The organism is Streptomyces sp. 11-1-2 (genome assembly GCF_003595545.1).
In the GTDB taxonomy this organism is placed as follows: Bacteria; Actinomycetota; Actinomycetes; order Streptomycetales; family Streptomycetaceae; genus Streptomyces; species Streptomyces hygroscopicus_B.
Genome location: NZ_CP022545.1, coordinates 4,247,900 through 4,305,570, shown reverse-complemented (window position 1 = coordinate 4,305,570; position 57,671 = coordinate 4,247,900). Strand labels below are relative to the sequence as shown.

42 protein-coding genes, 1 tRNA gene and 2 pseudogenes (1 of these 45 cut by a window edge) are annotated in these 57,671 nt (G+C 71.5%); 24 read left to right on the top strand and 21 right to left on the bottom strand.

The features are described 5' to 3' along the window. Positions 1-49: 49 nt before the first annotated feature. Positions 50-1,081, bottom strand: a complete 1,032-nt coding sequence (locus CGL27_RS18340) for a polyprenyl synthetase family protein (protein ID WP_119988498.1) — start codon at positions 1,079-1,081, stop codon at positions 50-52. Positions 1,082-1,251: 170 nt separating this feature from the next. Here CGL27_RS18340 and CGL27_RS18335 point away from each other — a divergent pair, with 170 nt between their 5' ends. Further along, positions 1,252-1,470 (top strand): MbtH family protein, encoded by a 219-nt coding sequence (locus CGL27_RS18335; protein WP_078641478.1) that lies wholly within the window; start codon positions 1,252-1,254, stop codon positions 1,468-1,470. 149 nt (positions 1,471-1,619) lie between these two features. After that, positions 1,620-2,609 carry a zinc-dependent alcohol dehydrogenase family protein gene (locus CGL27_RS18330; protein ID WP_119994445.1) on the top strand — a complete coding sequence of 330 codons (990 nt, stop codon included), beginning with the start codon at positions 1,620-1,622 and terminating at the stop codon, positions 2,607-2,609. A gap of 147 nt (positions 2,610-2,756) precedes the next feature. Here CGL27_RS18330 and CGL27_RS18325 read toward each other — a convergent pair whose 3' ends face one another. After that, positions 2,757-3,179 carry a hypothetical protein gene (locus tag CGL27_RS18325; protein ID WP_078641477.1) on the bottom strand — a complete coding sequence of 141 codons (423 nt, stop codon included), beginning with the start codon at positions 3,177-3,179 and terminating at the stop codon, positions 2,757-2,759. A gap of 178 nt (positions 3,180-3,357) precedes the next feature. Here CGL27_RS18325 and CGL27_RS18320 point away from each other — a divergent pair, with 178 nt between their 5' ends. Both CGL27_RS18320 and CGL27_RS18315 read left to right on the top strand, forming a co-directional pair. After that, on the top strand, positions 3,358-3,828 hold the full coding sequence (locus CGL27_RS18320) for a TrkA C-terminal domain-containing protein (protein WP_078641476.1): 471 nt from the start codon (positions 3,358-3,360) through the stop codon (positions 3,826-3,828). Positions 3,829-3,832: 4 nt separating this feature from the next. Then, positions 3,833-5,104 (top strand): cation:proton antiporter, encoded by a 1,272-nt coding sequence (locus CGL27_RS18315; protein ID WP_119988495.1) that lies wholly within the window; start codon positions 3,833-3,835, stop codon positions 5,102-5,104. 58 nt (positions 5,105-5,162) lie between these two features. Here the strand turns inward: CGL27_RS18315 and CGL27_RS18310 are convergent, their stop codons facing one another. Further along, on the bottom strand, positions 5,163-6,191 hold the full coding sequence (locus tag CGL27_RS18310; RefSeq protein ID WP_119988493.1) for a sporulation protein: 1,029 nt from the start codon (positions 6,189-6,191) through the stop codon (positions 5,163-5,165). Between the two features lie 458 nt (positions 6,192-6,649). Between CGL27_RS18310 and CGL27_RS18305 the strand changes: the two genes are divergently transcribed. The 3 genes from CGL27_RS18305 (at position 6,650) to CGL27_RS18295 (ending at position 9,922) form a co-directional block, all read left to right on the top strand. Continuing rightward, entirely contained in the window at positions 6,650-7,084 is a 435-nt protein-coding gene (locus CGL27_RS18305; RefSeq protein ID WP_162953019.1) for a hypothetical protein, read from the top strand. A 248-nt stretch (positions 7,085-7,332) separates the two neighbouring features. Beyond that, positions 7,333-9,075, top strand: coding sequence for a cytochrome c oxidase subunit I (ctaD, locus tag CGL27_RS18300; RefSeq protein ID WP_119988487.1), 1,743 nt, complete (start codon positions 7,333-7,335; stop codon positions 9,073-9,075). A gap of 157 nt (positions 9,076-9,232) precedes the next feature. Continuing rightward, positions 9,233-9,922 carry a siderophore-interacting protein gene (locus tag CGL27_RS18295; RefSeq protein ID WP_119988484.1) on the top strand — a complete coding sequence of 230 codons (690 nt, stop codon included), beginning with the start codon at positions 9,233-9,235 and terminating at the stop codon, positions 9,920-9,922. A gap of 124 nt (positions 9,923-10,046) precedes the next feature. Here CGL27_RS18295 and CGL27_RS18290 read toward each other — a convergent pair. Beyond that, positions 10,047-10,119: transfer RNA gene (locus CGL27_RS18290), tRNA-Arg, on the bottom strand. 382 nt (positions 10,120-10,501) lie between these two features. Between CGL27_RS18290 and CGL27_RS18285 the strand changes: the two genes are divergently transcribed. The 7 genes from CGL27_RS18285 to CGL27_RS18255 all read left to right on the top strand — a co-directional run bounded on the left by CGL27_RS18285 (position 10,502) and on the right by CGL27_RS18255 (position 19,622). Beyond that, positions 10,502-12,112 (top strand): dynamin family protein, encoded by a 1,611-nt coding sequence (locus CGL27_RS18285; protein ID WP_119994444.1) that lies wholly within the window; start codon positions 10,502-10,504, stop codon positions 12,110-12,112. Between the two features lie 6 nt (positions 12,113-12,118). Next, positions 12,119-14,011: a GTPase gene (locus CGL27_RS18280; protein ID WP_119988481.1), complete on the top strand. Its 1,893-nt coding sequence runs from the start codon at positions 12,119-12,121 to the stop codon at positions 14,009-14,011. Positions 14,012-14,151: 140 nt separating this feature from the next. Beyond that, on the top strand, positions 14,152-14,652 hold the full coding sequence (locus CGL27_RS18275) for a single-stranded DNA-binding protein (protein WP_119988478.1): 501 nt from the start codon (positions 14,152-14,154) through the stop codon (positions 14,650-14,652). A 217-nt stretch (positions 14,653-14,869) separates the two neighbouring features. Next, the gene (locus CGL27_RS18270; protein ID WP_119988475.1) at positions 14,870-16,267 is read left to right on the top strand and encodes an LAETG motif-containing sortase-dependent surface protein; all 1,398 of its coding nucleotides are present in this window, start codon (positions 14,870-14,872) and stop codon (positions 16,265-16,267) included. 325 nt (positions 16,268-16,592) lie between these two features. Continuing rightward, positions 16,593-18,257, top strand: a complete 1,665-nt coding sequence (gene ettA, locus CGL27_RS18265) for an energy-dependent translational throttle protein EttA (RefSeq protein ID WP_078647424.1) — start codon at positions 16,593-16,595, stop codon at positions 18,255-18,257. A 4-nt stretch (positions 18,258-18,261) separates the two neighbouring features. Beyond that, positions 18,262-18,786: a thioesterase family protein gene (locus CGL27_RS18260; RefSeq protein WP_078641466.1), complete on the top strand. Its 525-nt coding sequence runs from the start codon at positions 18,262-18,264 to the stop codon at positions 18,784-18,786. Next, entirely contained in the window at positions 18,783-19,622 is an 840-nt protein-coding gene (locus CGL27_RS18255; RefSeq protein WP_119988472.1) for a hypothetical protein, read from the top strand. The genes CGL27_RS18260 and CGL27_RS18255 overlap by 4 nt, the downstream gene beginning before the upstream one ends. A 31-nt stretch (positions 19,623-19,653) precedes the next feature. Here CGL27_RS18255 and CGL27_RS18250 read toward each other — a convergent pair whose 3' ends face one another. Next, a complete protein-coding gene (locus CGL27_RS18250) occupies positions 19,654-20,058 on the bottom strand; it encodes a globin (RefSeq protein ID WP_078641464.1) in 405 nt (134 codons plus the stop codon). Between the two features lie 149 nt (positions 20,059-20,207). Here CGL27_RS18250 and CGL27_RS18245 point away from each other — a divergent pair. Both CGL27_RS18245 and CGL27_RS18240 read left to right on the top strand, forming a co-directional pair. Next, positions 20,208-20,360 (top strand): annotated as a pseudogene (locus CGL27_RS18245) (methyltransferase); the annotation flags it as partial. Positions 20,361-20,612: 252 nt separating this feature from the next. Next, positions 20,613-21,596: a methyltransferase domain-containing protein gene (locus tag CGL27_RS18240; RefSeq protein ID WP_119994443.1), complete on the top strand. Its 984-nt coding sequence runs from the start codon at positions 20,613-20,615 to the stop codon at positions 21,594-21,596. Between the two features lie 47 nt (positions 21,597-21,643). Here the strand turns inward: CGL27_RS18240 and CGL27_RS18235 are convergent, their stop codons facing one another. The 13 genes from CGL27_RS18235 to CGL27_RS18175 all read right to left on the bottom strand — a co-directional run bounded on the left by CGL27_RS18235 (position 21,644) and on the right by CGL27_RS18175 (position 39,204). Beyond that, positions 21,644-22,795, bottom strand: a complete 1,152-nt coding sequence (locus CGL27_RS18235; protein ID WP_119988470.1) for an FHA domain-containing protein — start codon at positions 22,793-22,795, stop codon at positions 21,644-21,646. Positions 22,796-22,864: 69 nt separating this feature from the next. Next, positions 22,865-24,289, bottom strand: a complete 1,425-nt coding sequence (locus tag CGL27_RS18230; protein ID WP_119988467.1) for a VWA domain-containing protein — start codon at positions 24,287-24,289, stop codon at positions 22,865-22,867. 22 nt (positions 24,290-24,311) lie between these two features. Continuing rightward, entirely contained in the window at positions 24,312-25,667 is a 1,356-nt protein-coding gene (locus tag CGL27_RS18225) for a PP2C family serine/threonine-protein phosphatase (RefSeq protein ID WP_119988464.1), read from the bottom strand. Between the two features lie 3 nt (positions 25,668-25,670). Continuing rightward, positions 25,671-28,268, bottom strand: coding sequence for a serine/threonine-protein kinase (locus CGL27_RS18220; RefSeq protein WP_119988461.1), 2,598 nt, complete (start codon positions 28,266-28,268; stop codon positions 25,671-25,673). Beyond that, the gene (locus tag CGL27_RS18215; protein WP_078641459.1) at positions 28,265-29,590 is read right to left on the bottom strand and encodes a hypothetical protein; all 1,326 of its coding nucleotides are present in this window, start codon (positions 29,588-29,590) and stop codon (positions 28,265-28,267) included. Before CGL27_RS18215 ends, CGL27_RS18220 begins: the two co-directional genes overlap by 4 nt. A gap of 128 nt (positions 29,591-29,718) precedes the next feature. Next, positions 29,719-30,738, bottom strand: a complete 1,020-nt coding sequence (locus tag CGL27_RS18210; protein WP_240450544.1) for a glutamate ABC transporter substrate-binding protein — start codon at positions 30,736-30,738, stop codon at positions 29,719-29,721. Positions 30,739-30,758: 20 nt separating this feature from the next. Then, the gene (locus CGL27_RS18205) at positions 30,759-32,168 is read right to left on the bottom strand and encodes a hypothetical protein (RefSeq protein ID WP_119988455.1); all 1,410 of its coding nucleotides are present in this window, start codon (positions 32,166-32,168) and stop codon (positions 30,759-30,761) included. Positions 32,169-32,302: 134 nt separating this feature from the next. After that, complete coding sequence (locus CGL27_RS18200; RefSeq protein WP_119994442.1) at positions 32,303-33,313, bottom strand: BadF/BadG/BcrA/BcrD ATPase family protein; 1,011 nt, start codon at positions 33,311-33,313, stop codon at positions 32,303-32,305. 80 nt (positions 33,314-33,393) lie between these two features. Further along, a complete protein-coding gene (locus tag CGL27_RS18195; protein WP_119988452.1) occupies positions 33,394-34,656 on the bottom strand; it encodes a 6-phospho-beta-glucosidase in 1,263 nt (420 codons plus the stop codon). Continuing rightward, positions 34,653-35,558 (bottom strand): carbohydrate ABC transporter permease, encoded by a 906-nt coding sequence (locus CGL27_RS18190; protein WP_078641455.1) that lies wholly within the window; start codon positions 35,556-35,558, stop codon positions 34,653-34,655. The genes CGL27_RS18195 and CGL27_RS18190 overlap by 4 nt, the downstream gene beginning before the upstream one ends. A 15-nt stretch (positions 35,559-35,573) precedes the next feature. After that, on the bottom strand, positions 35,574-36,527 hold the full coding sequence (locus tag CGL27_RS18185) for a sugar ABC transporter permease (protein ID WP_078641454.1): 954 nt from the start codon (positions 36,525-36,527) through the stop codon (positions 35,574-35,576). An 11-nt stretch (positions 36,528-36,538) separates the two neighbouring features. Further along, positions 36,539-37,867 (bottom strand): extracellular solute-binding protein, encoded by a 1,329-nt coding sequence (locus CGL27_RS18180; protein ID WP_078641453.1) that lies wholly within the window; start codon positions 37,865-37,867, stop codon positions 36,539-36,541. Positions 37,868-37,968: 101 nt separating this feature from the next. Beyond that, entirely contained in the window at positions 37,969-39,204 is a 1,236-nt protein-coding gene (locus CGL27_RS18175) for an ROK family transcriptional regulator (RefSeq protein ID WP_119988449.1), read from the bottom strand. Between the two features lie 238 nt (positions 39,205-39,442). On the opposite strand from CGL27_RS18175, the gene CGL27_RS18170 reads away from it, so the two are divergent. After that, on the top strand, positions 39,443-41,425 hold the full coding sequence (locus CGL27_RS18170; protein ID WP_240450543.1) for a S53 family peptidase: 1,983 nt from the start codon (positions 39,443-39,445) through the stop codon (positions 41,423-41,425). A 100-nt stretch (positions 41,426-41,525) separates the two neighbouring features. Here the strand turns inward: CGL27_RS18170 and CGL27_RS18165 are convergent, their stop codons facing one another. After that, the gene (locus CGL27_RS18165) at positions 41,526-42,629 is read right to left on the bottom strand and encodes a mechanosensitive ion channel family protein (protein ID WP_119988443.1); all 1,104 of its coding nucleotides are present in this window, start codon (positions 42,627-42,629) and stop codon (positions 41,526-41,528) included. 453 nt (positions 42,630-43,082) lie between these two features. Between CGL27_RS18165 and CGL27_RS18160 the strand changes: the two genes are divergently transcribed. Then, positions 43,083-43,619: an HNH endonuclease gene (locus tag CGL27_RS18160; protein ID WP_078641449.1), complete on the top strand. Its 537-nt coding sequence runs from the start codon at positions 43,083-43,085 to the stop codon at positions 43,617-43,619. A 132-nt stretch (positions 43,620-43,751) separates the two neighbouring features. Here the strand turns inward: CGL27_RS18160 and CGL27_RS18155 are convergent, their stop codons facing one another. Further along, positions 43,752-46,739, bottom strand: a complete 2,988-nt coding sequence (locus CGL27_RS18155; RefSeq protein WP_162953018.1) for a beta-N-acetylglucosaminidase domain-containing protein — start codon at positions 46,737-46,739, stop codon at positions 43,752-43,754. Between the two features lie 393 nt (positions 46,740-47,132). On the opposite strand from CGL27_RS18155, the gene CGL27_RS18150 reads away from it, so the two are divergent. The 6 genes and pseudogenes from CGL27_RS18150 (at position 47,133) to CGL27_RS18125 (ending at position 55,133) form a co-directional block, all read left to right on the top strand. Beyond that, positions 47,133-47,423, top strand: a complete 291-nt coding sequence (locus CGL27_RS18150) for a hypothetical protein (protein WP_078641447.1) — start codon at positions 47,133-47,135, stop codon at positions 47,421-47,423. Beyond that, positions 47,423-49,618 (top strand): 4-alpha-glucanotransferase, encoded by a 2,196-nt coding sequence (malQ, locus tag CGL27_RS18145; RefSeq protein ID WP_119988437.1) that lies wholly within the window; start codon positions 47,423-47,425, stop codon positions 49,616-49,618. Before CGL27_RS18150 ends, malQ begins: the two co-directional genes overlap by 1 nt. A gap of 244 nt (positions 49,619-49,862) precedes the next feature. Next, positions 49,863-51,589: pseudogene (locus CGL27_RS18140) on the top strand (alpha-L-fucosidase). 95 nt (positions 51,590-51,684) lie between these two features. After that, positions 51,685-51,927, top strand: a complete 243-nt coding sequence (locus CGL27_RS18135; protein WP_014060726.1) for a hypothetical protein — start codon at positions 51,685-51,687, stop codon at positions 51,925-51,927. Between the two features lie 338 nt (positions 51,928-52,265). Beyond that, positions 52,266-53,240 carry an acyl-ACP desaturase gene (locus tag CGL27_RS18130; protein ID WP_078641445.1) on the top strand — a complete coding sequence of 325 codons (975 nt, stop codon included), beginning with the start codon at positions 52,266-52,268 and terminating at the stop codon, positions 53,238-53,240. 78 nt (positions 53,241-53,318) lie between these two features. Next, positions 53,319-55,133, top strand: a complete 1,815-nt coding sequence (locus tag CGL27_RS18125) for a sel1 repeat family protein (protein WP_240450542.1) — start codon at positions 53,319-53,321, stop codon at positions 55,131-55,133. A gap of 300 nt (positions 55,134-55,433) precedes the next feature. Here the strand turns inward: CGL27_RS18125 and pepN are convergent, their stop codons facing one another. Further along, positions 55,434-57,671, bottom strand: partial view of an aminopeptidase N gene (gene pepN / locus CGL27_RS18120; protein WP_119994441.1) — the 3' portion only. The gene runs 333 nt beyond the window's last position; 2,238 of the gene's 2,571 nt are visible here — the last part of the coding sequence; its start codon lies off the right edge, out of view; the stop codon is at positions 55,434-55,436.

Sequence of the window (57,671 nt, the reverse complement as noted above, 5' to 3'; positions counted from 1 at the left end):
AACGAACCCGGGAGGACGGCGCGGACGGGCGAGGGCGTACGGGAGCCGGTCAGTGATCCCGGCGCGCCACGAAGTCGCACAGCGCGTGCAGAACCCGCGTCGCCGGCCCGTCCGGCAGTCCGTTCACCGCGGTCCGGGCGCGCAGCAGCCGGGCGTGCATCACCGTCCGCGCCTCCGCCAGGGCCCCGCAGTGGTGCAGCAGCGCGACGGCCCTCGGCAGCCCGGCGCCCTCCGGGCCCGCGGTGGCGGCGGTCAGCAGGGTGCGCAACTCACCTGCCTCCGGCCGCTCGTCGGCCAGCGCCAGCAGCACCGGGAGGCTGGCGACGCCGATCGCGAGATCCTTGCCCTGTTCCTTGCCGGAGACCTCGGAGGTGGAGGTGATGTCGAGGATGTCGTCGGATATCTGGAACGCGATTCCCAGATGTTCTCCGTATTCGGCGAGCGCCTGGACGGCAGGCTCCGGGGCGCCCGTCCGGACCGCCCCCAGCTGCAGCGCCATGGCGATGAGCGAGGCCGATTTTCCCGCGACCACGGTGAAGTAGTGGGAGAGCGGATCGTCGTCGTCCGAGGGGCCGACGAGTTCCCGGATCTGGCCCATGATCAGCCGATTGGTGACCTTGGACTGCAATCGGATGGCTTCCGGGCCGAGTTCCGCGGCGAGCTGGGCCGCCTTCGACAGCAGCCAATTGCCCGCGAGTACGGCGGTGGCGTTGCCCCAGCGGGCGTTGACGCTGGGAACCCCGCGCCGGGTGCGGGCCTGGTCCATGACGTCGTCGTGGTAGAGCGAGGCGACATGCACGAGCTCGGCCAGGGTGGCGGCCCGCACGGCGGCGGAGGGATCGCGCTCGCCGAACTCCGCGCCGACCAGCGCCAGAAGCGGACGCAGCCGCTTTCCGCCGGGGCCGAAGAGATGTCCGGCGACTTCCGCGACCAAAGGGTCCCGGGCCTCGGTGGCGAGAGCGCGGAGCTGCTCCTCCGAGGCGTCCATCCCGCGTTCCAGCCGGGCCGTGAGCGCGGGGTCGCCGGTGGTGAGCTCCATGGCCATGGAGCCTCTGGACTCGGTTGTGGCGGACGCGACCATGCCGCGGACCGTAGGCGAGGGACATACCGGAACACTGAATTCCGTCAGGAAGGTGCCATTTCCGTATCCCAGGCTTTTTCCCAGGGCCCTCGGGGAACCCCTCGGCGGGCGCCCGCTCCGGCCGGTACCGTCAAGCCTGTCGACGCCGATCGCGAGCGAGGAGAACAGCGATGAGCAACCCCTTCGAGAACCCCGACGGCCGCTATTTCGTGCTCGTCAACGAGGAGGGGCAGCACTCCCTGTGGCCGGCCTTCGCCGAGGTCCCCGCGGGCTGGACGGTCGCCCACGGCGAGGACGACCGCCAGGCGTGCCTGGACTACGTCAACGAGCACTGGACCGATATGCGGCCCAAGAGCCTGATCACCGCGATGGACGGCACCTCGGCCTGACCGCACCCGCACTCGGTTGGCAGTTTCCGGCCGTATCTCTTCCCTTTTGGCGCCGCATGGCCCGAACGCGTGCCTTACGGTCGCGACGGGCCCCACGGCGTTACGTTGACGGTGTGACGACGGACACGAACACCGACCTTCCGGCGACCATGCGGGCATGGGTGGTCCCCGCCCCGGGCCGGATCGAGCAGGTGGAGCTGCCGGTGCCACGGCCGGCGGAGGACGAACTGCTGATCCGGGTCCGGGCCTGCGGGGTGTGCCGCACCGATCTGCATGTCCGCGACGGCGATCTGCCCCCGCACCGCAGCCCCGTCGTCCCCGGCCACGAGGCCGTCGGCGAGGTGGTCGCGGCGGGCTCGCGGGCGCACGGCCCCGGCCCCGGAGCCCGGCTCGGTGTCCCCTGGCTGCGGCGCACCTGCGGCCGCTGCCGCTACTGCCTCCGGGGCCAGGAGAACCTCTGCCCGTCCTCGGAGTACACCGGCTGGGACGCGGACGGCGGCTACGCCGAGTACGTCACCGTACCGGCGGCCTACGCCTATGAGCTGCCCTCCGGATACACCGACGAGGGACTCGCCCCGCTGCTGTGCGCCGGCATCATCGGCTACCGCGCCCTGCGCCGGGCCGACCTGCCGCCGGGCGGGCGGCTCGGCATCTACGGCTTCGGCGGCTCCGCCCACCTCACCGCCCAGGTCGCCATCGCCCAGGGCGCCGTCGTCCACGTCCTGACCCGGTCACCCGCCGCCCAGACCCTCGCCCTGGAACTCGGCGCCGCCTCCGCGAACGACTCCTACGACCGCCCGCCCGAGCCCCTGGACGCCGCCATCCTCTTCGCCCCGGTGGGCCAACTGGTCCCGGTCGCCCTGGAGGCCCTGGACGCCGGTGGCACGCTGAGCATCGCCGGGATCTACCTCTCGGACATCCCGTCCTTCGACTACGACCGCCACCTCTTCCGCGAACGCACCGTGCGCAGCGTCACCGCCAACACCCGCGAGGACGGACGCGAATTCCTCGCCGCGGCCGCCGAGGACCGCGTCAGCGCCACGGTCACGCCCTACCCCTTCGACCGGGCGGACGCCGCTCTCGACGACCTCGCCGCCGACCGCGTCAACGGGGTGGCGGTCCTGACGATGCCGCACTAGCGCGAGAGGCCGGGCGCTACACCCCTGGGATCTCTACGACTGGGACCTCTACGACTGGGACCTCTACGACTGGGACCTCTACGACTGGGACCTCTACGACTGGGACATCTACGACTGGGACCTCTACGACCTTGGACCGGTTGTCGCTCACTCCGGCGGCCCCGGCCGGCGGCCGAGTGGGGAGATGCGGCGGTATCCCGCCCGGGCGTTGACGATACGGGCGAGCGCGGTGCCCGCGACGGCCGCCGCCAGGAGGCAGCCGAGCCAGCCGGCGTCGCGGTCGCCCGCCCAGGAGAGCCGCCCCGCGGGCGGAATGGCGAAGCCGTTGAGGAACAGCCAGCACAGTGCCGCCGTACCGGGCGCCGCGACGAAACGCGCGCACAGCCCCAGCAGGGCGGCCAGCAGCGAGAGACCGATCAGGGCGAACACCGGGCGGCCATGGCCGCCGAGGAAGTTCAGGGTCACCACCAGCACCAGCGCACCGAGGAAGGCCCCACCCCAGACGACGGGAGTGGCGACCGGGTCGGGAACCGGCCTGATGCCTGTGCTGAGCCGCCTCCACTCAATCATGGGCACCATCCTCCTCTGGGCGCCACCCTTCCCGCCTGTCGATGGCCACCCCACCTTTACGCGGTCGGCATCGTCCCATCGCGCCCTCACTCACCGACCCTCATTACCAATTCTTTGCCATTCGTTAGGGTGGCATGAGACTCGAGCGACGAGAGGGATGATTGTGGGCGCTCCGCGGATGAGCAGTACGCCATTGCCCGGCATCGGGGTCCGCTACGACCTGACGACACGAGAGAACAGGCTGCTGGCGGTCATCGCGCACCGCGACGGCGACCGGACGCTGAGTGCGTACCGGAAGGAGGATCCCGATGAGTGCGCCCTGTCCACCAGGCTGACCGCGGGGGAAGCGGAGGCGCTGGTCGGGGTCCTGATGCCAACCCATCACAGCCCGAATCTGCTGTCCACGACCGAGCTGGGGCTGGTGGCCGAGCGGATCGAGCTGTCGTCCACGTCGTACTGGAACGGGCGGGTGCTGGGCGAGACGCGGATGCGGACCGAGACCGGCGTCTCGATCGTGGCGGTGCTGCGCAGGGCGGAGGCGATCCCCTCCCCGACCCCGGACTTCCGGCTGGCCGGTGGGGACGAGCTGATCGTGATCGGTACCCGCGAGGGCGTGGAGTCGGCCGCGGCGATACTCGGGCGGGTGTAAGCCTATGCATTCGTCTGCCGTCTTTCTGATCGAGTTCGGCGCGGTCATCCTGGGCCTCGGGCTGCTGGGGCGGCTGGCCGGACGGTTTCAGTTCTCCCCGATCCCGCTGTATCTGCTGGCCGGACTGGCCTTCGGCGAGGGCGGGCTGCTGCCGCTGGGGACGAGCGAGCAGTTCGTCGCGACCGGCGCCGAGATCGGCGTCATCCTGCTGCTGCTGATGCTCGGCCTGGAGTACACCGCCAGCGATCTGGTCAGCAATCTGAAGACCCAGTACCGGGCCGGCCTCGTCGACGCGGCGCTCAACGCGCTGCCCGGCGCCGTCATGGCCCTGCTGCTGGGATGGGGGCCGGTGGCCGCTGTCGTGCTGGCCGGCGTCACCTGGATCTCCTCCTCCGGCGTCATCGCCAAGGTCCTCCGAGATCTGGGCCGGCTCGGCAACCGCGAGACCCCGGTGATCCTGAGCATCCTGGTCCTCGAAGACCTGGCGATGGCCGTCTATCTGCCGATCGTCACGGCCCTGCTGGCCGGTGCGGGCCTGGCAGCGGGCAGCGTCACCCTGGCCATCGCCCTCGGTGTGGCCGGTCTGGTGCTGTTCCTGGCCGTCCGCTACGGCCGGCACATTTCCCGCTTCGTCTCCAGCGACGACCCCGAGAAGCTGCTGCTGGTGGTGCTCGGGCTGACGCTGCTGGTGGCGGGGATCGCCCAGCAGCTCCAGGTGTCGGCGGCCGTCGGCGCGTTCCTGGTGGGCATCGCCCTGTCCGGGGAGGTCGCCGAGGGCACCCATCATCTGCTCAGCCCGCTGCGGGATCTGTTCGCCGCCGTCTTCTTCGTCTTCTTCGGCCTGCATACGGATCCGGCCAGCATCCCTCCGGTGTTGCTGCCCGCCATGACGCTGGCCGTCCTCACCGCCAGTACGAAGATCGCCACCGGCTACTGGGCGGCGCGGCGGGCCGGGATCTCCGAACGGGGCCGCTGGCGGGCCGGCGGCACACTGGTGGCCCGGGGCGAGTTCTCGATCGTCATCGCGGGACTCGCCGTCACCGCCGGTATCGAACCCTCGCTGGGCCCGCTGGCCACGGCGTATGTCCTGATCCTGGTCGTCCTCGGCCCGCTCACCGCCCGCTGGACGGAGCCCGTCGCCCGGCGGGTCACGGCCCGGCTGGCGGCGCGCCGCGAGGCCGCTGCTGCGGCGGCGGTCGAGAACGGGGGCGATGGCGTGGCGGAGGAGCCGCGGGAGACGGTGGACGACCCCGATGCGGTGGGGCGCCGTTCATAACCGTTCGCCGGTGCGTACAGGGAGGGCCGTGGGGAGATCCGCGGCTCTTCCGCGTGTCTCAGCCCCGGTCCGCTTCCTCGTGCCCTGAGTCCCTCAAGTCTTTCAAGCCCCCTAAGCCGTCTAAGTCTCCTAACCCCTCTAAGTTCCCTGACGCGTCGCCGAGCCCGGCCGCGACCATGCCGCCGCCCGCGGCCCCGGCCGCCGTACCGGCCGAGATGCCCGAGGCGATCGCCCCGGAGCGGGGCGTGTGGGCGGCGCGGGCCTCGATGAGCGCCTGGATCCAGGAGTCGACCTCAGTGGTCCAGTCGCGATGATCGAGGCCCTCATGGCTCACGGTGTGGCGGCCCATGGCGGCAGGGCCACCGGGAAGGCGCTTGCCGGGGGAGGGCGGACCGGGGAAGGACTCGCCGCGGGAGGCCACGCCGGAGAAGGGCCTGCCGCGCTTGTCGGCCTCCAGGACAACCTCCATGCCGTCGGGGCCGGTGAGAAGGGTCAGGGCGACTTCGTTCATGTCGTGGATGTACCGCGGGGCGGGGGTGAGCTCGATCTCCTGGTGGAAGGGGAGCGTCTGCCCGGTGCCGGCGATATGGCCGAGCCGCAGATCGGCGGCGACGAGGCCGAAGCCGAGCCGCCCCAGCGCCCCCAGCACGGCTTCCTGGGCCGGCAGCGGGCGCACGATCAGCTCTTCCGGATCGCCGTGGTCCTTCTCGCCTGCCGACGCGAGCTCGATCCGGATGCCCAGGACGACGCCCAGCGGCTGCCCGGACAGCTCGGTGAGCGGGGTCCCCCACGGTATGTGAAGGGTGAACGGAACGTCTCTGTGCTCTCTCGTGTCGAGCCGGAACCCCCCGCTGAGCCGGAGGCGGTCGAAGACCACGCCGCCCGCGCCCTCCTCGCCGCCGTGCCCCGCCTCGACCCTGGCGACCAGCTCCAGTGCGAGGTGCTCGATATCGCAGGCCCGGCCTCCGCCCCGGAGCCGCACCTGCCCCTGCACCACCCCACCGGGGCGCACCGGCCCCGGGTCCAGGACCGTGTCCACGACGGGTCCGCCGACCCCGAGCGAGCCGAGCACTCGTTTGAACACCATCGCGGCGTCCACTCCTTCGCTGTCACTGGGTTCGTTCTCTGTTCCGTGGGGGGCATGCTTGGAACGAATGGGATGGTAAAGGGATTCCCATGTATACCTTCTGGAATGGCAAAACCGGCCGGGGGTGGTGCGGCCCCGACCGTCAGCGTCCGCGACGGCCCAGCTCAGGGGGCCCTTCAGTGAGCCCCTCGTTCGGTCGAACACTTTTCTGGATTCGTTCGGCCGTACCCGACGTCACCCTTCCAGGTGACCCGGATCGGGTGGGGAAAACGGTCCGCTTCCACCAACGCCCGCTCGAGGAGAGCCATCTGATTGAGTCCTCCGGCCATGGGTAACCGGGGCTGGACCCTGGGCGCACGACGGGCGGGTGCCGTGCGGAGAGCGGAGTATGTCCGCATAGGCGGGTGCCCGAATGCGGGGCGCCTGCTCATCCTCAGCCCGGAGGACGGGAGGAACCGATGTCACGTGTGCGACGGGTGAGATCGGCGCTGCTCAGCGCCGCAGCGATCGTCGTGAGCGCGGGGATCCGGCGTTGGCGGCACAGGCCGTCGCGGATGGCCCGGCTGGCCGACACCCAGAACGGCGGCCGATGGCAGACGGTCACCGTCAACCGGCCGCCCACGGACATATCGGCCGAGGCGCTGCCGGAGCCGCTGGAGCGCTACGGAGACCGGCTGGAGATCCGGATCCGCCCGGCGCCCGGGAACTGCGGGACCGAACTGGCGGCGCGGACGAAGGATCAGCCCTCGCGGCTCGCCATCGCCCTGCCGGGCAGGCTGGCCGGTCAGGACCCCCGCCCGGAGGTACGCCGCGCCCTGCGCGAGGCGAAGTCCCAGTTGGAGGGCGGCACGGGTAAAGCCGTAAGGGCGGCACGTACAAAGCCACAGCCGTAAGGGCGGCACATATAAAACGAACGGCTGTGTCCGCATGGTTTTCCGCCCGGGCGGCTGACTTCCGTCCGGGCGGCTGACTTCCGGCCCGGTCCGCTCAGGACGCGGTGATCGACGAAGGACCTCTACGGCGAGTCGGGTCCGAATCGCCGTCCCGCTTCGGGTAATGGTGGGCGAATCAATACAACGTATTCGTCGGCCGGCACCGCCGGCCGCCCCCACATGCATCCTGCCGAGGAGCGGACACGGACATGGCGACGACAACCAAGCCCGAATTTCAAGCTCCCGCCGAAACCACCAAACTCGGCAGCATCATGGTCGACTGGCTCACCACCACGGACCATAAGAAAATCGGACACCTGTACTTGGTGACCGCGTTCGGTTTCTTTCTCATCGGCGGCCTTCTGGCCATGGTCATGCGGGCCGAACTCGCCCGGCCGGGACTGCAATTGGTCAGTCCCGAGCAGTACAACCAGGCTTTCACCCTGCACGGCACGCTGATGCTGCTGTTCTTCGCCACGCCGGTCTTCGCCGGATTCGCCAACGAGATCATGCCGCTGCAGATCGGTGCCCCGGATGTCGCCTTCCCCCGGCTGAACATGTTCTCGTACTGGCTCTTCGCCTTCGGCGGGCTGATCGTGATCGGCAGTCTGCTCACCCCCGGCGGCGCGGCCGACTTCGGCTGGACGGCCTATACGCCGCTCAGCAGCAAGGCGCGCACACCGGGCGTGGGCGGCGACATGTGGGTGATGGGCCTCGCCCTCTCCGGCTTCGGGACGATCCTGGGCGCCGTCAACTTCGTCACGACCATCGTGTGCATGCGCGCCCCGGGCATGACGATGTTCCGCCTGCCCATCTTCACCTGGAACATCCTCTTCACCTCGATTCTGGTGCTGCTCGCCTTCCCCATCCTGGCGGCGGCCCTGCTGGTGCTGGAGGCGGACCGTAAATTCGGCGCGGTCGTCTTCGAGGGGGCCAACGGCGGGCCGATGCTCTGGCAGCACCTCTTCTGGTTCTTCGGCCACCCCGAGGTCTACATCATCGCCCTGCCGTTCTTCGGGATCATCACCGAAATCATTCCGGTGTTCTCCCGCAAGGTCGTCTTCGGCTATATCGGTCTGGTGGGCGCCACCGTCGCCATCACCGGCCTCTCCGTGACGGTCTGGGCCCACCATATGTTCGCCACCGGAGCGGTGCTCCTGCCGTTCTTCTCGTTCATGACGTTCCTCATCGCGGTGCCGACCGGGGTGAAGTTCTTCAACTGGATCGGAACCATGTGGCGTGGCTCCCTCTCTTTCGAGACACCGATGCTCTGGTCCATCGGCTTCCTGGTCACCTTCCTGTTCGGCGGGCTGACCGGGGTGATCCTCGCCTCGCCGCCGATGGATTTCGAGGTCCACGACAGCTATTTCGTCGTCGCCCACTTCCACTACGTGGTCTTCGGCACGGTGGTCTTCGCGATGTTCGCCGGATTCTATTTCTGGTGGCCCAAGTTCACCGGCAAGATGCTCGATGAGCGCCTCGGCAAGATCCACTTCTGGACCCTGTTCGTCGGCTTCCACACGACCTTTCTGGTGCACCACTGGCTGGGCGTCATCGGCATGCCGCGCCGCTATGCCGACTATCTGGCCGCCGACGGCTTCACCACGCTGAACACGGTCTCCACCATCGGCTCCTTCCTCCTGGGCCTGTCCACCCTGCCGTTCATCTACAACGTGTGGAAAACCGGGAAGTACGGAAAGCGGGTCGAGGTCGATGACCCCTGGGGGTGGGGCCGCTCTCTGGAATGGGCCACGTCATGCCCGCCGCCGCGGCACAACTTCCTCACCCTGCCGAGGATCCGCTCCGAATCCCCCGCCTTCGACCTCCACCACCCCGAGGTCATCCCCCAGGAGGTGGCCACGTCCAACAGGCCGCCCCTCTCCGGGGCGGGGCGCACCGACGGCGAGCCCGGCCCCGAAACGGGCGGGGAAACCGGGGACCGCAAGGACTGACCCCCTCTGAGGGCTGCCCCTCTCGGGGGCCGGGTCCGGGGCAAGCCGCGCACTCGCGCACTATCGCATCCAGCCGGAAACGCGTACTATCGCGTCCGGCCGCTAATGGATGCCCAACTTGCCCCGTATTCACCCGAGTTCCCCGAGGAGCACTCCCATGCCCACGTTGCTGGATCCGGTCCTGGACCTGCTGATGCTCCGCGGCACCGTCACCGAGGCCGAACCGATAGCCGCCCGCATGCGCCGGCTGCGCATCGAGGGCGACACCCTCGCCGGGCTCGACGTCCGCCCCGGACAGCAGGTGCGCGTCCTGGTCGGCTCCGGGCTGACCCGCCGTACGTACTCCGTATGGCGCTACGACCCCTCCGGCGCCATCGAGTTGTGCGTGCTGGACCACGCCGAAGCGGGGCCGGGGGCGCGCTGGGGCAGGAGTGTCCAGGTCGGCGAGCGGGTGCGGCTGGGCAAGCCCGAGGGGTCGTTCACGCTCCGACCCGAGGCCGCCCACCACGTCTTCGTCGGGGAGGAGACGGCGTCCGTCCCCTTCGGCGCGATGCTGGCCGCACTGCCGCCCGGGGCGCGGGTCTCCGGCTGCGTGGAGACGGAGACGGCCGCGGACCGCCTTCCGCTGCCCCACTCGGACCGCCTCAACTGCCTGACCAGGGGAGGCGCTTCACTCCCGGACGCGGTACGAAGCCTCGCCCCTGAACCGGGCGGGATCGCCTACGTCGCCGGGGAGGCCCGTACCGTGCAGCGGGTGCGACAGGTGCTCGTCCGGGAGGCGGGCTGGGACCGTCGCGCGGTGCTCACCAAGCCGTTCTGGACGCCGGGCAAGCGGGGCATGGAGTAGGGCGGACGGGTCCCGAGCCTGCCCCTGATCGTCGGGGAGCGCCCGGGGCGGCCGTGGCCGGTGGAACCGCTCCGAACAGCGAGAAAACCCTCTTCGCTACGTGCGTAGAGAAGAGGGTCCAGTGCGCCCCCGGCAGGACTCGAACCTGCGGCCAAGCGCTTAGAAGGCGCCTGCTCTATCCACTGAGCTACGGGGGCCGGTGGTGGTCGCGGAGCTGCTGAGCCCCCGGTGCCTGCGGGGCCGACGGGGCGGCCGTGATGCTAGTGGCCGGGCTCGACGGACCGTGACCTTGCCGGGACAAGGATAGGGCTCCTTGCGCCTCGCCCCGGTTGCTTCACCTCCGTGGCACGTTGTGGAGGTTCAGTGAAGCGGTCTGATAATCGCAGGCAGGTCTGAAACTTGCATCGTTTTTCGCGCCTCAGGGAACGGGTGTTGTCTACTCGTTATGCCCGCGCCCCTGTCGTCACGTCCGCCTCATGCCCCTTTTAGGGTGATCCGGGTGGGTCTCTTTGACGCGCACGAGTGACCATACGCTTCAAAAAGGCACCAAAAGCGTGCATTCTTCACCACGTGGCGATCTTGGATGTACGGCCCCGGCTGCTCGACGCGCTGACCTCACTGCGTGACCGTGTCGACGCCGCTCGGTTTCCGCTCCCCCTTCCCGGCGCCGACCGCGCTCGCCGCAGCCGAGCCGAGCTGCTCGCTCAACTGGACGACTACCTCGTGCCCCGGTTGCGCGCCCCCGAAGCGCCCCTGCTGGCGGTAATCGGGGGATCGACGGGGGCGGGCAAGTCCACCCTCGTCAATTCGCTGGTCGGCCGACGGGTCACCGAGGCCGGTGTGTTGCGGCCCACGACGCGTACGCCGGTGCTGGTGTGCCATCCCGACGATCACCCCTGGTTCGCCGGGCAGCGGGTGCTGCCGCGGCTCACCCGGGTGTGGGTGCCGGCGCAGGGGGAGCGGGCGGAGAGCGCGTACGACGAGGAGGGGCGGGCGCAGGAGGGGCCGGCGGCGCTGCGGGTGGAGACCGACCCGGGGCTGGCGCGGGGGCTCGCGCTGCTCGACGCGCCCGACATCGATTCGCTGGTCGCGCGGAATCGCGATCTGGCCGCGGAATTGATCTGCGCCGCGGACATCTGGGTGCTCGTCACCACGGCCACCCGCTACGGCGACGCCGTCCCCTGGCATCTGCTGCGGACCGCGAAGGAGTACGACGTCACCCTCGTCACCGTCCTGGACCGGGTGCCGCACCAGGTGGCCGCCGAGGTCTCCCGGCAGTACGCCGCGCTCCTTACGGCGGCCGGGCTCGGCGATGTCCCGCGCTTCACCATCCCCGAGCTCCCCGAATCCGCGGGCGGCGGCAGCGGGCTGCTGCCGTCCACCGCCGTCGCCGCCCTGCGGTCCTGGCTCACCCAGCACGCACAGGATCCGTACGCCCGTACCGTCGCCGCCGCCCGTACGGCCGCCGGGACGCTCGCGTCGCTGAGCTCCCGGATGCCCGCGCTGGCCGGAGCCGCGGCGGCGCAGCACGCGGCCGCCGTGCGGCTGGTCCAGCGGGTCGAGGGCGCGTACGGGGAGGCGGCGGAGCGGGTGCGGCGCGAGATCGCGCAGGGCGCGGCGCTCGCGGGCGGTGCGCTCACCCACTGGCAGGGCCTGCCGCATGACAGCACCCCCGATGAGCTCCTTACGGCTCTCACCGACTCCCTGGCCACCCTGCTGCGCGGCGCGGCCGCCACCGCGGACGAGCGGGTCGCGGAGGCCGGGAGGCAGGACCCGGTCGCGCGGGCCGGGCTCGCTCCGTGCGACGCGCCCGGCGCCGCCGAGCGGATCGGCGTGGCCGTACGGCACTGGCGGCGCTGTGCCGAGGAACTGGCCGAGGAGGAGGCCCGGGCCCGGATCGCCGAATACGGGGGCAGTTGCGCGCCCGAGGAGATCGCCGCCCTGCTCGCCGCGTCCCTGCTGGGCGGACGCCGCGCCCGTAAGGCGGGCGAGAAGCTCGCCGAGACCCTGGGCGCGCATGCGGCGCTGCGTCTGGGCGACCGCGGCGGACGGCTGCTCGACAGCTGTGTCTCGCGCGCCATGCGGGCGGAGCGCGACGGCAGGCTGGCCCCGCTGGACGCCCTGGACATGTCCCCGGAGCACCAGGTCGAGCTGATCGCCGCGCTGTCCGTACTGCAGAAGGAGAGGTGACCGAAGGTGACGGCCACGGAGGGCAACGGCGGCAACGAGGGCGGCGGGGGAGACCGGGCGGCGGGGGGCCGCCACACATGGGACGACGGCCTGATCGCCCGGCGTGCGAGCCGCTGGACCGGAGGACGTGCCGGGGCCCGTCCGGCCCGTGCGGTGGACGAGGGGAGGCCGCAGGAGGCCGCGACGGGCGTTTCCCACGCCACGGCCGGCTACTTCCCGGGGGAGGAGGCCGCCCGGCGGTCCTTCGGCGGCCCTCCCTACGCCGTGTACCAGGCGGGCGTCCGCAGCTTCGCCACGGGCACCCTGCGGCCCCGTCTCGAGGCCCTGCGCCAGCTGGTCGGGCTGTCCCGGTCCCGGCTTGAGGGGCGCACGCTCGCCGGGGCCGCGCGGGTGCTCGACGAGGCGGACGCGCGGGGACGGCATCCTTACGGGCACACCGTGGTCGCCGTCGCCGGGGCCACTGGAAGCGGTAAGTCGACACTTTTCAACGCCCTCGCCGGAGCCCCCCTTTCCGAGGCCGGGATCCGCCGTCCGACCACCGCCACGCCCCTCGCCTGTGCGTGGACCGACCACGCCGACGGCCTGCTGGACCGGCTCGGCATCCCGGCGGTGGACCGGCGCAACCCGGGCTATCCGTACGACCCCGCGCTGCGCGGTCTCGTCCTCCTCGACCTGCCCGACCACGACTCGGCCGCCCCGGGCCACCGGGAGCGGGTGGACCGGCTGCTGGGTCTCGTCGACGCGGTGGTGTGGGTGGTGGACCCCGAGAAGTACGCGGACGCGGTCCTCCATGAGCGCTATCTGCGGCCGCTCGCCGGTTATGCCGAGGTGACCTTCGTCGTGCTCAACCAGGTGGACCGGCTGCCGGGCGAGGCCGCGGACCAGGTGCTGGACGATCTGCGGCGGCTGCTGGACGAGGACGGGCTCGCCCTCGGGGAGCACGGGGAGCCGGGGGCGGCCGTGCTGGCGCTGTCCGCGCTGACCGGTGAGGGCGTCGGAGAGCTGCGGGAGACGCTCGGGCGGCTCACGGCCGAATGCGGGGCGGCCGAGCGCCGGCTGTCGGCGGACGTGGACGGCACCATGACGCGGCTGCGCCCGCAATATGTGGCGGACAACGGGCCGATCGGGCTCACCGAGCGGGCGCGGGCGGAGTTCGAGGACCGGCTTGCCGAGGCGGCGGGCGCGGCCGCGGCCGGACAGGCGGCGGAGCGCGCCTGGCTGAGGGACGCGGAGTGGCGGTGCGGAACGCCGTGGGGGCGGGTGCGGGGGAGGAAGACCCGCACCTCGGGGGGCTCCCGGGCCTCGCGAACCCCCGGAGCCGCGGAGCGGATGGAGATCCCGGGCGCGCGGGCGCGCACGGTCGCGGTGGAGGCGGTCACGGCGCGCCCCGCGGCGGAGGAGGCCGTACGGACGCTCGGGGACCAGGCGACGGCCGGGCTGCCCGGCCCCTGGGCGCAGGCCGTACGGGAGGCGGCGGGGTGGGGCGGCAGAGGACTGGCGGAGGCGGTCGACGAGGCGGTGGCGGCCGCGGCGGTGGACCGGCAGCCGATCCGGCCGGTGTGGTGGTCGATGGTGGCGGCGGCTCAGGTGACCTTGCTGGTGGTGCAAGTGATGGCGGTGCTATGGCTGCTGGGAGCCACCGCCGGGGTGTTCGGTGGGCCCGAGTGGTGGATGCCGGCGCTGCTGGTGGGCGGTGCGGCGGTCGGCCCGGCGCTGGCGTGGGGCTCCCGGGTGGCGGCGCGGGGGCCCGCCCGGCGCCATGGCCGGTCGGTGGAGGGCCGGTTGCGGGAGGCGGCGGCCGAGTGCGGGGCCAGGCGGGTGCTGGAGCCGGTGGAGGCGGAGCTGGCGCGGTACGGGGAGGTACGGGCGCAGTACGTCATCGCGGCGGGCGGCGCGTGACGGTCGGTCACCCGGGCGGGTGACCGAGTTGTCCACAACCGCGGGGTCGTGCACAGGGCCCGGCGGGGCTTCGCGATCCCGGGCAGCATGGTTCACGAACAGCACGGCAGAGCCGGGAATTGATGGGGGAGGCGTAGCCGGTGAATGAGAGCTGGGTGACCGTGGTGGGCAATGCCGCGACGCGGCCGGACTTCTGGGAGACGGCGGCGGGTGTCGCGGTGGCCCGGTTCCGGTTGGCGGTGACGGTGCGCCGGTGGGACCGGGGGCGGGACGCGTGGGCGGACGCGTACACGAGTTTCTATACGGTCTGGACGTGGCGCACGCTCGCCGCGAATGTCGCCGGGTCGGTATCGCTCGGTGAACCCCTCGTTGTCCATGGGACGTTGCGGGTGCGGGAGCGCGAATGGGACCGGGAGCGAGAGAGGGATCGGCCGCTTCAGGGAGAAGGGGGAGGCGCGGCAGCGGGCCCGGTGCCGGCCGTGGATTCCGGCGGCGGGCCGAATCAGCCCAGGCGCTGGGTCACCGCGGAGATCGACGCGATGGCGGTCGGACATGATCTTACGCGGGGTACATCCGCTTTTCGCCGTGTTTCACAGGCTAAACCGCTTCTAAACGCACCGACCGGGGCAACTTCCCCGTGAGTGACGGCGATCACGGGAGATTTGTCGATAATCCCAGGTCATAAGTGATCTGGGGATTAGATAACGATTCCGATTCGGATCGGTTGGGTCTAGGTATTGCTGGGGAGCGTGCGGTTCTTTTCTCCCTAGGATCCCTGCGTGCCCAACGGGGGTTCCTGAGTTTTGAGTTCGCTGGCGAGGCGCACCAACAGACTGGCGCTCGCCCGGAGGGGAAACCATGATTTCTGTAAAGAGGCGGGGCGCTGCCCGCCTTGCGGCCGCCGTTTTGGCGTCCGGCCTGGTCGCGGCGGGTGCGATAGTCACCGCCGGCACCGCCGCCGCCGATGACGCGCCCCCGAGCCAGGGCGGCGCCACCGCCACGCTGGGCGGTCTCAAGACGTTCGACAAGGCCGTGATCCACGAGAACGGCAAGGACCAGCAGGTCGGCGCCGGCCTCTTCGAGATGTCGGTCGACAACGGCGGCTCCATCCAGACGTACTGCATTGATCTGCACAACCCGACGCAGAGCAAGGCGAAGTACGAGGAGAAGTCCTGGGCCGAGACGTCGCTGGCGAACAACCCCAACGCGGGCAAGATCAACTGGGTTCTGCAGAACTCCTACCCCCAGGTGAACGACCTCGGCGCGCTGGCGAAGACGGCCGGCACCGGTGCCCTCACCGAGAAGACCGCCGCCGCGGGTACGCAGGTCGCCATCTGGCGTTTCTCGGACAACGCGAAGGTCGACGCGATCGACCCGCAGGCCGAGAAGCTGGCCGACTACCTCGAGAAGAGCGCGCAGAACCTGGGGGAGCCCAAGGCGTCGCTGAGCCTGGACCCGCCGGCCGTCTCCGGCAAGGCCGGTGAGCGCCTCGGCCCGGTCAAGGTCCACACCAACGCCGACAGCGTCACCCTGACCCCGGGCACCGAGGGCGGGGGCAGTGGCGTCAAGCTTGTCGACAAGAGCGGCAAGACCCTCACCAGCGCCGCCGACGGCGGCGAGGTGTACTTCGACGTCCCGGAGGGCGCGGCGGACGGCTCCGCCACGCTGACCGCCCAGGCCGCCACCAAGGTTCCGGTGGGCCGCGCGTTCGCCAGCGCCACCAAGAGCCAGACGCAGATCCTGGCCGGGTCCAGCGAGAGCACCGTCTCCGCCACCGCCACCGCGAACTGGGCGAAGAAGGGCGCGGTCCCGGCGGTCTCCGCCGAGAAGGACTGCGCCAAGGGCGGCGTGGACATCACGGCCAGCAACAAGGGCGACGAGGCGTTCACCTTCGAGCTGCTGGGCCAGAAGTACACCGTCGAGGCGGGCCAGTCGAAGACCGTCACCGCCCCGGTGAAGGAGGACCAGAGCTACAAGTTCAGCATCACCGGTCCGAACGGCTTCGAGAAGACCTTCTCCGGCGTTCTCGACTGCAAGACCGCCAGCAGCGGTGGCGGCAGCGACACCCCCTCCTCGCAGCCGAGCCCCGCGTCGGCCGGTGGCAGCACCGGCGGTGACACCTCCGGTGGCGATCTCGCCGAGACCGGTAGCAGCAGCAACACCCCGATGATCGCGGGCATCGCCGTGGCGCTGGTCGTCGTCGGTGGCGGCGCGGTCTTCTTCGTCCGCAAGAAGAAGGCGCCCGCGGGCCAGTGAAACGCCTGGGCGGCGACGCCAGGGCAGCAGTGATCGCTGAGTGAAACGAAGGTCACCGAGTGTGGTGATCATCGAAAACGCGGTGATGGAGGGCCGGAGCCTCGCAGAGGTTCCGGCCCTTCGCGTCATGGGGGCGGCGGATACCGGGGTCGTGGGGACCGCGAATGCCGGACTCACGCCGCACGCCGGACCAAACGGGTTTCCGCCTCGGGCTCGGCGTACGGCAAGATGGCTGTATCTACCCTCATGCGGTGGAGCCGCCACGGATACGGACCCCGCGGCGGAGCCGCATCTCGATACCTACCAGATTGCCGGACGGTTTCTCTTGGCTGAGTTCATCTACACCATGCGCAAGACGCGCAAGGCGCACGGCGACAAGGTGATCCTCGACGACGTCACGCTGAGCTTTTACCCCGGCGCGAAGATCGGTGTCGTGGGCCCCAACGGCGCCGGTAAGTCGACGGTGCTGAAGATCATGGCCGGCTTGGAGCAGCCGTCCAATGGTGACGCCTTCCTCTCGCCCGGCTACAGCGTCGGCATCCTGCTCCAGGAGCCCCCGCTCGACGAGTCCAAGACCGTGCTGGAGAACGTCCAGGACGGCGTGGCGGAGACCAAGGGCAAGCTCGACCGCTTCAACGAGATCGCCGAGCAGATGGCGACCGACTACAGCGACGCGCTGCTCGAGGAGATGGGCAAGCTCCAGGAGGACCTGGACCACGCCAACGCGTGGGACATGGACGCCCAGCTCGAGCAGGCCATGGACGCCCTCGGCTGCCCGCCCGGCGACTGGCCGGTCACCACCCTCTCCGGCGGTGAGAAGCGCCGGGTCGCGCTCTGCAAGCTGCTGCTGGAAGCTCCCGACCTGCTGCTGCTGGACGAGCCCACCAACCACCTGGACGCCGAGTCCGTCAACTGGCTGGAGCAGCACCTCGCCAAGTACGCGGGCACCGTCGTGGCCATCACCCACGACCGGTACTTCCTGGACAACGTGGCCGAGTGGATCCTGGAGCTCGACCGCGGCCGCGCCATCGGCTACGAGGGCAACTACTCCACCTACCTGGAGAAGAAGCAGGCCCGGCTGAAGGTCGAGGGCCAGAAGGACGCCAAGCGCGCCAAGCGCCTCAAGGAGGAGCTGGACTGGGTCCGCTCCAACGCCAAGGGCCGCCAGGCCAAGTCCAGGGCCCGGCTGACCCGTTACGAGGAGATGGCCGCCGAGGCCGAGAAGACCCGGAAGCTGGACTTCGAGGAGATCCAGATCCCGCCGGGCCCGCGCCTGGGCGGCGTCGTGGTCGAGGTGGAGAACCTCTCCAAGGCGTTCGGCGAGAAGGTCCTCATCGACGACCTCTCCTTCACCCTCCCGCGCAACGGCATCGTCGGCGTCATCGGCCCCAACGGCGCCGGTAAGACGACGCTCTTCAAGATGATCCAGGGCCTGGAGACCGCCGACGCGGGCAGCATCAAGGTCGGCGAGACCGTCAAGATCTCCTACGTCGACCAGAGCCGCGCCAACATCGACCCGAAGAAGACGCTGTGGGCGGTCGTCTCCGACGAGCTCGACTACATCAACGTCGGCCAGGTCGAGATGCCGTCCCGCGCCTATGTCTCCGCGTTCGGCTTCAAGGGCCCGGACCAGCAGAAGCCGGCCGGCATCCTCTCGGGCGGTGAGCGCAACCGCCTCAACCTCGCGCTCACCCTCAAGCAGGGCGGCAATCTGCTGCTCCTCGACGAGCCCACCAACGACCTCGACGTCGAGACCCTCTCCTCGCTGGAGAACGCGCTGCTCGACTTCCCCGGCTGCGCCGTGGTCGTCTCCCACGACCGCTGGTTCCTCGACCGCGTCGCCACGCACATCCTGGCGTACGAGGGCGAGTCCAAGTGGTTCTGGTTCGAGGGCAACTTCGAGTCGTACGAGAAGAACAAGGTCGAGCGGCTCGGCCCGGACGCGGCCCGTCCGCACCGCGCCACCTACAAGAAGCTCACCCGGGGCTGAGTGGATGGCACGCCATATCTACCCCTGTCCCCTGCGCTGGTCCGACATGGACGCGTTCGGCCACGTCAACAACGTGACCTTCCTCCGCTACCTGGAGGAGGCACGGGTCGACTTCATGTGGCGGCTGGCGCCGGGGAACGGGAGTGACGCGTTCACCGGCGGCGTGGTCGTGGCCCGGCATGAGATCGACTATCTGAAGCCCCTCGTCCACCGGCACAGCCCGGTGACGGTCGAGACCTGGGTGACGGAGATCAAGGCCGCGTATCTCACCCTGCGCTACGAGATCAAGGACGAGGACGCGCTGTACGTGCGTGCCGCCACCCGCATCGTGCCCTACGACCTCGACCAGAGCCGTCCGCGCCGGGTCTCCCCGGAAGAGGAGAAGTTCCTGACCGAGTACCTGGAGCCGGACCCGGTGAAGAAGGGCGCAGGCAAGGCGGCTGCGAAGTCCGGCCGATCCGCCGGTGGCGCCGGATCCGTCGGTGGCGTCGGTGGCGCCGAGCGGCCGGAGGGGGCCGTCGCCGTATGACGGCCGCCGGCCAGGAGCTCCACTTCGCCGACGCCGGGGAGGCGGCCGATCTCGCCGCCTTCCTGGCCCGGCTGATCCACTACGACCGGGCGGCGGCGGTGCGGCTGCAGGCAGGCGGCGGTGTGCTCGCCGTCTTCGGCCGGCCGCCGTCCTTCGAGGTCCTCGCGATCCGCACGGCGCGGCTCGAGGCGATCATCGGCACCGATGCCACGCCGGCCGGGGAGGCGGGAGCCGGCGGGGCGGCGAGCGGGCCCGGCGCCCTGGATACGACGGTCTCGGCGGGCGAGCTCGAGGACGCGCTGGACACGGCGCGGGCCGGGCGGACCGCCGACGGCCCCGAGGTCCGTGACCGGGGGCTGGTGGTCACCGTGCCGCAGGCCGTCACCGGTCCGCCGTGGGCCGGGGTGCTGCCGCCGCGCGGCGGCTGGCGCCGGGTGGGCGGCCTGCCGGGCGTGGACGAGGTGCGCGGGGCGGTCGCCGCCGCCGTCGCCGAGTTCCGGGCCCGCGACGCGGAACTCCCCGAGGAGCGCCGTACGCGCGCCGAGCGTGACCGCATCGGCCATGAGATCTGGTCCCGCACGCTCGGCGACACCGGGCTCCCGCTGCGTGCCGTGCATGCCGCCCAGTCGCTGGGCTTCCTGCGCCCGGTCCGGGCGGCGGCTCCGGCCGCCTCCGCCCCCGGTGCCGGAGGCGGTGTGGCCACGGCCGCGCCCGGCCCCACGGCCGAGCCTCTGGCGCTGCTCGCCGCGGGCGGCTGGCTGCGGCTGCGCACTCGGTACGGCTCCATCGCGGTGCGTACGTCGGGCCTCTCCGGCCTGTCCGTCACACCCGCCTGAGTCCGCAGGGTCAGCTCTCTGGGTTCGCCGGTCAGCCCTCCGTGTTGATCATGGAGGCGGCGGCGTACGTGAGGTACTGCCACAGCTGGCCCTCGAGCTCCGGGGCCAGCTCCAGCTCGTCGACCGCGTCGCGCATATGGCGCAGCCAGGCGTCATGGGCGGCGCGGTTCACGGTGAAGGGGGCGTGGCGCATGCGCAGCCGCGGGTGGCCGCGGTTGTCGCTGTAGGTGCGGGGGCCGCCCCAGTACTGCATCAAGAAGAGTACGAGCCGTTCCTCGGCCGGTCCCAGGTCGTCCTCGGGGTACATCGGCCGGAGCACCGGGTCCTCGGCGACCCCCTGGTAGAAGCGGTGGACCAGACGCCGGAAGGTCTGCTCGCCGCCGACCTGCTCGTAGAAGGTCTGCTCCTGAAGTGTGCCTCGCGGAATCTCATTCACGCCTCCATGGTCTCAGACACCCCCGGCTGGAAAAGGGGGCGTGGGTCGCGACTGGAGGGCTGGCGCAGGAGAGTGGAGTCATGGGCAGCACGGGCGGTGGCACACGCAGTGCGCCGGACGCCGTGGAGCGTGTGGCGCGGGGGAAGCGTATGGGCCGGGAGGCCGATGGGTGCGCCGAGGAGGCCGCGGCGGTACGAGCTGGGCTGGTCCGGGAGATCGTGGCGGGCGGCGGCCTCACGGACCCCGCCTGGCGGGCGGCCTTCGAGGAGGTGCCGCGCCATCTCTTCGTGCCCTACTACTACGAGGCTGGGGAGGCGGGCACGGCGGCGGCAGGCACGGCGGCACGTGCGCCGGGTGCGGCAGGCGCGGCAGATGCGGCGGGTGCGCCAGGCGCGGCGGGTGCGATTGGTACGGCAGACGCGGTGGGTGCGGCAGGTGCGGCGGGCGCGGCGGGTGCGTCAGATGCGGCACGTGCGCCGGGTGCGGCAGGCGCGGCGGGTGCGGTGGGTGCGGCAGGTGCGGCGGGTGCGGTGGGTGCGGCAGGCGCGGCACGCGTGGCGGGTACGGCAGGCACGGCGGCACGTGCGCCTGGTGCGGCGGGCACGGTGGGTGTGGCAGGCACACCAGCTACAGCGGGCGCGGCAAATGCGTCGGGCCGCGAGACAGCAGGGGCAGCGCGGGCCGGTGCGGCGCACGGGACGGTCGGCTACACCCGGCTGTGGCGCGACGACCCCCACCCGCTGCGGCGGGCCCGCTGGCTGGTGGGCGCGTACGCGAACGCCCCGCTCGCCACGCGGGTGCGCGACGGCGAGCTGATCACCTCCAGCAGCCAGCCGTCGCTCATGGCGCGGATGCTCCAGGCGCTCCAGGTGCGGGACGGGGACCGGGTGCTGGAGATCGGCGCGGGCACCGGCTACAACGCCGCGCTGCTGGCCCACCGGCTCGGCGACACCCAGGTCACGACTCTCGACCTCGACCCGGAGATCACCGAGGCGGCCCGTAACCATCTGGCCGCCGCCGGGTTCCGCCCCGCGGTCGTCACGGGCGACGGGGCGCGCGGCTGTCCGCTGCACGCTCCCTACGACCGGATCATCGCCACCTGCGCCGTGGCGTCCATCCCGTCCGCATGGCTCGGCCAGTGCCGTCCGGGCGCGTTGATCCTGACGCCGCTCGCGACCGGGCTGATCGCCCTGAGGGTCGCCGACGCCCGCCATGCGGAGGGGCATTTTCTGGCCATGCCCGCGTACTTCGTCCCGCTGCGCGGCAGCGGCCCGCCGCCTCAGGCGCCCACGCACGGTCTGCCGTCCCGGCCACTGCTGGACGACTCCTTCCGCTTCCTGCTGAACGTGGCCGCGGGCCATATGGAGCCGGTCGAGGCCCTCGCGCTATGGGAGCACGAGGGCAGGCCGGGGCGGGAGCGCTACGGGGTGACGGTGCGGGGCGAGCGTCAATGGGTCTGGCTGGACGACCCGGAGGGCGCCTACGGCTGGCCGCTGGGCCCTCCCGGCGGCCTTCAGCCCCGGCTTCGGCCCTTCTAGGGCTTCAGTCCTTCCAGCCGTCCGGTCCCACCCCGCCCGTCCCGGTCTCAGCCCCGGCGCACCGTGATCGTCGTCCACGCCCCGACGTGGACGCGGTCGCCGTCCCGGAGCGGGACCGGCACGAACGGCTGGATCGGCTCCTCGCCGCCGTTGATCGTCGTCCCGTTCGTCGAGTCCTGGTCGACGACCGCCCAGACGCCGTCGGGCTGCTGGACGAGGAGCGCGTGCTGATGCGAGACGCCCGGGTCCTCGGGCGGGCGCCCGAGGTCGATGTCGGGGGCCTCACCGGTGCTGTGGCGGCGTCGGCCGATGGTGATCTGGCCGCTGTTGAGCGGCAGTTGCTGCTCGGGGGAGTAGGCCGGGAGGTTCAGCCCGGCGGCCTCCGGGCCGCTGCGGTTCATCATCGCCATGAAGTACTCACGGTCCGGGGCGACCACGGCTATCCAGTTCCCGGGCGCCGACGGCGGAGCCCCACCCTGGCCGTACTGGGCGCCGCCGGGCGGCGTCGAGTGCTGCGGCGCGCCGGGGTGCTGCTGCTGTGGCGGCTGGTGGCCCGGCCCCTGCTGCTGGGGCGGCGGGGCGTACCCCTCGTTCCCGTACGGCTGGGCGGGGGGCGCCGGAGCCTGGGGGTAGCCGTAGCCGTACTGCGGCACGGCCGGGGGCGCGCCCTGGCCGTGGCCCGGGGCGCCCTGCTGCGGTGCGCCATGCGGGGGTGTGCCTCCCTGCTGCGGCGGCGGAAGCGTCCAGTCGCTGTCGCCGCCGAACCCCGGAGCGGAGGCGGGACCGGGGCCGCCCTGCCCGGGGTGCGGGACATGCGGCACCCCGTGCCCCGGCTGCTGCGGTGGCGCGTAACCGCCCTGCGGCGGCCCGTACGGAGAAGGCGTGTGCGTCTGGAAGTTGAACCGGCACTCCTCGCAGAACGGAGCCTGCGCCTCACGCGGCGTGCGGCACTGCGGGCACAGCTCCTGCTGCTGCGCCGGATAGCCGTAGCCCCCCGCGCCGCCGGGCGGCGGTGGGCCGCCCGGCCCCGGACTCCCGTAGCCACCCGGAGGCACGGGCATGCCGTGGCCACCCGGCGCGGGCTGTGGCGGAGGTGGCGAGACGGCACCGGAGGGCATGGGTGTCCCCGACATCCGGTGGCCACACACCTCGCACCAGTCGTCGGCCGCCGAGTGGTGGCCGTTGGGACAGGTCGGCATGTCGGATCCCCCTCTTGTGGCTTTCTCGGTGTTTCTGCCGAGAAGTGCTACGTGAGTGCTGGTTATGTGCTACTTCTTGACGCGAACTGTCTTGGTGGAGCGCGTTTCGAGTGTCATCTCGTCCGCCTCCGCGACCTTCGCCTTGAGTCGCACAGTACCTGCCGCCACATCGAGGACGTCCACCACCTTCGCAAGCAGTTTCGCCGTGTCCTCGTTCCCCGATGCGGTCGCCAGCTGTACGGCACGCCCCAGCTTCGCGGTCGCTTGTTCGGCATCGCCGGACTTGCGGGCATTCATGCCCTGTTGGATGACCTGGGCCAGTTCGGCTTGGCCCGTATAGTGCGCCACCTGCGGATTCATCGCGGTGGAGACGGCCAGGTCAGCCGTCCACACCGCGCGTACCAGCCCCTGTGCCAGCGGGCTCGGCGGGCTGTCGGCTCCGTCGGGCGGCGGCTGGACCAGGGAAATCCTGGCCGCGAGCATCTCCTGGCCGACCTCCGCCGCCGGAACTCTCACACACAGGTGATAGTCGCGGGACTCATCGCCCCAGGACCCGGTGGGATAGTCGCCCGCGCGCGGACCGGCTTCGACGCGGCGGGCGGTCAGATCCTCGACCGTCGGTGCGACCTGTTTCACATACGCCACTTCGGCGCCCTTGGGAGTCCACAGCCGGAGGCTGACGTCGGCGATCTCCTTGCCCATCGCCGCCTCCATCATCCGCGTGAAGTCCGCGGAGAGTCCGGCGGGATCGGCGACGATATCGGCCGTTCCGAGCAGGGCGGAGGCGATCCCGGTGACCTCCTCGACCTCCCAGTCCGTGCCCACCCCGCGGGCGTCGCAGGTGAAGCGGCCCGCGCAGGCGTCGAGCACCGCCCGCAGCCGCTGCGGCTCCTCGTGCTCGTTCCGGCCGTCGGTGAGCAGAATGCCGTGCCGGATCGTGGCATCGGCGGAGCCGAGCAGCAGGTCGGCCAGCAGCAGCCAGGTGCCGATCGCGGTGCCGCCGCCCGGACTCAGGCTCCGCAGCGCCTCCTTGGCCTGGGCGCGGGTGAGCGGATCGGCGATGGCCAGCCGCCCGTTGCCCGGAAAGACCTCGACCGCCTTATGGGTGCCCGCCACCACGGAGAAGGAGACGCCGTCGCGCACCGTGTCGATAGCGGCGGCGGTCGCCTCCCGCGCGTGGCGCATCTTCGTCGGCGGATAGTCCATCGAGCCGGAGCAGTCCACCATGATCACCACGGCCGCGCGGGCGGAGGCACCGCCCGGGACGCCCCCGCCGTCGTACGCGCCGGGGACGCCGTCGTACCCGCCGGGGACACCGTCGTACGCCTCGGGGGCGGCGGCGGGAGCGGGGATCGGCGGGCCTCCCGCGGCCCCGCCGCCGGACGAGGTGACGGTGATGATCGCGTTCACCTCGCGGCCTCCCTCGGGGAGGTACTCGTTCTGATAGACCTCGACCGAGAACCGCGGCGCGCCGGGCGTCGAGAAATGGGCCATATCATCCGCTCCTTGGCGACCGTCAGGCGGATCCTGCCCGGCCCGGGGTCGCGGGGAACGGCACGACCGCCACTGTTACGTTGTCGTGGCCCCCGCCGTCGAGGGCGTGGCCGACCAGGATCTGGGCGCTGTTCAGCGGCCGGGAGCGGGCGTCCGGCGGCATCGCGCGGGCCATCTGCTCCGCCGATTCGGCGTAGTTCCACAGCCCGTCGGTGCACACCACGACGACGCCCGGCCGGTCCGGTTTGTATGAGGCGGTGTGGGGCTCCAGCTCATACGCGTCAGCCCCGAGCCAGCCGGTGATGGCGTGGGCGCGCTCGTCCGCGTACGCCTCGGCCTCCGACATCAGCCCCGCGGCGACCATCTGGGCCGCCCAGGAGTCGTCCTCGGTGAGCCGGGCGGGCGGGGCCGTGCGGTCGTCGGGGACCCAGTAGGCGCGGCTGTCGCCGACCCAGCCGATGGTGAGGATGTCGCTGGTGACGACGGCGCTGACGATGGTGCAGGCCGGTGCGTTCTGATGGCGCTGGCCCTCGGGGTGCGCAGCGGCCGCGCCGGTCTCCACGGCCAGTGAGTTGACCGCCTCGGCGGCGGCGACGATCGCCTCGTTCATGGCCTGCTGGGGGTGGGCGCCGCGCGGCAGCGAGGCCCGCAGCGCCTCACCGGCCGCATGGGCCGCGGCGGCCGAGGCTTCGTCGGGGCGGGTGGCCGAGGAGACGCCGTCGCACACCACGGCGATCACGATCGGTGAGCCGTCGGGCAGCTCGGCGGTGGACACCGCGTACGCGTCCTCATTGCGGTGATGGCGCAGCCCTCGGTCGGTGGCCGCGGCGATGCCCTCCAACTCGCTCTCCATATGGTCGCGTTCGCGTGCCTGGGCGTGTCCGCAGCGCTCGCAGTATCCGTCCTGGTCGATGGTGCCCTCCTGGCACGCGGCGCACCGGGCGCGGTGCTCGCCGCCGGGCAGCCGGGGGTCCGCCCCGGTGCCGGTGCCCGCCGTGCTGCCCGTGCTGGTCGCCGCGCTGGTGTGCGTACTCGCGTTGGTCCCCGTGTCGATTTCCGCGGGGGTGCCGGTCTCGGTGGGTGGCGCCGCCTCGGGCGCGCCGAGCGTCCCGGCGGCCCGCGGATCGGCCGGCTGCCCGTACCCGTCGGGGGCCGGGGCGGCCAGCTCGTAGTCGTCCGGCTCCGGCTCAGGGTGGGGGGACCGCGCCGCGCCGTTCAGCTGCGGTGGCACCGGCCGGTCGCCGGGCGCCTGCGCCGCCGGCGTGGCCGCCGCCGTCAGATCGGCACCGCACTGATCGCAGTATCTGTCTCCCGCCTGCGGCGGCTCATCACAGGTCGGGCAGGCTGACAGCTGGGCTGGCTGCGGCATCTGCGACATCGATCACACCCACGTCCTGGGGCGGAAACGGTTGGCCCGCTCCACCAGTTCGATCCTCTCCTCGCCTCGCTGCGCGAGTCTGGCGAGTACCCGGTACGAGCGCTCCAATCCGAAGCGCAGCCCGCGCTCGTCGAGGCTGCTGCCGAGCAGAGGCGGCCGGTTGTGTCCCGGGGGCGCCCCGCTGCTGCCGGACAGTACCCAATCCAGGGCGCTGCCCAGGACCTCCGTACGCAGCCGCTCGCGCCGCACCGCGTCAAGACCGAACTCGCCCAGCCGCTCGACCTGGGCGGCCGAGGCCGCCAGATCGCCCAGCAGGGCGTCGTACGGGGCGCGCTGGCGCAGCCGGGCCCGTACGGCGGCGACCCGCGCCGCCGTGTAGTGGATCGAGGACTCCGGGACCGATTCCAGCGCCCGCACCGCGCCCGCCCGGTCCCCGGAGCACAGCAGGACCCGGGCGAGGCCGAAGGCGGCGCTCACAAAGCTCGGGTCGGTGGCCCACACCAGCCGGTAGTACTCCGCGGCGTTGTCCAACTGGCCCAGGACCTCGGCGCAGACGCCGAGCGCCAGCTTCGGCGCGGGCTCACCGGGGAACGCGTCGTAGACGGCGTCGAAGGAGAGCGCGGCCGTCTCGCGGTCGCCGGTGCTCAGCGCGTGCAGCCCCCGGTACCAGACGATCCGCCAGTCGTCGCTGTACGCGGCCTCCAGACCGGTGAGCGCGACGCCCGCGTCCTGCTCCTGGCCCAGCTCGAGCTGGGCGCGGACCCGGCGCAACCGCAGCTCGACCGAGTCGACGGGCGCGGTCCGCAGCGCGGCGCTCATCTCGGCGGGCTCGGCGGCCAGCAGCCCGGCCAGGAATCCGGCGTTGGGGTCGTCCGGGTCCACCAGCGGGACCGGGAGCGCCAGCGCGGTGGCTCCCCCTTCCAGCGTGGCGATGGCCGGCAGCGGCAGGGCCAGCGGGCCCGGCGGCCGCTGCGCGGGGACGGGCGCGGTGGCGCCCCGGCCGATGGGCCGGGCGCCCAGCAGGGACGGATCCTGGCCGTCGTCGGCGAACAACTCGGTGTCCACGACGCGTGGTTCCGGTCCGAAGAGGGTGGACAGGGCCGGCCGGGGCCGCCCGGTCTGCAGCGCCACGACCTCCCGCAGCACCCCGGTCAGCTGGTCGGCCATCTCCCGCGCGGAGGCGAAGCGGCGCCCCGGGTCCGGGTCGGTGGCCCGCACCAGCAGCCGGTAGAAGGATTCATAGCGCCGGAAGACCTCGATGTGCTCGGGGTCCGGCAGGCTGTCCACGAAGACGTTCGTATAGCCCTGGAAGTCGAAGGTGAGCACGGCCAGGGTGCGCGCCACCGTGTAGAGATCGGAGGCGACCGACGGGCCGGTCTCGGCGATCTCGGGGGCCTGGTAGCCGACCGTCCCGTAGATGGGGCTGTCGTGGTCGTCCATCCGCCGGACCGCGCCCATGTCGATCAGCTTGAGCTGGTCCTGCTGCTGAATGGCGTTGTCGACCTTGAAGTCGCAGTAGAGCAGATTGCGGCTGTGCAGATGGCCCAGCGCCTCCAGGGCCTCGATGCCGTAGGCGCAGGCCTGCTCGACGGGCAGCGGATGGCGCCGGCCGTCGGTGGTGCGCAGGGCGTTGGCGATGTCCTTGAGGGACTTGCCGCCCACGTACTCCATGACGATGTAGCCGTCGAGGCTGCCGGTGCGCTGGTCGAGATGCTCGACGAAGTTGTAGATCCGGACGATGTTGGAGTGCTCGATCTCGGCGAGGAAGCGGCGCTCGGAGACGGCGGCCGCCAGGGCCTCCTCGTCGCCCGTGTCCAGCAGGCCCTTGAGGACCACCCAGCGGTCCGACACCGCGCGGTCGATGGCCAGATAGATCCAGCCGAGCCCGCCGTGCGCCAGACAGCCCGCGACCTCGTACTGGCCGTGGACGATGTCACCGGGGTTCAACTTCGGTACGAACGAGTACGGATGGCCGCATTTGGTGCAGAACCCCTCGGTGCGGCCCGGCCGCTCGCCGCGGGCGCGGCCCACCGGGGCACCGCAGTCCCCGCGGCTGCAGAACCGCTTCCGCTCGGGGACCTCGGGGTCCGCGAGCACCGCCGTCCGCGGATCGGGACGGGGCACATCCGGGACGCTGACCAGACCGGCGCCCAGTGCGTTCCGCCCGGAGGAGGCCGAGGTGGAGGAGCGGGAGCTGCGCACCGAGACCGAACGCGACGAGGTCCGACCGGACATGGAGCGGGACAGCCGCCCGGACACCGAGCGCCGGGACGAGGAGGAGCGTGCCGAACGCGATCGGCCCGAGGCGCCGGACGAGGAGTCCCGGCCGGACAACGGGGAGGATCCTTGGCCGGACGGCAGGGAGGAGCCCCTGACCGACGACGAGGATCCGCCGCCCGACGACGAGCCCCCTCCCGAGGACGAGGAGCCCCCGACCGGTCCGCCCCGCCCGGTGATCCCGGTGGGCGGTGAGGCCACCAACCCCTGCGGTGAGACGACCGGGGCCATACCGCAGACATCGCAGTACAGCTCACCTCCGCCCACGTCCTCGTAGGACCCGCCGCAGTCACGCCGCTGGCAGGCGGCGACCGCCGCAGTCATTTCGTGCCTCCCTCGATACCTTCGTCGGCCGGGCCCGTCTGGCGTGGCACCAGGGCCTCGGCCGCCGCCCGCTGATAGCGCAGCACGGCCTGCTCGGCCACCCGCAGATCACACGGGGCGCTCCACAGCATCCGGCGGGCCGCGTCATACCGCTCCACCAGCATCGGATCCTCCGCCATGCCGTGGCGGGCGACCTTCGCCTTGTACGCGTCGAGACGGCCGCGCAGCTCGGCGCGGACCGCCAGCGGCGCGGTGACCGCGGTCAACGACTCGCGGGCCCGCAGCAATTCGTCGTCGGCGCGCTGCTCCAGGCTCTCCAGCAGCGGCGAGAGCCGGTGCCACTGGGAGCGCCTGCGGTAGTCGGCGGCGGCGACCAGCTGCTCGTGCAGCGCGGTCGGCGGGCCGCTGACGGCCGGCACCTCCGACGCCGCGATCTTCGCGAGCACCTCACCGCGCGCCTGGCGCGCCTCCGCCAGGGTGCGATCGGCGCGGGAGAGCACATCCCGCAGCCGCATCAGCCGCCGCTCGGCGTCCTGCCGCACATCCAGGACCGCCTCGATCTCCCGTCGCACATCCTCCAGGGCGCGGGCGGAGCGGTCATAGCGCTGGGTGTCGGGGCTGCCGCCGCCGGGGGCGGAGCTGCCGCCGGCCGGTTTCCAGAAGGCCAGCGGGTCGGAGACCACTTCGGCGCGCAGCGCGGTCAGCTCGGCGGTGATCTGCTCCAGATCGTCCCCCGAGGGGTGCTCGCCGGGACGCACTCCGACGGAGTGGGCGAGCGAACGGGTGCGGTGCAGCTCGGCGGAGAGCATGTCGATCCGGGCGGGCAGCGCGGACCATACGGCGTCGGCGCTGACGATGACGCCCAGGGCCTCCGCGTACCAGCGGTTCATCCGGTCGACCAGCCGGTCCAGGCTCAACTCCTCGCTGAGCAGGGGCGATCCGCCGAGGGTGGCGCTGCTGGGCAGGGTGATCGCGGTGCCGCACAGCAGCTCGGTGAGCTCGGTCAGCTCTTCCTGCGTCGGCCAGCGGTGACGGGAGCGCAGCTCACGGGCGCGGGTGAGGGCCTCGGAGTACGCGTCGAAGTAGCTCCAGAGGAGAGAGATGGCCTGCTCGGTGGTGGACCACCGGTCCTTGGTGACGCCCGTGAGCTCGGCGCCCTCGAGAAGCCTTCTGCCCGCGTGGTCCTGGAGGGCGAGCAGCGAGGACTCGATCGCCTCGTGTTCGGCGGCGAGCTTCGCCAGCGCGCGGTCCACCTCCTCACGGCCCATGACCGGGCCGTCGGGTGCCCCCGCGAAGCTGGGGAAGGGTCCCGGGACCCCCATCGATCACCTCTCCATGTCCGTAACCGTTGTGTGATCCGTCTGCAGCGTCATCCCTACGCGTGTGAGGCGGGTGCTAATCCTTGCCGGTCCGTGATCCTTGCACGTACCCGATGTGTCCGGGTCCGGCGCTAGTCCTTGTACTCGGGGGCGGGTGGTGCCGGATTCTCCTGTGCCGTGCTGAAGTCCTTGGCGAGCCACTTCTGGTAGGCCCGCATCCAGGGGCTGCCGGCACCGCCCTGGCGGTAGTTCTCCAGAACCTTGTTGACCCGGCGTACCAGGTCGTCGTCGTCCTTGTTCATCGCCACGCCGTAGAGCTCATCGGTGAATCGCGAGCCGACCAGCTTGACGGAGGGGTCCTGGGCCGCCTGGCCGGCCGCCAGCGCATTGTCGGTGATCACCGCGTCCACCTGGCCGAGTTGCAGCCTGACCAGACAGTCCAGCTGGTTGGGAACGGGCTTGACCTTGATCGCGCCCAGATGCTCGGCTCCGGTGTCCGGCTTGTCCAGCTCGGCCTCGGCGGTGGAACCCTGCGCGGTGCAGACCTTCTTGCCGCGCAGGGTCTTGTTGTAGCCGGTGATGGACGAGTCGTCGGCGACCAGCACCTGCTGCCCGGCCTGGAAGTACGCGGTGGAGAACGCGACGTCCTTGATCCGGTCGCAGTTGATGGTCATGGTGCGCACCACGACGTCCACCTTGCCCTGTTGCAGGGCCTTGATGCGCTGACTGGTGGGGATGGTGCGGAAGATGACCGCGTCCGGATCGCCGAATATGTCCTCGGCTATGGCGTGCACCAGGTCGATGTCGAAGCCGGTGAGGTCGCCGGTGGCCGGATCGCGGTATCCCCAGCGGTAGCTGTTCTGGTCGACGCCGGCGATCAGCTTGTTGAGCTTATGGCCGTTGACCTCACGGTTCTTGATCCGCTTGATGGCCGGGCCGCTGGCGCTGGACGGGCGCAGGCTCGCCTCGGGATCGCGGCAGCTGTCCGTCGCGGCCTCGGCCTCGGCGTCGGCCCGCATCGTCTGCGGGCGCTGCGCACCGCCCTTGCTGTCGCCGTGGCCGCCGTCGTCCATCATCGCCGGCACCGCGATGGCCGTGGCCACGCCCAGGGCGCATACCGTCACCGCGGCGGCCGATCGCAGCGATCGCATGCTTCCGCCCCCCATCGTCCTCATCGGTACTCCGACAGTCTGCGGCCTATGCCCAGCACCGCGCCCGCGGCTCCCAGCACGGCCAGCACCCCGGCGCCCAGCGCCATGGCGGTGAACGCGCCGCGTCCGTCGTCGGCGGCCTGCTGGAACTCCCGCTGCTCGTGGTCGAGGGCCTCGGCCAGCTGGCTGTCCACCGCGTCGAAGGACTCGCCGGTGCTGTCCTTGGCGCCGATGACCTTGGTCAGCGCCGTCTTGTAGTCGCCCCCGTCATCGGCGGTGCGGGCGGCCTTGTGCCGCACCTGCCACTCCTTGACCCGGTCGGCGGCCTTCTCCAGCGGCTCACGGCCCGCGTCGTCGTCCGCGAGGGCGCGCGCCTTGTCCAGCAGGCTGCCCTCCGCGGGACGGCCGCCGGACGACTCCCCCACGAGCGCGGACATCCGCGAGCCGTAGCTGACCTCGTAGGCGTCCTTGCCCTTGTTGGCACCGTCCTCGTCGACGACGACCGCGCCGCGCGCCACCAGGGTCAGATTCTCGTCGGCGCGGGCCCGCAGGGAGTCGATCCGCGCCTCGTTGAGCACCTGGAGGGACTTCGCCCCGTGGTCGTTGGAGTCGCTGAGCTCGGTGCTGGCGACCGCATGGCCGACCACCAGCCACAGCATCACCACCGTGGAGGCGGCCGTGGCGGCGAGCATGCCGTGGTTGAGCACCCGGTTCGTCCGCTGGTAGTGGCGGCGCTGGGCCCACCCCAGCGCGCCCAGGGCGACCAGGCCGGTGCCGATCGCCACCCACGGCCATGCCTCGGCGTCCTCGTAGTCATCCCCGAGACGGGCGGTCTCGGCCTGATAGAGCCTGCCCGCGGCGGGCAGCAGCCGGGTGCGCATGGTGTCGTTGGCATAGCGCAGATAGGCGCCGCCCAGCGGCAGCCCCTGGCGGTTGTTGGCGCGCGCGGAGTCGACCAGCCCGGTGTACACCGGCAGCAGCTGATTGATCTTCCGTATCTCGTCGCGGGCGGAGGCCGAGCCTCCTGTATTGGCGGCGGCGCTCACCAGCAGCTTGGAGGCGGTGTCGATGTCCCGCACATACCGCTGGCGGACCTGCGCGGGCTCCTGGCCGCCCGCCAGGAAGCCACGGGTCGCCGTGGTGTCCGCGTCGGCCAGGGAGCGGTAGATCTGTGCCGCGTCGGCGCTCAGCGGCTGGCTGCGCTCGGCCACGGCGTCCGCCGCGGTCTGCCGGTCGGAGACCTGCCAGGCCGTGACCGCGCCGAACGCGATCACCAGCGCGGCCAGCACCGCCCCGATGACGCGCAGCCGGCCGGGCTCGGTCGTCGCCGCCGCCCGCGCCCGGTCGAGCCCCTCACGCCACGCGGTCCGCGGCGGGCCCGCGGGCACGGGTGGCGGCGCGGCTCTGCCGGTGGTCGGCGGGTATGACACAAGACCTCCCCCTTCGCCCGGATTCCGTAGTTGGTGTCGCGGTCGGTGTCGCAGCAGTATGGACCGCGGCGCCAGGAGAGGTCACCGGTCGAGCCTGGATCTTGTTCGGATCGCGATCTTCCCTCCCCTTTTCATTACGCTTCGGACGGACTTTCGGTTCCACTTTCCGTGTCATCAGCTGGGGCGTAGTGCGCGCGCAGCCGGGCGTACGCCGCCTCGGGCGCGCCGGTGCGGTCCAGGCCCAGCAGCGCGGCGCCCAGCACCGGCGGTGCGGTGACCACCCGCGGCTCGGCCTTCGGGGCGCGCTCCGCCAGCAGTTCGCGGATCCGGTCGTCCAGCAGCGGATGGCGGGCCGCGAGCACCCCGCCGCCCAGCACCACCGGTGTCTCCTCGCCCAGCAGATCGAGACGGCCGAGGGCGACCGTGGCCATGGTCACCACCTCCTCCGCCTGGCGGTCGACGATCGCCCGCGCGATCTCGTCGCCGGCGTCGGCCACCGCGAAGAGCACCGGCGTCAGCTCATGCCGCCTGGCCCCGTCCAGCCGGCCCAGATGCAGCGCCTCGATCAGCTCGTACATGGTGGTCAGGCCGAACTGCGCGGGCAGGGCGCGGGCCAGCTCGGTCGGCTCGCCGCGGCCGTCCTCCGCACGCGCCGCCCACCACAGCGCCTCCTCCGACAGATAGCCTCCGCCGCCCCAGTCGCCGGAGATCCGGCCGATGGCGGGGAAGCGGGCCACCCGGCCGCCGTGACCGATCCCGGCGCAGTTGATGCCCGCGCCGCAGACCACGGAGACGCCGGTCGGCTCGCCGTCGTCGGCGACCCCGGCCCGCAGCAGGGCGAAGGTGTCGTTGGCGACCGTGACGGTGGCGCCCCAGCCGCGATCGGCCAGTACGCCCGTCAGCTCTTCCTCCTCGCTGGGCAGATCGGCGTTGGCCAGGCATGCCGAGATATGCCCCGCGCGCGGTGGACCGGATCCGCCCGCCTGCCGCGCAGCCTCCTCCACCAGGGGCGCGAGCGAGCCGACCGCGGCCTCGGCGCCCACGACGGGCGGCCGGAAGCCGCCGCCGCGGGCCGCGCCGAGGACGGAGCCGTCCGGGCCGACGAGCGCGACATCGGTCTTGCTGTTGCCCGCGTCGATCGCCAGGACCGACCGGTCCGGCTCAGACGCGGAGGAAGCTGAGGCAGGAGACGAAGGGGAAGGAGAGGGGGTCGATACGGACTGGGTCAGGCCCACGCCAGATGCTCCCGGTTGTGCGCGATGAGGTCGTCGGTCAGCTTCTCGGCGTATTCGATCTGGCCGATGAGAGGGTGGGACAGCAGCGCCTGGAAGACCCGCTCCCGGCCGCCCTTCAACGCCGCCTCCAGCGCCAGGTGTTCGTACGCCGTGACATTGGAGACCAGGCCGGCGAACAGGGGCTCGAGGGGGCGCACGGGCAGAGGCTTCGCGCCCTGTGCGTTGACGGCCGCCGGGACCTCGATCACCGCGTCGTCGGGCAGGAAGGGCAGGGTGCCGTCGTTGAGCGTATTGACGATCCGCACCTCACCGGTGTCGCCCAGCAGGGACGAGGTCAGATCGACCGCCGCCTCCGAGTAGAACGCCCCGCCGCGCTTGCCGAGCAGCTCGGGCTTCTCGTCCAGCGTCGGATCGCCGTACATCTCCAGCAGCTCCCGCTCGATCGCCGCGACCTCCGCCGCCCGGGAGGGCTTGCTGCGCAGCTCCCTGACCACCGCGTCGTGCTGGTAGAAGTAGCGCAGATAGTAGGAGGGGACGACGCCGAGCCGGTCCACCAGCGTGCGCGGCATCCGCAGATCGTCGGCGATCGCCTCGCCGTGCTCCGCGAGCAGCTTGGGCAGCACATCCTCGCCGTCGGTGCCGCCGATGCGCACCGCGCGCTCCCAGGTGAGGTGGTTCAGGCCCACATGCTCCAGCGTCACCTCGCCAGGGGTCACGCCCAGCAGTTTCGCGAACTTCCGCTGGAAGCCGATGGCGACATTGCACAGCCCGACCGCCCGGTGCCCGGAGGTGAGCAGCGCCCGGGTCACGATCCCGACCGGGTTGGTGAAGTCCACGATCCAGGCGTCGGGGTTGCGGCGGCGCACCCGCTCGGCGATGTCCAGCACCACCGGGACGGTGCGCAGCGCCTTGGCCAGTCCGCCCGCGCCGGTGGTCTCCTGTCCGACACAGCCGCACTCCAGCGGCCAGGTCTCGTCCTGATTCCGCGCGGCCTGACCGCCGACCCGCAGCTGCAGCAGGACCGCGTCCGCGCCGTCCACGCCCGCGTCCAGGTCGTCGGTCCACGAGATGGTGCCCGGGTGGCCCTGCTTGGCGAAAATCCTGCGCGCCAGCCCGCCGACCAGCTCCAGCCGGTCGGCGGCCGGGTCGATCAGGACGAGCTCCTCCAGCGGGAGCGCGTCCCGCAACCGGGCGAATCCGTCGATGAGTTCGGGGGTGTAGGTGGATCCGCCCCCCACGACTGCGAGCTTCAACCCTTGACTCCTGTCAGTGTGACGCCTTCGACGAAGGCTTTTTGAGCGAAGAAGAAGACGATGATGACGGGGGCCATGACGAGCAAGGTCGCGGCCATCGTCAGATTCCAGTTGACGCTGTGCGCGCTCTTGAAGCTCTCCAGGCCGTAACTGAGTGTCCAGGCGCCCGGATTCTGCGCGGCGTAGATCTGCGGGCCGAAGTAGTCGTTCCAGCAGTAGAAGAACTGGAAGAGCGCGACGGCCGCGATCCCCGGCTTGGCCATCGGGACCACGATGCGCAGCAGCGTGCCGAGTTCACCGCTGCCGTCGACCTTCGCCGATTCCAGGTACTCCCGGGGAATCGTCAGCAGGAACTGGCGCAGCAGAAAGATGGAGTACGCGTCACCGAACGCCATCGGAATGATCAGTGGCCACAGTGAACCCGACAGATGAAGCTGCTGGGCCCAGACCAGATACATCGGGATCACGATCACCTGCGGCGGCAGCATCATCGTGGAGATGACCATGATCATGGCGGTGCGGCGACCGCGGAAGCGGAATTTGGCGAGGGCGTAGGCCACCGGAATGGAGGAACAGACCGTGAACAGGGTGCCGAGCCCGGCGTACAACAGCGAATTGCGCCACCAGTCCAGAAAGCCCGGAGTGTTGAAGACATCGGCGTAATTCGACCAGTTCCATTCGGTGGGCCACAGATCGCCGCTCAGCGCCTGGTCATCGCTCATCACCGAGGTCAGGAAGACGAAGACGAAGGGCAGGATGAAGAAGAGCGCGGCGGCGATGGCGACCGTGTGCACGGCGATCCAGTGCAGCGCGGCGCGGCGGCGGGCGGCAGGGGCGGGGGAGCGGCCGGCGGCGGGCCGCGCGGGCGCGGATGGCGCCGAGAGGGCGGTGGTGGCGGTCATGGCGGATCGGTCCTCTCAGTCCTCGGCCGACAGCAGTCCGGCGCGCTTGCGCATCAGCAGCGTCGTCACGGCCATCGCGATCGCGAACAGCACGAGCGAGAGCACGCAGGCGGCTCCGGTGTTGAAGTTCTGGAAGCCGAGCGAGTAGACGAGCTGCGGCACGGTGAGCGTGGAGTGGTCGGGATAGCCGGGCTGGATGACCGTTCCGGGCCCGACGCTGACCCCGGAGGCGAGCTTTCCGGCGACCAGCGCCTGGGTGTAGTACTGCATGGTCTGGACGACGCCCGTCACGACCGCGAACATCACGATCGGAGTGATCGACGGCCAGGTCACATAGCGGAACTTGTGGAACGCCCCGGCGCCGTCGAGCTCGGCCGCCTCGTACTGCTCCTTGGGCACATCCAGCAGGGCCGCCATGAAGATGACCATGAGATCCCCGATGCCCCACAGGGAGAGCAGCACGAGGGACGGCTTGGCCCAGGCCGGGTCGTTGAACCAGTTCGGCGCGTGGATCCCGATAGTCCCGAGGATGTCGTTCACCGGGCCGGTACCGGGATTGAGCAGAAAGACGAAGGCGACGGTGGCCGCCACCGGAGGGGCGAGATACGGCAGATAGAAGGCGGTGCGGAAGAATCCCACCCCGGACTTGATCTTGGTGACCAGCAGCCCGATGCCCAGGCCGAAGACGACCCGCAGCGCCACCATGACCACGACCAGCCAGAGCGTATTCCACAGCGCCGGTCCGAACAGCGGCATCTGCTCCAGCACATAACGCCAGTTGCGCAGCCCCACGAAGGTCGGGGCCTCGATCTGGTTGTAGTGCATGAACGAGAAGTAGACGGTGGCGATCAGCGGATAGCCGAAGAAGACGGTGAAGCCGACCAGCCAGGGGGAGAGAAAACCGAGGGTGCGCAGCCGCTCTCGCCGTGCTTTGCGGCGCAGAGCGGGGGCGTTCGTCAAGGTGGCCATATCGCACTCCGTCAGTTCTGTGCCTGGAGATTGTCGGCGTCTATCTCGTCATCGAGTTTCCGTAGCCCCGCGTCCAGATCGTGCACCTTGCCCGCCTCGACGCCGTAGGAGAAGTCCTGCAGCGAGGTGACGTACTGACCGCCGTTGATCGAGGGCGGCAGGGCGGTGCTGTAGCGGTTCTGCGCGATATCGAGGAAGGCCCGGAAGGTGGGATCCGAGTCCAGTTTCGGGGAGGTGAGCGCGGCCTTGGTGGACGGCACATTGTGAATGGCGTTGGCGAAGGCGACCACCTGATCGGTGTTGGCGGTCAGGAACTTCACCAGCTCCCAGGCGGCGTTCTGGTGGGTGCTGCTGTGCGCGATGCCGACCACGGTGCCGGTGAGATAGCCCCGGCCATAGGTTTCGGGCCGGTCGTCGGGCACGGGCAGCGGAGCGGTGTCCCACTTGAACTTCGCGCCCTTCATGAAGAGCCCGCGCCATTCGCCGTCCATATGCATGGCGAGCTTTCCGGTGAGAAAGGCGTTCTGGGACGACATCTCATCGCCGAACGAGGTCCGGAACGTCTCCAGCGGGCCATAGCCGCCCTGGCTCCGGATCAGCTCCCGGGTGGTGGCGTAGAACTCCTTGGCCGCCTTCTCCTTCGCCAGCCGCGCCTTGCCGTCCTTGTTGAAATAGGACGGGCCCCACTGGGCGAAGAGCCGGTCCGGGCTGTTCTGGTAGAGCCGGAAATTGGGCATGAACCCCACCCGCTGATAGCCGCCGCTCTTGGTGCGCTTGGTCAGCTTGACGGCGTCGCGCCGCAGCTCCGACATGGTGCGCGGCGGCCGCTTGATGCCCGCTTCCGCGAAGGCGTCCTTGTTGTAGTACATGCCGTACGCGTCGGCGAGCAGTGGGAGGGCGCACTGGTCGCCCTCGTAGCTCGTGTAGTCCAGCAGCGTTTTCGGAAAGACCTTGGCCTTGTCCAGCCCGGTCTTCCTCATGAACGGATTGAGGTCCACCCACATCCCGGACGAGCAGTACTGCCCCACATTGTTGGTGGTGAAAGAGGAGACGACATCGGGGGCGTCGCTTCCACCGGCCCGCAGCGCCTGGTTCACGGTGGCGTCGGTGACGTTCCCGGTCGCCTTCACCTTGATATTGGGGTGGAGCTTCTCGAACCGGGCGATGCCGGCATCGATCGCCTTCACCTCGCTCTTCTCCGACCAGCCGTGCCAGAACTTCAGCGTGACGGGTTTGGTCGGATCGTCCTCGGCGCTGCCGGTGCTGGGATTGGCGCAGCCCGTCAGGAGGAGGGCGCCGGCGCTCAGCACCGACGCGAGAGCGGCCAGTTTTCGTGGCATGGGGGACTTCCTTTACTGCGGTACGGGGGGACGGCAGGGGGAAGCGGCGGTGCGGGCGCCGGATGATGAACGAGGACGTACGGGGAGAGTGGGGCGGTGAATCAGGCGTCGAATCGGGCGGTATCGAAAACGGTCTGACGGGCATCGGCGACCGCCGTCCGCAGTGCGCCGATGAGAATCGGATCCCCCTCGATCTCACTGATCCGCAACTGCGGGCGGGGCAGTGCGAGACCGGTCATCTCCGCCTCGACCAGCTGACGCAGGCGCTCCCCGCCGGCCTGGGCGACCTCACCCGAAAGGACGACCAGCTCCGGGTCGACCACGGCGACGACGGAGGCCAGCCCGGTGGCCAGCCGGCGGGCCAGCTCGGTCAGCACCTCGTCGCCCGCGCCGGGAGTGCGCAGCGCGGCGGCGAGCGCCTTGGTGGCCGTGGGCGCGTCGATCCCGTGGCCACGGGCCAGCTCCACGACGGCGGGCGAGCCGACCAGCATCTGGAACCCCCCGCCCCCGTCCGGCCGGGCGGCCTCGTTCGGCCCGCCCCGGGCCAGCGGGGCGCCCGGCAGCGGCATATAGCCGATCTCCCCGGCCCCGCCGGTGGCGCCGCGCAGCAGGGTGCCGCCGAGCACGATGGCCGCGCCGACCCCCTCATCGGCCCAGACCAGCGCGAAGTCGTCGAAGTCCTGGGCGGTGCCGTGGTGCTGTTCGGCGATGGCGGCGAGATTGACGTCGTTCTCGATGACGATCGGGGTGTGCAGCACCTCGGCCAGCTCGTCCCGCAGGGTGCGGGACTGCCAGCCGGGCAGATGCGGGGCGTAGCGCAGCTTCCCGGTGCGCGGGTCGAGCGCGCCGGGGGTGCCGATCACCGTGGAGTGCAGATCGTCGCGGCCGAGCCCGGCGGCGGCCAGCGCGCCGTCCACCGCCTCGGCGACCAGCTCTCCGGTCCGGTTGGTCACGCTCTCGTCGGTCGCCGGGGCCGTCACCCGGTGCTCACCGGCCACCTGGCCGGTGATGCTGGCGACGGCGGCGGTGATGCCCTCCTGGTCGACGGCGAGCGCGGCCACATGGGCGGCGGCCGGATCGATCTCGTAAAGCTGCGCGTTGGGCCCCGGCCGTCCGGTGACGTTGCCGGTCGTGCGGACCAGGCCGACGGACTCCAGGCGGGTCAGTAGCTGGGAGGCGGTGGGCTTGGACAGCCCGGTCAGCTCCCCGAGCCGGGTCCGGGTGAGCGGCCCGTGTGCGGACAGCAGTTCCAGTGCGGCGCGGTCGTTCATGGCGCGGAGGACGCGGGGAGTCCCGGGCGTGCCGCCCTGCGTGCTGCTGCCGGGTGGTGCGGCCATGTGCTGCCCCCGTCCTCACTCTGTTAAGAAAGTTTCCTATTGATGAACAGCAAGCTAGGGGGCGGACCGGGGTGGCGTCAATGGGTCATGAGTGGGCTTTCCTTGGCGGGTTCTTGGCGAAGAGATGGATCTCGCATGTACCTGGCATGGACAAGTCACCGTAAGAGTGGCCTGCGGTGGGGTGGCTGTGATCGCCGGCCCCCACCGGAATGCGACTACTCGTATCGCAGGGGGTTTGGTGAGATCTTCTTCCCGGAAGCGCGCGGCCCGTTCCAGACAGCGCACGGCCTTGGGGCTGGCGGCGGCGCTGCCGTTGGTGGCCGGTGCGCTGGCACTGGGCATACCCACGGCCCAGGCCGACTCCGCACCACAGAGCCGTGACACCCTGAGCGGCACCAAGCCCACCTGGGCGACGGTGCGTTCGGACCGCGGCGCCACCGATGACGGCAATAAGGTCACCGCCCGCGTGTACCTCGCCGGACGGGACGCCAAGGGGCTGGCCGACTACGCGAAGGCCGTGTCCGACCCCTCCTCGCCGGACTACGGCAGGTATCTCTCGATCCGGCAGACCCAGGCACGTTTCGGAGCGACACGGCAACAGAAGGACGCCGTGACCGCCTGGTTGAAGGGCTCCGGGCTCGACGTCACCGGCGGCAACCAGCACTATCTGTCCGTCACCGGCGAAGTCGCCGCCGCCGAGCGGGCGTTCGGCACCCAGCTGCGCAACTACACCAAGGACGGCACGGTCTACCGGGCGCCGTCGAACGCGGCCACTGTGCCCGCCTCGCTCCATGGCGCCGTGCTGACCGTCGTCGGCCTGGACAACGCGCCCAAGCGGGTCAAGCACGACGAGACCCTCCCGCCCCCCGGACCGGTCTTCAAGAACGCCGGGCCGTTCTCCACCTCCTACGGCTCCCGGACCAACCGGAGCCTGCCGTCGGCGTACGGCGCCAAGCAGCCGTACGCGATCAAGGGGTACACCGGCGAGCAGCTGCGTGCCGCCTACGGCGCCAAGAGCCGTAACACCGGTAAGGGCGTCACCGTCGCCATCACCGACGCCTTCGCCTCGCCGACGATCGCCGCGGACGCCGCCGAGTACGCCCAGCGCAACGGCGATGCGGCCTACCGCAAGGGCCAGCTGACGCAGGTGCTGCCGGCCGACTACCGGAACACCGAGGAGTGCGACGCGGGCGGCTGGTACGGCGAGGAGACCCTCGACGTCGAGGCGGTACACGCGGTGGCGCCCGCGGCCGACATCGTCTACGTCGGCGGAGCCTCCTGCACCGACGACGATCTGCTCGACTCGCTCGCCAAGGTCGTCGACAACCGGCTGGCCGACATCGTCTCCAACTCCTGGGGCGATGTGGAGGCCAACGAGACGCCGGACGTGGCCGCCGCCTACGACCAGATCTTCCAGCAGGGCGCGGTCGAGGGCATCGGCTTCTACTTCTCCTCCGGTGACAACGGCGACAACGTGGCGTCCACCGGCACCAAGCAGGTCGACACCCCGGCCAACTCGGCGTGGGTGACGGCGGTCGGCGGCACCTCCCTGGCCGTCGGCAAGGGCGACAAGTACCAGTGGGAGACCGCCTGGGGCACCACCAAGGCCAACCTCTCGGCCGACGGCACCAACTGGGACGCGCTGCCCGGCGGGTACACCTCCGGCGCCGGCGGCGGCACCAGTAAGACCGTCGCCCAGCCCTTCTACCAGCGCGGAGTGGTGCCGGACTCGCTCGCCCTGGCAGACGGCGGCACGGCCAAGCGGCGGGTGACCCCGGACGTCGCGGCCGTGGCCGACCCCAACACCGGCTTCCTGGTGGGCCAGACGCAGACCTTCCCGGACGGATCGCTCCAGTACGGCGAGTACCGCATCGGCGGCACCTCGCTGGCCGCGCCCGTGATCGCCGGTGTCCAGGCGCTCGCCCAGCAGGCGCGCGGCGGCCAGCCGATCGGCTTCGCCAACCCGTCGCTGTACGACCGGTACGGCACCGCCTCGTACCACGATGTGACCGACCACCCGCTGGGCGCCGGTGTCTCGCTGGGCGTGGTCCGGGTCGACTACGTCAACAGCCACGACGACTCCGACGGGCTGGTGACCTCGCTGCGCAGCCTCGGCCGGGACAGCTCGCTGCACGCGGTCGTGGGCTACGACGATGTGACCGGCGTGGGCACCCCCGCGGCCGGCTACCTCAGCTCGTTCGGCGGACACCACCGCCGCTGAGCCGGGCCTGAGCTCCTTACGGTTCTCATCGGGCTCCCGTCCCTCCCCGGGGCGGGAGCCCTGCCATGTCCGCCACGCCTCTTTTGAGTGGGCGGCGCGCTCACTTCTGTGCGGGCGGCGGCACCGTCGCGGAGGGGGTGGCGGACGGAGCGGCGGGGGAGGAGAGCGGGCTGGCCGCCGTGGACTGCGGCGAGTCCGGGTTGGACAGCGCCGACGGCGCCGCCGTGGTGGCCGACGGATCGACGCCCTCGGTCTGCAGCTCCGGGTCCAGGGGCCGGCCGACGAGCTGAATGCCCGCCTCGTTCAGCGCCTTCTTGATCCGCCAGCGCAGCTCCCGCTCGACACCGAGCGACTTGCCGGGCATGGTCCGCGCCGACACCCGGACGATCATCGAGTCCAGATAGACCGCGTCGAGCCCCAGGACCTCGATCGGCTCCCACAGCCGCTCGTTCCACGGCTCGTCCTTGGCCATGTCCACACCGACCTGCGTGATCACGGAGCGGACGTTGTCCAGATCCTCCTCGGCCCGGACCTGGACGTCGAGCGCGGCCGTCGCCCAGCCCTGGCTGAGGTTGCCGATCCGCTTGACCTCGCCGTTGCGCACGTACCAGATCTCGCCGTTGTCCCCGCGCAGCTTGGTGACGCGCAGACCGACCTCGATCACCTCGCCCGAGGCCACCCCGGCGTCGACCGTGTCGCCGACCCCGTACTGATCCTCGAGGATCATGAAGACACCGGAGAGGAAGTCGGTGACCAGATTGCGGGCGCCGAAACCGATCGCCACACCCGCGACCCCGGCGCTGGCCAGCAGCGGCGCCAGATTGATCTGCAGCGCGGAGAGGATCATCAGCGCCGCGGTGCCCATGATCATGAACGAGGCGACGGAGCGCAGCACCGAGCCGATCGCCGCGGAACGCTGTCGCCGCCGCTCCACATTGACCAGCAGCCCGCCGAGCGCGGTGCCGTCGACGGCCTGGGCCGTGCGGTTCATGCGCTCTATCAGCTTGGTGATCGCCCGCCGGATGACGGACCGGAGCACGAAGGCGATGATCAGGATCAGGGCTATGCGCAGGCCGGTGCCGAGCCAAGTGGACCAGTTCTCCTCCACCCAGCCCGCGGCGTTCGTGGCGCTCCTATGCGCATCGTCGAGAGTCGTGGGACGAGGCGTCGAGTCTGCGGCCAGAGCAGCGGCGGACCAGAACACAGCAGAAACCCTTCGTATGCGACATGCCCGCACGGATCACCCGCGCGCGCAACCTCTGACACAGTAGCCGGGCGCGAGACGCGCCGTTCCTGTGTTCGAGAGCGCGCGAGCGTGCTCAGGGGGCGCGTATGAGCGTGGCCGGAGGCCGCAATTCCACCTTCTGCCCCGGTCGGGGCCGGACGGCGGCACCGCTCGGACGGTCCCGTGATTCTTGCCACTCCGCAGTGGTGTCCCCTCGCCCGCGCACCCCGCGCGCGAGGATGCCGGAAGGCCGTCGGGACGGTGGTCAAGGGGCCGCCGCCCCTACCGCGCGCGGGCGGTATACGCGCGGTACGCGGAAATGCCTCTCAACCGTTAACCCGGTGATAGTGGCGTTCCGGCCAGGGTTCAGGGGAAACTGGGGGAGATCGTCCCGGCGCGAGCCACGCGCCGCCGGCGTACAAGGAGGCCCCCGTGCCGCATGTCCTGGTCCTCAACGCGTCGTACGAGCCCCTCGGCGTCGTACCGCTCCGCCGCGCGCTCGTACTCGTCCTCAATGACAAGGCCATCAGCCTCGAGGACTCAGGCGCCCTGATGCACAGCGCTACCCGCGCGATCCCCGCACCCAGCGTCGTCCGGCTGAAGCGCTTTGTGAGGGTGCCCTTTCGCGGCCCCGTCCCGCTCACCCGCCGCGCGCTGTTCGCCCGCGACGGCGGCCGATGCGCGTATTGCGGTGGCGTCGCAACCAGCGTCGATCACGTCGTCCCGCGCAGCCGTGGCGGGCAGCACACTTGGGAAAACGTGGTCGCCGCGTGCCGTCGCTGCAACCACGTCAAAGCAGACCGCCATGTCGCCGAGATCGGCTGGCGGCTGCGCCATCAACCCGCGCCGCCTTCGGGGCTCGCGTGGCGGATCATCGGCACGGGGCATAGGGACCCGCGCTGGCTGCCATACCTGCAGGCATACGGCGCGGAAGACGCCATGGCCCGGATCGACGGCAAATCTGCCTGAGACCCGGGTCACCATTTTTTTGCGGCTCGGTTCGCCCTTGGCCGGTAGGACCCGGAGCCGGAAGCTCCCGGTGCCCGGCCGGGCACCGGGGAGCCGAAAGGGAGAGGACCCTAGTCCTTAAGGGAGAGGACCCTAGTCCTTCTGGACCGCGTAGGCGGCGACCGACCAGAGGGAGTAGCCGAAGCGGGTGGCGCGCTCGACGCCCTGGACGCGGATGAAACGCGTGTCCGGGGCGTCCATGCCGATCGACTCCCGCCCGCCCTTCCCATGGGCGACCGTCGCCGCGTCGCGCCAGGTGCGGCCGTCCCCGGAGACCTGGACGCGGTAGCGGGAGGCGTACGCGTCCTGCCAGTTCAGCTCAAGGCGGCCGATCCGGGCCGGGTGGGCCAGCTCCAGTTGGAGCCAGGCGCCGTTCTCGGGCCGGGAGGACCAGCGGGTGTCCGCTTTGCCATCGATCGCGGCGGACGCCGGGAGGTCGGCGGTCTCGTCGCCGGACGAGGTCGCCTTGGTGCCCTCCGCACGGGCCAGGTCCGGGCCGTCGGTCCGCGGGAACGCCCTTACGGTCAGCATGCGCTCCTCCGACCCGAAGCGGACCGGAAGGGAGTAGCTGCCCGCCTTGGTGCCCTGGGCCACCGATATCTCCAAGCGGGCGGTCACCGCGCCGCCGCGCGGGGCCGTCACCCCGCCGGGGGCGCGCACGGTGATGCCGTGCGGCGCCTTCACCGTGAGGTCGCCGTTCACATCGCCGGGGCGGTGGGAGACCAACTGGGCCTCGACGACGGCCGCGCCGCCGCCTATCTCCGCGTCCGCCGTCTTGTGGGACAGCGTGAGTTCGGCGTCCGGGGTATCGCCGAACCAGGGGGTGATCTCGTGCACAGCGGGCGGGGTGGTGCCGGTCGGCCAGCTCAGCCGGATCGCGTCCGCCAGCAGGTCCTTGTCCCCGTCCGCCGCCCTGACCTGGGTGAAGCCGCTGCCCGAGAGCGCACCGAGGCTGCGCCAGCCCTTACCGGGGACATGCGCCTCCACGGTGCCCGGTGAGGCGTCCTGGACCCGGGTGGTGAGCGCGGAGACGGCGGAGAGCGGACGGCTGCGGCCGAAGCGCACGGTGACCGGGCGGCCGGGGGACGCCACCTCCGTGGCCGCCTTACCGTCGGCCGCCGCGTGGTCTTCCTTGCCGGTCCGCAGCCCCTGCTTCGGGGTCCGGTCCACGCCCGACCAGGCGTCCGCCCGAGTCAGGGCCTTGGCGAGGAAGGGGTCGAGCACGCCCTTGCCGACCGTGACCCTGCTGTCCCCGATCTTCTCGCGCAGCGCCTCCACCGCGAGCCGGGCCTTCCAGGCCGCCGCTCCGTCGCCGCGTGCCTGGGCGGTGAGCATGTCCACGGCCCGTACGCCCGCGTCGCCGTACCGGCCCAGCTGGTCGAGCCAGGGCCGCACATCGTCGCCCAGCGTGCGGGACAGCCGCTCGGGGGCGTCACGCATGGTCCGGAAGGCGTCGCGCAGCCGGTCCCCGGACCGCTCCAGCCGCCCCACGTCCGTACCGGCCAGGGCCGTCCAGAACGCGTCGAAGAGCGGGCGCAGATACGCGGACTCGTCGCCGCCGAGCATCGAGGAGGCGTCGTTCCCGGCGAGGGCACGCAGGGCGGCGCGGGTCTTGGCGTCCGGGCCCGCGAGGTCGTCGATGGCCGCCTGCCAGGACTCCTGGGGGCGGTAGCCGCGCGGGTTCCAGGCGAAGTCGGCGGCGGTGAACAGCGGGATCCGGGAGGCGGTCGGCTGCTCCATGGCGTTGGCCAGCAGCGCCGCGGACTGGGTGGCCACCGCCGGGTCGCGGCCGGTGTACGGGCCGAGGAAGATCCGGTCCTGCGCCCAGTCGTTGACCGGGTAGTTGTCCATGGTGACCAGGCGGTGGCCGAACGCCGACCGGGCACCGGCCAGCTCACCGCCGGTGATGGTCCTGGGCACCACCCCCACCCCGGTCCAGGCGACGTCCACGCCGTCGTCGAGCGCACCGGCCAGCGCGCGCCGGAACTCGGTGTCGCCGTCCTGGAAGTACTCGGTCGGCATCAGGGACAGCGGGGCCGAGCCGGGGTAGCGGCCGGCCAGGTGGCGGGCGAGAGCGTTGGCCACCTTGGCCTGTGCGGTGGCGGCGGCCTCCGGGCCGGAGCCGAAGGTGTCGGCGTCGGCGTCGCAGTGCCACTCGCTGTAGCTGACGTCCTGGAACTGCAGTTGGAAGGAGCGCACCCCGAGCGCCCACATGGCGTCGACCTTACGGAGCAGCGCCTTGAGGTCCTTCGAGGACGAGAAGCACATCTCCTGGCCGGGGGAGACCGCCCAGCCGAGGGTTACGTGGTTGGCCCGGGCGCGCGTGGTCAGCTCGCGGAACTCCTCGCGCCGCTCGGCGGGGTAGGGGTCGCGCCAGCGGGCCTGCCGGTAAGGGTCGTCGCCGGGCGCGTAGAGATAGCGGTTCTGCTTGGTGCGGCCCATGAAGTCGAGCTGGGCCAGCCGGTCGCGGTGCGACCACGGGGAGCCGTAGAAGCCCTCCGTCGTGCCCCTTACGGCCGTCCCGGGCCAGTCGCGGACGGTCACCCCGGCGACGGCGGAGCCCCGGCCCTCCCGCTTCACCAGGAGCTGGCGCAGGGTCTGGACGGCGTGGAAGAGACCGTCGGGGCCGACGCCGGACAGCGCGACCGTGGGCCGCCCCTCCACCGGGCCCGTGGCCAGGAGATAGCCGCCGGACGGGAGGTCGCCGCGCTCGCGCGCACGCAGGGCGCGCAGCGCGCTGTTCGCGCCCCGGCCGCCCACCTGCACCACCAGTCCGCGCGCCGGGGCCTTGCCGCCGGGCGTGGCTTCGTCGACGGTGCGCACCCCCGCGTCGTGCAGCAGGCCGCGCAGCGCGTCCAGGGCGTACGGATCGGCGTCGCCGTCGGCTATGAGGGTGGCCTCGTCCCCCAGGGCCAGCTCCGCCCCGTGTGCCCGCAGCGACTGAGGGCGCGGCCATACGGGCGGTATGCCGTCGCTGCTGTCGCGCTCCGGTGTGGAGGTGCCCGGGGAGCCGTGGTCCACCGGTGCGGCGGCGGCCGCGGGGGCGCCGCCGAGCAGCCCGCCGATGACCGCGGCAGCCATGGCCGTCGCCCCCGCGGCCCTGGGCCTCTTCCCCCCGAACTGCACGGGCCTCTCCTCGATCCAGATAGCCGGTCCCCGTAGGTATGGCGCCGATAGGCGTGAGCCCACCACCAGGCCGGTGAGGGTGTCAACGCGGACGACCGAACTGTCGGCATTGCCGCGTGCGCGAGGCATCGGGCGGACCGGGGCCGGGCGCGGCGCGCCCGGCGCAAGTCTGACGGATGAAGGGCGGTCCTGTTCGTAAACTCTGTGCTCCCGATCCCTTACAGCCGTGAAATCGCCGTCCAGAAGGCATGTGACCTACAGCACGTACGGGGGGCGTTTACGTCTGCGCCCGTCTGGAGTGGGTAGGGCTCGGGATGACCCACTGCCGACAACCCCACGGAGGTCCGTGTGGCCGCGTCAGCTCAGCTCCTGCTTTCCGCCCTGTCCAAACCCGGACCCGAGATGTCCAGTGAACCGGATCCCTTCGACGGGGTCTCCGGCCCCGACTGTGGACTGTGCGGCCTGGACGGCTTCGGGTCCGGAAGCGCCACGGAGGCGCCCCTCACCAGCGAGCCCCCGCTCGCCGACAACGTTCCCCTGACCAGCGAGCCCCCGCTCGCCGCCGAACGCCCCCTGACAAGTGAGCCGACCGCCGCCCTCACCGGCGTAGGCGCGGGCTGCGAGCCGATGGAGTACTGATGGGCAGAGCGCGGCTCGCCGAGCTGCACGGTGTCGCCACCTCCTACGAGCCCGCCCCGGGCCGCACCGTCCAGGTGCCCGAGGACACAGTCGTCGCCGTACTGGCCGCGCTCGGCGTGGACGCCTCGACCCCCGAATCGGTACGCGAAGCGCTGGACCGGCATGAGCGCCGGCAGCGCGACCAGCTGCTTCCCCCCTGCGTGGTGGTGCGCCCCGGCAAGGCGCCACGCCTGAGCCTGCCCGAGGGCACGGCGCTGCGGGTGCGCCCCGAAGACGGCGCACCGCACACGCGGGGGCGGGCGGCCGCGGGGACCCGTAGGGCCGATGGCTCCCTTACGGAGGCCCGCACAGACAGCGCTCATGCGGGTGGTGTTCTTACGGAGGGCACCACCGCCGACGGCCTCCTTACCGCGTTCGCCACGCTGCCACCCGGTGCCCATACCCTGCTCGCCGAGGCCCCCGACGGCCGCCGCGCCACCGCGGCCCTCATCGTGGCCCCCGACCGGATGCCGTTATCCCCGGTCCGCAGCCACGGCTTTCTGGTGCAGCTCTACTCGCTGCTCTCCGCGCGCTCCTGGGGTATGGGCGACCTCGGTGACCTGGCCGATCTGGCCGCCTGGTCGGGGCGGGCGCTCGGCGCCGGCTTCGTCCAGATCAACCCGCTGCACGCCGCCGTGCCCGGCGCCCCGGGCGCGCCGACCGACCCCTCGCCCTACCGCCCTTCCTCGCGCCGCTTCCCCGACCCGGTCCATCTGCGGATCGAGGACGTGCCCGAATACGTCCAGCTGCGCGGCCGCGCCCGCGAGCGGGCCGATCAGCTCCTGGAGGCCGCCGCCACCCTCCGTACGTCTGTCCTGCGCGAGGGCGCCCTGATCGACCGGGACGCCGTCTGGGCCCTCAAGCGCGAGGCGCTGGAGCTGGTGCGGACGGTCCCGCTCAGTCCCGGCCGTCGCGCGGCCTACTGCGACTTCCTCGCCGAGCGCGGCCAGGCCCTGGAGGACCACGCCCTGTGGTGCGCGCTCGCCGAGACCCACGGCCCCGAATGGCGCACCTGGCCCGGCGGCCTGGCCGATCCGCGCTCGGCGGGCACCGCCCGGGCGCGGGCCGAGTATCTGGACCGCACCGACTTCCACTGCTGGCTGGCCTGGCTCACCGACACCCAGTTGGCCGCCGCCCAGCGCGCCGCGCGCGACGCGGGCATGGGCATCGGCCTCGTGCACGATCTGGCGGTCGGAGTCCATCCCTCGGGCGCCGACGCCTGGGCGCTCCAGGACGTCTTCGCCTCAGGCATGTCGATCGGCGCGCCCCCGGACGCCTTCAACTCCCGGGGCCAGGACTGGGGCCTGCCGCCGTGGCGCCCGGACGCGCTCGCCGCCTCCGGCTACGCCCCTTACCGCGATCTGCTGCGCGGCCTCTTACGGCACGCGGGCGCGCTCCGCATCGACCATGTGATGGGCCTCTTCCGGCTGTGGTGGGTCCCCGAGGGGCGTGAGCCGACTGAGGGCTGTTACGTCCGCTACGACGCGGAGGCGATGCTCGGCGTGCTCGCCCTGGAGGCGCACCGGGCCGGGACGGTCGTCATAGGGGAGGACCTGGGGACGGTCGAGCCCGGTGTGCGGGACGAGCTGGAGCGGCGCGGGGTGCTGGGGACGTCGGTGATGTGGTTCGAGCGCCACTACGACAGCGCCGCCGCGGCGGGCGCGGCCCGGCCGCTGTCCCCCGGGGAGTGGCGCGCGGACTGCCTGGCCACCGTGACGACCCACGATCTGCCGAGCACAGCCGCCCGGCTCACCGGCGACCATGTCGAACTCCGGCACCGGCTGGGCCTGCTGACCCGCCCCCTCGCCGAGGAGCGCGCGTCGGACGCGGTCGAGGTCGCCGAGTGGCTGGCGCTGCTGGGGCGGCTCGGGCTGCTGCCGGAGGGGCCGGGCGACGAGGAGGGGGCGGTCAAGGCGGTCCACCGCTTTCTGCTGCGCACCCCGGCGAGGATGGTGGGCGTATGGCTGCCGGACGCCGTGGGGGACCGCAGACCGCAGAATCTGCCGGGCACCTGGGATCAGTACCCCAACTGGCGGCTGCCGATCGCCGACGCCGAGGGGCGCCCCATGTCCCTGGAGGAGCTGGTCGCCTCGCCCCGGCTGCGGGCGCTGATGGACGAGGTGGCCCGGCTCGCCCCTCGTAACCCTTCCCTCTAGCTGCCCCGGCCCCTATAGCTGCCCCGGCCTCATATCCGACCCGGCCTCATAGCCACCCCGGCCTTGCCGTGGCTGCCTCGCCCCTGCCCCGTAGCTGTCCGACTCCGCCCATGGCTGCCTCGGCCCGCCCATAGGTTGGATCTCTGCTTTGCGCAGTCTCCCCAGAACGCCTCTCCTCTGGCAGTCTGTCATGGACACCGCCATAGAGATCCGATCAATGACGACCGGAGAGCTGGAGGGGACCATGGCCCGACCCCTGGGCGGAACGCCCGGCACCCACCGACCACGCGGACGACGGCGAGCGCTGCTCGCGCTCCGCGCCCTCGCCCTGGCCGCCCTCGCGGCCGTCGCCGTCCCTCCCGCCCCGCGCAGGCCGCGCGAGCCGGATGCCAGGGGCCCGTCACCCCCGCCCCGCAGCAGACCGTCGAGGACTGCGACACCCCCGCCCGAATCATCGACAAGGCCGTCCACACCGTCCCCACCCCCGGACAGCGGGCCTGGCAGAAGCGCGAGATCACCGCCTTCACCCACTTCGGCATGGACACCATGACCGGCCGCCAGTGGGGCTCGGGGGCCGAGGACGAGAAGCTCTTCGACCCGCCCGAGCTCGACATGGACCAGTGGATGCGGGCGTACAAGGCCGCCGGCGCCCAGCAGGTCATGCTCACCGCCAAGCACCACGACGGCTTCGTGCTCTACCCGAGCCGCTACACGGACCACGACGTCGAGGCCAGCCCCTGGTGGACGAACGGCCCCGGCGGCAGGAATCCCGATGGCGATGTGCTGGGCGCGTACGCCAAGGCCGCCCGTAAGGCGGGACTCAAGGTCGGCGTCTACCTCTCGCCCGCCGACGGGGCCGAGCTGCCGCACGCCTGGCACGCCCAGTGGGTCGAGAAGATCCGCGAGAAGCAGCAGAACGGCGAGGAGCTGTCGCTGCCCGAGCGCATGGCCCTGGAGGACGGCGACCGCGCACCCGCCGGCCAGGGCCGCTACGGCAACGGCAGCAAGCCCACCGAGCGCACCATCCCCACTCTCGTCCCCGGCGACGACCGGGCGGACAAGGTCGCCTCGGGCGCGCTGCCCACGTTCCGCTTCACCGCCGACGACTACGACGCGTACTACCTCAACCAGATCTACGAGATCCTGACGCAGTACGGCCCCATCGACGAGTTCTGGCTGGACGGCGCCAACCCCTGGGGCGGTGCGGGCGTCACCCAGAACTACAACGTCAGAAACTGGTTCGAGCTGATCCGCGCGCTCTCCCCGGATGCCGTGGTCTTCCAGGGCGCGCAGGGCGTGCGCTGGGTGGGCAACGAGGACGGCATCGCCCGGGAGGCCGAATGGTCGGTCACCCCGTCCGCGGTCGACCCGTGGACGGTCGTGGGCGGCGGGCTGCCCAATGACTCCACCGACGCCGACATCGGCTCGCGCGCGAAGCTGACCGCGCCGGGCGTGCGCCATCTGCAGTGGTACCCGGCCGAGGCCGATGTCTCGATCCGCCCCGGCTGGTTCCACGACCCGGCGGAGCGGCCCAAGACCCCCGGCCAACTGATGTCGCTGTACGAGCGCAGCGTGGGCCGCAACGCCTCGCTGCTGCTCAACGTCCCGCCCGCGAAGAACGGCCGGATCGACGACACCGACATCGCCTCCCTTACGGCCTTCGGCAAAGCCGTAAGGACGACATACGGCACCGGAGCGCGGCCGGCCACCGGTCATCCGGTGACCTTCGACCGGGTACGGCTCGGCGAGGACATCCGCGAGGGGCAGCGGGTGGAGGAGTTCACCGTGCAGGCCCGGGTGGCGGGGACATGGCGGGACATCGCCTCCGGTACGACCATCGGGGCCCGGCGCATCCTTCCGCTGGCCGCGCCCGTCACCGCCGACGGGCTGCGGGTACGGGTCCTCGCCTCCCGCGCCGCGCCACGGCTGCTGCCACCTACCGTCCACCTCAGCGCGGCGGGCCGCCGCTGAGCCGACTTCCGAGGCCGCGGTCATGGCCATCTCAACACGGTGGTAAAGGCCACCCCGGGCACGCGGCGCCGGGGGGCATCGGATAACTTGAGTCCGTGAGCAACAAGGTCAAAAAGAACGCCGTGCGCGCCGGTGCAGTCATCGCCGCGACGACGGCGATGCTGCTGATGTCGTCCCCCGCGTTCGCGCTCACCCGCGACGACGGTGACGACCCGGGTCCGGGCCTGAGCGTCGCCGAGACGCTGGGCCTCTATGTCGCCGCTCCGATCATTCTCTTCCTGGTGATCGCGGGTCTGGTGATGGCGGGAGACAGGAAGTCCCGTAAGCAGACAGACTGAGGCGACGATCTACGAAGCGCGCACGCCGCTGCGGAGCGCCCCGGCCATCCGGCAGGGGCGCTCTTGTCGTGTAAGGCGGCATCTCCGGCCCGGGTGGGGCGGGCCGTCTCCGGCCGCGCGCTGGGGTGGCCCGTCTCGGGCCGCCGGTCGGTACCGAGTAGGCCATCCGCGCCGCGCCGCATTCCGCCGCCCCGGATCCCCAAGTGCGACCGTGTCACGCCGAGTTCACCACGTGCCATCCACAGGCCCCGGGCCGTTTATTTTCGCTTTAACCTACGGTGTCGTAACCTACGGGTCCGTAGGTAAAGCCCGTCGCCCCCGTCCCCTGGAGCGCCACCGTGACACTCGCCCCCACCCACCGCCACGGTCAGGCCGTATGGAGCGATACCCAGCTCCTGTACGCGCTTGAAGAGGTGGTCGAGACCGAGCTCAACCGGCATCTGGCAGTCGCCAAGGAGTGGATGCCGCACGAGTACGTCCCGTGGAGCGACGGCCGGAACTTCGACGGTGTCATGGGCGGTGAGGCATGGGCGCCCGACCAGTCCAAGGTCAGCGACGTCGGCCGGATCGCGCTCGTGGTCAACCTCCTCACCGAGGACAACCTCCCCAGCTACCACCACGAGATCGCGACCCTCTTCGGCCGGGACGGCGCCTGGGGCACCTGGGTGCACCGCTGGACGGCGGAGGAGGGGCGCCACGGCACCGTGATGCGGGACTACCTGCTGACCAGCCGCGCCGTCGACCCGGTGGAGCTGGAGCGGTTCCGCATGGCGCACATGTCCGAGGGCTTCGAATCGGACAACCAGCACAGCATGCTGCACACCGTGGCGTATGTCGCCTTCCAGGAGCTGGCCACCCGCATTTCGCACCGCAACACCGGCCATCACTCCGGCGACCCGGTCTGCGACCGGATGCTGGCGCGCATCGCCACCGACGAGAACCTGCACATGATCTTCTACCGGAACCTGCTCGGGAAGGCGTTCGAGCTGGCCCCCGACCAGACCATGGGCGCCGTCCGCGATGTGGTGGTCAACTTCCGCATGCCGGGTCATGGGATGCCCGGCTTCGAGCGCGCCGCCGCCCAGATGGCCATTGGCGGTATATACAACCTGCGTATCCACCATGACGACGTCCTGCAGCCCGTGCTGCGCTTCCTGAAGGTCCTGGAGATCGGCGGGCTCGGCCCGGAGGGGCTCAAGGCGCAGGAGGAACTGGGGCTCTACATGGGTGGATTGGACGATCAGGCCACCAAGTTCGACGAGCGGCGCGAGGCGCTGCTGGCCCGTCGCAGGGCCCGTGCCGAACGTTCGTGATCACTCTGGCACCATCGGGTGATGGTCGAACATTCATCGCAAGGGACGTCCGGCGCGGCTCACGGTGAAATGCCCGCCATGGCGGACCGGACGGCGGCGGATCAGGAGCCTGCTGAGGAGCCGGATCCGGCGTTGGATCCGGCGGCCGAGGCGGCCCGGCTGAGGGCCGCCGCGGCCGCCGGGAAGCCGGATGCCTACCGGGCCTACGCCGAACTCCTCACCGGCGAGGGCCGCTTGGACGAGGCCCTGCCGTGGTGGGCCAGGGCCGCCGACGCCGGGGACGCGGACGCCTCGCGCACGCTCGCGATCTGTCACAAGGACCGCGGCGAGTTCGCCGAGGCCGAGCGGTGGTACCGCACAGCCGCCGATCGCGACGGCGGCTGTGCGTTCGGTCTGGCCCGGCTGCTGCACGAGGCCGGCGACACGGCCGGTGCCGAGAGGTGGTACGAGCACGGGGCCGCGCTCGGCAGCGTCGAGTGCACGACCAACGGCGCCGTGCTGCTGGCCGCCCGCGGCGAATGGGACACCGCCCTGGAGCGGCTGGCCGAGGCGTCCGCCCAGGGCGACGAGATCGCCACCCGCACTCGCGGGGCCATCCGGAACATGCTGAGCGACCTGGACGGCTGGCGCGAGACCCTCGCCCGGGCCGAAGCGGAGGGCGACCCCGAGGAGGCGTACGAGGCACTGCGCGACCTGCTCGATCCGGACCGCAGGGCGATGTTCGCGCGCTACCCCCGGATGGTCGCGGAGGCCGAGGCGCTGTACGCCCGGGCGGCCGCGGTCGGCAGCGCCAAGGCGCTGGTGGACCAGGCCCTCTTCATCGCTCGCGACGACAGCCGCTGGGACGAGGCCCGCGCCCTCGTCGAACGCGCCCATGAGCGGGGCTACGACGGCGCGGCGTACGTCCTCGGCGTCTGGGCGGAGGAGAACGGCGAACTGCGCACCGCCGAGGAGTGGTACCGCACGGCCGACGAGGCGGACGGCGGCCACATATGGGCCTGCTTCAACCTCGGCGTGCTGTGCGTACGGCAGCGGCGGCTGGACGAGGCGGAACGATGGCTGCGGGCCACGGGGCTCGACGGTGCCGAAGGCGCCGAGGGTGCGGATGCGGAGGGCCGGGGGCCGTTCGACGAGGGCGAGGAGCGGATCGTCAGGGCGCTGGAGGACATCGCCGCGATCCGCGCCGACCCCGAGCGGATGCCGCCCGCCGAGTGGGAGGAACGCCTGCCCGGGCTGCGGGCCCGCGCCGAGGAGGGCGGTCCGGACGCCTGGTGCGCGTACGCCGACGCGCTCGACCGGCTGTACCGGCTCCCGGAGGCCGCCGAGTGGTACCGCAGGGCGGGCACCCCGCGCGCCCTGCTCGCCCTCGGGCGGATGCTGTACGAAGTGGGCGGCGCCACGGGGCTGCGGATGGTGCCGTACTACGAGCCCGCGGCGGCGGAGGGCGACGCCGGGGCCGCGTACGACATCGGCCGCATCCACGACGAGGCCGGGGACCGGCGAACCGCCCAGATCTGGTTCCGCCGGGCCGCCGACCTCGGGCACGGGCGGGCCGCGTGGTGGCTCGGCTGGACGTCGGAGGAGCGGGGCGGCGACCCGCAGCACGCCGAGCGCTGGTACGTCCGCGCCGCGCGCAGCGGTCTGGTGCCGCCCGCGTTTCTCGCGGGGCGCAGCATGGTCCGGCGCGGTGCCTATGGCGAGGCCGAGCCGCTGCTCAGGGTGGCGTGCGAGGGGGAGCACGAGGAGGCGCCGTACTGGCTCGCGCAGGCCCTGCGGGGGCTGGGGCGGGTGGAGGAGGCGGAGCGGTGGCTCCGGGTGGCCGCCGAGGCGTACCCGGACCTCCTCCGCCAATACGGCCCGATGGCCGGCCTGGCCATGCCCGACCCCCGCTGACGCGTTTGTGGGCAATCGTCCGGCGGGGCGGGACGGGTGGGCACAAACCGCCCACCGGCCCGCACTCAGGAACGAAACCCTGGCTGTCGACGGGCCGACCCGGTGCGGCCCAGCCGGGCCCTGGCTGAGCCATCGCTGCCGGGTGCGGCCCGGTGGGTGGGTTGTGCCCACCCGTTCCGCCAGGGGGCACCTCCCAGCGGTAGCTGGGGGAGGAACGATTGCCCACAACCAGTGGAGCGCATGCCCACAACTGGGCGGCGCAGTGCGGGGCGCCGGGCCCCGCACTGCGCCGCAACCCGGTCAGCCCGCGTTGGCGTCCGCGGCCTGGGCGCGGAGGGCGCGTTCGATGCCCGCCCGGGACTCCGTCATCAGACGCCTCAGCGCCGCCGTGGGCTCGGCCGACGCGAGCCACGCGTCCGTGGCGTCCAGGGTCTCCCGCGAGACCTGCAGCGCCGGGTAGAGCCCCACCACGATCTGCTGCGCCATCTCATGGCTGCGGCTGTTCCAGATGTCCTTCGCCGCCGCGAAGTACTTCTCGGTGTACGGCGCCAGCAGCTCCCGCTGGTCGGTCTGGACGAAGCCGCCGATCACCGCCTCCTGCACCGCGTTCGGCAGGGTGTCGCTCTCCACGACCGACGCCCACGCCTCCGCCTTGGCCTGCGGCGTCGGCCGCGCGGCCCGCGCCATCGCGGCGTAGCGCTCGCCCGCGGAGGTCTTGTCGCGCTCCAGCTCCGCCGCGATGGCCCCCTCGTCCGCCCGCCCGGTGGCGGTGAGCCGCTGCAGCAGTGCCCAGCGCAGCTCGGTGTCGATGGCCAGGCCCTCGATCGTCTCGGTGCCCTCGAGCAGCCCGGCGACCAGGTCGAGCTGCGCGTCCGTACGGGCGGTCGCGGTGAAGGCCCGCGCCCAGGCGAGCTGGTGGTCGCTGCCCGGTGCCGCCGCCCGCAGATGGTCGAGCGTGGCCTCGGTCCACTTGGCCAGGCCCGTCTCGCGCCAGGCCGGGGCGGCGTACAGGTCCAGGGCCAGCTTCACCTGGCGGTGCAGCGACTGGACGACGCCGATGTCGGACTCCTTGGCGATGCCCGAGAGCACCAGCGCCAGGTAGTCGCGGGTGGCCAGTTCGCTGTCGCGGACCATGTCCCAGGCCGAGGCCCAGCACAGTGCGCGCGGCAGGGACTCCGCGAAGTCGCCCAGGTGCTCGGTGACGACGGCCAGCGAGTCCGGGTCCAGCCGCACCTTCGCGTAGGTGAGGTCGTCGTCGTTGAGCAGGATCACCGCGGAGCGCTTCGCGCCGATCAGCTGCTCCACCTGGGTCAGCTCACCGTCCACGTCCAGCTCGATGCGCTCGGAGCGGATCAGCTTGCCGGTCGCGTTCAGGTTGTAGAGCCCGATGGCGATGCGGTGCGGCCGCAGCGTTGGCTCGCCCTTGGCGCCCGGCGGCAGCGCCGGGGCCTCCTGCCGCACCGCGAAGGAGGTCACGGTGCCGCTCGCGTCCGTCTCGATCTCCGGCCGCAGCACATTGATGCCCGCCGTCTCCAGCCACTTCTTCGACCAGGTCTTCAGATCGCGCCCGCTGGTCTCCTCCAGCGCGCCGAGCAGATCCGACAGCCGGGTGTTCTTGTAGGCGTGGCGCTTGAAGTACGCCTGGACGCCGCTGAAGAACTCGTCCATCCCGACGTACGAGACCAGCTGCTTGAGCACCGAGGCGCCCTTGGCGTACGTAATCCCGTCGAAGTTGACCAGGACGTCGTCCAGGTCGTTGATCTCGGCCATGATCGGGTGGGTGGACGGAAGCTGGTCCTGCCGGTAGGCCCACGTCTTCATGGAGTTGGCGAAGGAGGTCCAGGAGCGCGGCCACCTGCTGCCCGGCGCATGGGCCTGGCAGGCGATCGAGGTGTAGGTGGCGAACGACTCGTTCAGCCACAGGTCGTTCCACCACTCCATGGTGACGAGATCGCCGAACCACATATGGGCCAGCTCGTGGAGGATGGTCTCGGCCCGCGCCTCGTACGCCGCGTCGGTGACCTTGGAGCGGAAGACGTACTGGTCGCGGATGGTCACCGCGCCCGCGTTCTCCATCGCGCCCGCGTTGAACTCCGGCACGAAGAGCTGGTCGTACTTGGCGAACGGGTACGCGTAGTCGAACTTCTCCTCGAACCACTCGAAGCCCTGCCGCGTCACCTCGAAGATCGCGTCCGAGTCGAGGTACTCCGCGAGCGAGGGACGGCAGTAGATGCCCAGCGGCACCGAGCGGCCGTCCTTCTCGTACGAGCTGTGCACGCTGTGGTACGGGCCCGCGATCAGCGCGGTGACATAGGTCGACAGGCGCGGGGTCGGCTCGAACCGCCAGACGTTGTCCTTCGGCTCCGGCGTCGGCGAGTTCGAGATCACCGCCCAGCCCTCGGGCGCCGTCACGGTGAACTGGAATGTGGCCTTCAGGTCGGGCTGCTCGAAGTTGGCGTACACCCGGCGGGCGTCGGGCACCTCGAACTGGGTGTAGAGGTACGCCTGCTGGTCGACCGGGTCGACAAAGCGATGCAG

Excerpts from the sequence above, each read along its gene's own strand:
- CGL27_RS18340 (WP_119988498.1), bottom strand. The coding sequence starts at position 1,081 with ATGGTCGCGTCCGCCACAACCGAGTCCAGAGGCTCCATGGCCATGGAG.
- CGL27_RS18335 (WP_078641478.1), top strand. The coding sequence starts at position 1,252 with ATGAGCAACCCCTTCGAGAACCCCGACGGCCGCTATTTCGTGCTCGTC.
- CGL27_RS18330 (WP_119994445.1), top strand. The coding sequence starts at position 1,620 with ATGCGGGCATGGGTGGTCCCCGCCCCGGGCCGGATCGAGCAGGTGGAG.
- CGL27_RS18325 (WP_078641477.1), bottom strand. The coding sequence starts at position 3,179 with ATGATTGAGTGGAGGCGGCTCAGCACAGGCATCAGGCCGGTTCCCGAC.
- CGL27_RS18320 (WP_078641476.1), top strand. The coding sequence starts at position 3,358 with ATGAGCAGTACGCCATTGCCCGGCATCGGGGTCCGCTACGACCTGACG.
- CGL27_RS18315 (WP_119988495.1), top strand. The coding sequence starts at position 3,833 with ATGCATTCGTCTGCCGTCTTTCTGATCGAGTTCGGCGCGGTCATCCTG.
- CGL27_RS18310 (WP_119988493.1), bottom strand. The coding sequence starts at position 6,191 with ATGGTGTTCAAACGAGTGCTCGGCTCGCTCGGGGTCGGCGGACCCGTC.
- CGL27_RS18305 (WP_162953019.1), top strand. The coding sequence starts at position 6,650 with ATGTCACGTGTGCGACGGGTGAGATCGGCGCTGCTCAGCGCCGCAGCG.
- ctaD (WP_119988487.1), top strand. The coding sequence starts at position 7,333 with ATGGCGACGACAACCAAGCCCGAATTTCAAGCTCCCGCCGAAACCACC.
- CGL27_RS18295 (WP_119988484.1), top strand. The coding sequence starts at position 9,233 with ATGCCCACGTTGCTGGATCCGGTCCTGGACCTGCTGATGCTCCGCGGC.
- CGL27_RS18270 (WP_119988475.1), top strand. The coding sequence starts at position 14,870 with ATGATTTCTGTAAAGAGGCGGGGCGCTGCCCGCCTTGCGGCCGCCGTT.
- CGL27_RS18260 (WP_078641466.1), top strand. The coding sequence starts at position 18,262 with ATGGCACGCCATATCTACCCCTGTCCCCTGCGCTGGTCCGACATGGAC.
- CGL27_RS18255 (WP_119988472.1), top strand. The coding sequence starts at position 18,783 with ATGACGGCCGCCGGCCAGGAGCTCCACTTCGCCGACGCCGGGGAGGCG.
- CGL27_RS18235 (WP_119988470.1), bottom strand. The coding sequence starts at position 22,795 with ATGCCGACCTGTCCCAACGGCCACCACTCGGCGGCCGACGACTGGTGC.
- CGL27_RS18230 (WP_119988467.1), bottom strand. The coding sequence starts at position 24,289 with ATGGCCCATTTCTCGACGCCCGGCGCGCCGCGGTTCTCGGTCGAGGTC.
- CGL27_RS18225 (WP_119988464.1), bottom strand. The coding sequence starts at position 25,667 with ATGTCGCAGATGCCGCAGCCAGCCCAGCTGTCAGCCTGCCCGACCTGT.
- CGL27_RS18220 (WP_119988461.1), bottom strand. The coding sequence starts at position 28,268 with ATGACTGCGGCGGTCGCCGCCTGCCAGCGGCGTGACTGCGGCGGGTCC.
- CGL27_RS18215 (WP_078641459.1), bottom strand. The coding sequence starts at position 29,590 with ATGGGGGTCCCGGGACCCTTCCCCAGCTTCGCGGGGGCACCCGACGGC.
- CGL27_RS18210 (WP_240450544.1), bottom strand. The coding sequence starts at position 30,738 with ATGCGATCGCTGCGATCGGCCGCCGCGGTGACGGTATGCGCCCTGGGC.
- CGL27_RS18190 (WP_078641455.1), bottom strand. The coding sequence starts at position 35,558 with ATGACCGCCACCACCGCCCTCTCGGCGCCATCCGCGCCCGCGCGGCCC.
- CGL27_RS18185 (WP_078641454.1), bottom strand. The coding sequence starts at position 36,527 with ATGGCCACCTTGACGAACGCCCCCGCTCTGCGCCGCAAAGCACGGCGA.
- CGL27_RS18180 (WP_078641453.1), bottom strand. The coding sequence starts at position 37,867 with ATGCCACGAAAACTGGCCGCTCTCGCGTCGGTGCTGAGCGCCGGCGCC.
- CGL27_RS18175 (WP_119988449.1), bottom strand. The coding sequence starts at position 39,204 with ATGGCCGCACCACCCGGCAGCAGCACGCAGGGCGGCACGCCCGGGACT.
- CGL27_RS18155 (WP_162953018.1), bottom strand. The coding sequence starts at position 46,739 with ATGGCTGCCGCGGTCATCGGCGGGCTGCTCGGCGGCGCCCCCGCGGCC.
- malQ (WP_119988437.1), top strand. The coding sequence starts at position 47,423 with ATGGGCAGAGCGCGGCTCGCCGAGCTGCACGGTGTCGCCACCTCCTAC.
- CGL27_RS18125 (WP_240450542.1), top strand. The coding sequence starts at position 53,319 with ATGGCGGACCGGACGGCGGCGGATCAGGAGCCTGCTGAGGAGCCGGAT.